The following is a 57,671-nucleotide window of genomic DNA, read 5'->3' on the forward strand; positions in this document are numbered from 1 at the left end:
GTGAAGTCGTACGACGCAAAGCGAACGCTCGCCGTGCTCATGGCGGCGATGCCGGAGCATCGTCCGTCGCTCGAGAACGACGATCAGGTGTATGTGCAGGATCCGGACGGGGTACGCGTCCAGCTTGCCGATATCGGCTACAAGCGTTGACTCACCGCTCCCCTGCTGCCGGGTCGAGCTCCCATCGCGGCGGCGACCGTGAGCGGACGCTCCTCGGATGAACAATCCGATCGATCGCCTCACCACCGCCCTCGCCGATCGCTACCGCGTCGACCGCGAACTCGGTGCCGGCGGCATGGCCACGGTGTACCTCGCGCACGACCTCAAGCACGACCGCGACGTCGCGATCAAGGTGCTGCATCCCGACCTCGGCGCGGCACTCGGCGGTGAGCGGTTCCTCACCGAGATCCGCACGACGGCGCGCCTGCAGCATCCGCACATTTTGCCGCTGCTCGACAGCGGCGAAGCGGATACCCTGCTGTATTACGTGATGCCGCTCGTGCGCGGCGAAACGCTGCGCGCGCGCCTGGAGCGCGAACGGCAGCTGCCGATCGCCGATGCGCTGCGCATCGCGCGCGAGGTCGCCGACGCGCTCCAGCACGCGCATGCGCTGGGCATCATCCACCGCGACATCAAGCCTGAGAACATTCTGCTGCAGGACGGCCACGCACTGGTGGCCGACTTCGGCATCGCACTCGCGGTGCAGAGCGCCGGCGGCGCGCGCATGACGCAAACCGGCTTGAGTCTCGGCACGCCGCAGTACATGAGCCCCGAGCAGGCCATGGGCGAGCGCACCATCGACGCGCGCAGCGACATCTACGCGCTCGGTGCGGTCACCTACGAGATGCTGACCGGCGACGCGCCCTTCACCGGCTCGAGCGTGCAGGCGATCGTGGCTCGCGTGCTCACCGAGAAGCCGCCCTCGATCCGTACTGTGCGCGACACCGTGCCGCTTGCCGTCGAAGCGGCGGTGCTGCGCGCCCTCGCCAAGCTGCCCGCCGACCGCTTCGCCAGCACGAGTGAGTTCGTGGCCGCGCTCACGGCCAGCCCGCAACGCCCGGAGACAGATGCCGCAAGCACACGCGAGGGAGGTGCGGACTCGCGCCGCAGGCGGAAGCCGTGGCTCGTTGGGGCACTCGCAGTCACCACGGTCGCATCGCTCGCCGTTGCAGGCTGGGCGCTGATCCGCGCGCCCGTCGCCGCCGCCACCAACATGTTTGATGCCGCGCTCCCAGACAGTGCCCCCATGTCACCCGTTGCCGGGATTGGAGCGACCGGCTTCGGCGCGGCCAGCCGGCATCTTTCGGTATCACCACGCGGTGACTTCGTGGTGTATCCGGTGCTGCGCGGCGATTCCACCATGCTCTGGCGACGGAGCCTGATCGACGCCTCGGCGGTGCCAATCGCCGGCACGCAAGGAGGAAGCACGCCGCGCATCTCGCCTGATGGGCAGCGAGTCGCGTTCGTCGCTGGCACGCGCACGCTGCTGGTTCCGATTGGTGGCGGCGAAGCTCGCCGACTTATGGAAGGCGATCCCCCCGTCACGCTGGAATGGGTAACCGCCACCAGGCTCCTGGTTCTGCGCAATGACGGCTTCCGGATGGCCTGGATTGACGCCGAGGATGGAGTAGTCCAGGATCTGCCGAGCGGTACCCGCTGCGTCTTTGGCCAGTGGATGGCGGCTGAACGCAAGCTGCTCTGCAGCTTCAATGAGTCGGCGCAGGCTTTCGATCCGGAGACGGGCGAAATGTGGCCGCTGCGCACGGAAGGCGAAGACGGGAAGGCGGGTCGAGCCGTGAGCGGATCGACATTCCGGCTCATCGATGAGACGTACATGACCTTCCTCTCACTCGATGGCACACTCCGAGGTGCATGGTACGACAGCCGTACGCACACGCTGGGGCGCGCGGTTTCTCTCGTGAGCGGCATCAGGCGGAATGTGCTTGGCGCGAGTCAGTTCGATATCGCGGCCAACGGGCTGCTCGGCTACGCGCCGGCTGGCGCCGAACGTTTGGCCACCATGGTGGTGCGACGACCTGGCGCGGACGCTGTTCCGCTTCCGATAGAGCGCGGCGCGTTTCTCCGCTTCGACCTGTCCCGCGACGGACGGCGCATGGCCGCCGTCGTAGCCACACCCGAAGGAGACGAGCTGCGCATTTACGACCTGCGCAGTGGACTCAAGCAGGTCTGGCTCCGCGCCTCCACCATCCGAATGCCGCTGTGGAGCCCGCGCGGTGATCGCATCGTGGTTCGCGTGGAAAATGATAGCGTGGCAGCGCTGGTCATCGGTTCGCCCGACGCCTCCGGTGCTCCCGACACCTTGATGCGGCGCGTGGGTGATCAGGACGCGCTCGACGTGAACGATTTCAGCGACGATTCCACCATCATCGCGCGCGGAAGTCAGGTCCCGCTGGCATTCCGCATCAGGATGTCCGGTCGAGCGATTCGCATCGACACGCTGTCGAAGGATGGGTTCTTCATGACACGCTCGCCGGATGGCAAGCGACTCGCCTGGCACACGGCGCAATCCAATCAGCTCTTCGCCGGTACGTATCCTCCCGGCGCGCAGCAGCAGCAGGTCGCAATCGGCGGGGTCGAGCCTCTCTGGCTGTCATCGACCGAGCTGCTCTATCGCTCGAGTGTCATCTGGTACATGGCGCGCTTCGATGCGGTCACCGGCACGCTGATTGGTGCGCCGATTGAGTGGGCCCGTGACACACGCTTCGTGGATACCCCCGGCTGGTCCAATCGCCCGTCGTGGGACGGCGGCATTATTTACCTGCAAGGACCCGCGCAGAACGATGTGCGATACCTTCGCTTCATTCCTGACTTCGTGACGCGCCTGAAGGCCGCCGTCGATAGCGTGCGCAAATGAGCGCTTCGCAACAGAGACTCACCGTCGCCCTTGCCGACCGCTACCGCATCGAGCGCGAACTTGGTGCCGGTGGCATGGCCACGGTATACCTCGCGCACGACATCAAACATCAGCGCGATGTCGCGATCAAGGTGCTACACCCCGATCTCGGCGCGGCGCTCGGCGGTGAACGCTTCCTCACCGAGATCCGCACGACCGCGCGGCTGCAGCACCCGCACATTCTGCCGCTGCTCGATTCTGGCGAAGCGGACACGCTGCTGTACTACGTGATGCCACTCGTGCGCGGCGAAACACTGCGCGCGCGCCTCGAGCGCGAGCGGCAGCTGCCGATTGCGGATGCCCTGCGCCTTGCCCGTGAAGTCGCCGACGCGCTGCAGCATGCGCACACACAGGGCATCGTACACCGCGACATCAAGCCCGAGAACATCTTGCTGCAGGACGGGCACGCGCTCGTGGCCGACTTCGGCATCGCGCTCGCCGTGCAGAGTGCCGGCGGCGCGCGCATGACCCAGACCGGGCTCTCGCTTGGCACGCCGCAGTACATGAGCCCCGAGCAGGCGATGGGCGAGCGTACCATCGATGCGCGCAGTGATGTGTACGCGTTGGGTGCCGTCACGTATGAAATGCTCGTCGGCGAAGCACCGTTCACCGGGCCAAGTGTGCAGGCGATCGTCGCCCGCGTGCTGACGGAAGAACCGCGACACCTGTCGGTGCAGCGGAAGGCGGTGCCCGATGGTGCAGACTACGCCGTGCGGCGCGCCCTCGAGAAACTTCCGGCTGATCGCTTTGAAAGTGCAAAGGCGTTTGGCGATGCTTTGATGAATCCGGCCGCTCCGACATCGGCTGCGGCACGCGCTCGCCCGCAAACGGCGGGGCAGAGGAAGCGCTGGAGCGCACTGACCGCCTCGCTTGCTGGCGCGGCGCTGATAGCGACCGGCGTTGCCGCGTGGGCATTGCTTCGACAGCGCGACGAAAAGCGGGACGTCGGCCTCGAGCCCACCGCCCCCATGGGATTGGAAGGTACCACGCGCAAGATGACCGTGGCACACGACGGGTCGTTCATCATTTACGAGGCGAAGGTCGGCGAGAGCTCACAGCTGTGGTGGCAGAGCCTTCGCGGTGGTGGAGTGCGCGCCATATCCGGCACTGACGGGGCTACCGGTATGCCACGGCTCTCGCCGGATGACCAGCGCGTCGCGTTTGTCGCTGCGGGCGAACTGCGCATCGTGAGCGTGGGCGGCGGCGCACCCAAAACCGTCGCACGCGTGCAGGACCCGACGGGCGGCGGCTGGCTGACCAACGGCCAGATCTTCTTCGCAGACGAGGATGGCCGGACACTCCGGTGGATCGATCCGGAGACTGGGTCCGGCCGCGCGGACGCGGTGCAGCTCTGCCACAATGCGCAGGCACTCAGCGCGACAGAAGCATTGTGCGGCGGCGGCTCGTCCAAATCGGCGTACGCTCAGAGCCCGTCACAACCGACCGTGCGCCGATACTTACGTCGCACGTCGTCTGCCGGAAGCGCGGGGCCACCGATCATGCTCGGTTCCGACTTTCGGGTCGTGGACAGCACGTACCTCGTGTACATGGCGATGGATGGCACACTCAGCGCCACGCGTTTCGCCAACCGCGACTCACTCACGGTGGGTAAGTCGGTGGCACTGGTCCCCGGCGTGCGGCGCACGCAGTACTCAGGCACCGGCCAGTACGATCTGACTGACGACGGCACGCTCGTCTATCTGCCGGGAATCAATGCGGACGTTGGTCGCGTGGTGCGTTGGTCACGCGCCGAGGGCACGGTGGCGATGAACGTCGATCCAGCCACGCACCTGCGCTTCGCGCCGAGCCCGGACGGTCGGCGATTGGGGACGGTGGTGGAGGGAATTCAGCAGCAGGAGATGCGAATTTATGATGTGACGACCGGTGCCTTCGAAGTCGTGGAGAAGGGGTTTTTTCTGGGTGCACCGGGATGGAGTCCGGATGGGCGCAAGATTGCCTATCGCAAGCAAGAGTTTGCCAATCCAGAGATTGAGACGGTGTACCAGAGGCAGCTCGATTCTCCCGATGCGCCGCGTGTGCTCGTGACCGGTGCGTATCAGGCGCGCGAGGCATCGTATCTCGCCGACGATCTGCTGCTGCTCAGTGTGAACGGGAAGGACCAGCACAACTTCCTGGTGAATCCCACCGTGTCCCCCGTGCGCGTGGATACCCTGTCGCTCGGCGCGTATTTCATCGCCATCTCACCCGATCGGCGGTGGGTGGCGTACACGCTCGGTGGCACGCGCGGGTTGCTGTTGCAGCCGTACCCGGCGCTCGACAAGCGCTATCTGGTCGATGCCAGTGGCAACGAGCCGCTCTGGCGATCCGCCACGGAACTGCTGTACACCGCGCAGGAGCGCGGCATCCTGACCGTGAGGCGCGTCATGATCGACGGAGCGTCCACGACCTCGCCGGTGGGCAAGCCGGAGCTGCTGATCGCCGATTCGCGGTTCACCGAAACGCCCGGTTGGTCGCTCGGACGCATGCCGGGCGGCGGCATCGCGTACGTGCAATCGCCGTCGGAAAACCTGGGCTACTATGTGCGCGTGATTCCCAACTGGGTACGCGACATGAAGCGGGCCGTCGATGCGGCGAACCGATGAGCGGCCCATCGAAGAACGACGCGATGCAGCGTCTTACTGCTGCCGTCGCCGACCGCTATCGCGTCGAGCGTGAACTTGGGCAGGGCGGCATGGCCACCGTGTATCTCGCGCACGACCTCAAGCACGAACGCGACGTCGCCATCAAGGTGCTGCATCCCGACCTCGGTGCCGCGCTCGGCGGCGAGCGATTTTTAGCCGAGATCAAGACCACGGCCAAGTTGCAACATCCGCACATTCTCCCGCTGCTCGACTCGGGCAATGCGGGCGACGGACTGCTGTACTACGTGATGCCGCTCGTCACCGGCGAGACGCTTCGGGCGCGTCTCGACCGCGAGCAGCAATTGCCAGTAGAGGACGCGCTGCTGATCGCCCGCGAGGTGGGCGACGCGCTTGGCTATGCGCACGCGCTCGGCGTCATTCATCGCGACATCAAGCCGGAAAATATTCTCCTGCGCGACGGACATGCGCTGGTGGCCGATTTCGGTATCGCGCTCGCGGTGCAGACCGCCGCCGGTGCGCGCATGACGCAAACCGGATTGTCGCTCGGTACACCGCAGTACATGAGTCCCGAACAGGCGATGGGCGAGCGCAGCATAGACGCCCGAAGCGACTTGTATGCGCTGGCCGCGGTGACGTACGAGATGCTCGTGGGCGAGCCACCATTCACCGGGCCAACGGTGCAGGCGATCGTCGCGCGACTGCTCACCGAAACGCCGCGCAGCCTGTCGGCGCAGCGCAAGGCGGTACCAGAGAGCGTGAGTCACGCGGTCATGCGCGCACTGGAGAAACTGCCGGCCGATCGCTTCTCGACGGCCGCAGAGTTCATCGCTGCACTTCGCGCCGACGCGCCGACGCCTGCTCGCACATCCGCCACGAGGAGTGCACGACTCCGGGCTGTACCGTTGTGGGCATTACCTGTCGTGGGCGTTGTGACGTTGGTCATCGGTGCGCTCATCACGCCGAAAGTGACGTCGATGTTTCGCACGACGCCCGAAGTCAGCAAGCTCGTGCGCAACCTCACCGTGGCGTTGCCCGACTCGATGCAGGTGGCGTTCAAGGGAAGCGTTGAAGCGCCGGGCGGTCAGGGGTCGGTCACGATTAGTGCGGATGGACGCCGGATCGCGTGGGTTGGGGTCGCGGGCCTGAATAGCGCGGTCGTGCGGCTGTACGTGCGTGACATGGATTCGTACGCCATCTCCGCCGTCACGGGCAGCGAGGAGGCGTTTGCGCCATTCCTGTCCGACGATGGTTCGCGGCTCGCGTACTTCAGCGGCCCGGAATTACATGAAGTGAATCTGGCCAAGCGCGAAACACGCGTGCTCGCGCGCGGCCTCGTAAACGTGTATGGGGCGTCCTACGTGGGGAATGGTGGCATCCTGATCGCTACGGAAACGGGGCTGCTCACGCTGACCGCGTCGGGAGGGACGACCGGGAAGTTCGCGCGACCGTCGGTCGCGGACGGTGGGTCGTTCGGTCCGGTGAGCTTTCCAAGCGCAGTAGCTGGCGATCAGTTCGCGGTGGGACTCGTTCGCGGAGGGCCACTGGTGGTGGTATCGCTCGCCGACGGCGCGACCCGAACGATCCGTCCGTATGCCGGAGATACGGCGACGAGCATTTATGGTGACGCCCCCAAAGTTGCCGGTGGGCGCCTGTACTGGCATGTGCGCGATGCGGTGATGTCCGCGCAATTTGATGTCGACGGCGCGCGCATGACGTCCGAGCCGATGGTGGTGACGACGGGTGTTCGCGGCGATTTGTTCGGCGCGGCTGACTTCGACGTAGCAGATGATGGCACCGTGGTGTTCGTGCCCGGTGCCGACGCGGCCATTGGTCATCTCGCGTTCCTCGACCATCAGGGTGACGTGGACACACTCGCCGTGCCACCGGCCGATTACTCGGGGTTCGACCTGTCGCCCGATGGGCAGTCACTGCTGACCAAGTCCATCTCCGCGGCGGGCGCCACCGAGCTACGCCTGTTCAATGTCGCGCGAGGTGCGGGGACCAATGTCGCGCGAGGTGCCGGGACCCTGGTTGACGTCGGCGCTGGCGCCATCAGCCAGCCCGGCTGGCTCGCTGATGGCCGTTCGATTCTTGTGTCTGTGGCGCCGAACGGCATCGCCTCAGCGCGACTGCTCCGTGCAACGACTGACGGGCGTGCGCGGCCGGATACGATCATGTCCGGTGGTCTCGACCGATACGCCGTGGCACCGCGCGTGGGCCTTGTGATCGCACAGGTGACACGGAACCGGTCCCCCAACCGCTACCTCACCGACGATGCGGCTATGGACACCAGGCTCTATGCCAGCCGCGACGGCGGCGCGTTCACCGAGCTCCCGTCTCTGCGCGGCCTGTTGAGCCCCTCGCTCTCACCGGATGGGCGCTGGGTCACGTATGAGCGATACCAGAGCGCCGACGCGACGATTTTCATGGAACGGTTCCCACTCGACGGTCATCCGGTGCGCGTACCAGGCCGTGGTTACGAAGCGTATTTGTCTCCGAAAGGAGGTCGGCTGTTCTATCGCGTGGGCTCCGGGATCATGCAGGTACCGCTCACCTTCACACCAAACGGCGTGACGTTCGGTGAGCCGACGATGTGGGTGACATTTTCGTTTGCCGACTTCATTGGTCGAGCCTACAAGATCGCCAATGACGAACGCGTGCTCGTGAAGCTGTTGCCGAGCACGAAGCCGCAGGGGGAGATTCGGGTGGTGATAAGAAGTTGACGCGACGTCGCCTCGCACTGTTTTCTACGATCGGCCACTGCCGTTCGCGTTGATATCTCCAATCCTCAATCACATGCTCTCGATACATCGCATCCGTCTCCTCGCCACACTTGCGCTGGTCGCGGCCGTTACGAGCCCACCTCACAGCGCCATGGCGCAGAAGCGGCCAGCCACCGCCGCGTCTGCGAAAGGTGATCCCCGCATCGCACGATTGAAGGCTGAGCTATCGGCAGCCATCGATGCCAATGCGAAGCTCGCACAGGTCATGACGGATCAAGTGTTCTCCTTCGGCGAACTTGGTATGCAGGAAGTCGAAACGTCGAAGTATCTCACCGGCGTGCTCGAGGAACACGGCTTCACCATTACGCGCGGCGTAGCGGGCATACCCACGGCGTGGGTTGCGCGCTGGGGCAGCGGCAAGCCGGTCATCGCACTCGGCTCCGACATCGATGGCATTCCGCAGTCAGGACAGAAACCGGCGGTGGCGTTCCGCGACTGGATTGTGCCCGGATCACCCGGTCATGGTGAAGGACATAACAGTGGTGTGCCGCTCAACATCCTCGCCGCACTGGCGGTGAAGGACATCATGACGCGCGAGAAGATGTCGGGCACCATCGTGTTGTGGCCGGGCGTCGCCGAAGAACAGCTGGCGAGCAAGGCGTATCTGGTGCGCGCCGGCGTATTCAACGACGTGGACGCCAATCTGTTTGCGCATGTGAGCGACGAGTTTGGCATCTCATGGGGCGACGAGCCGTTGCTCAGTCTCATCTCCGCGCAGTTCAAGTTCAAAGGGTCGAGCGCGCACGCCGCCGGAGCTCCGTGGCGTGGCCGGAGCGCCCTCGATGCCGTGATGGCCATGGCCAACTCGTGGGAGTATCACCGCGAGCACATGGAGCTCAGCCAGCGTTCGCATTACGTGATCACCGACGGTGGCGATCAGCCCAACGTGGTGCCGGCAACGGCCGCCATCTGGTTCTTCTTCCGAGAACGCGACGCCGAGCGTGTGACGAAGATGTTCGGCGACGCGAAGCAGATCGCGCGCGCGGCAGCGCAGGCCACGTTTACCGAACTCGATTCGGTGCAGGTGATCGGCTCCGCGTGGCGCCCACACTTCAACAAGCCGATTGCCGAAGCGATGCACGCCAATGCGCGGCAGGTGGGCACGCCCAAGTGGGACGCCAATGACCAGACGATGGCGAAAGCCGTGCAGAAGATGCTGAGTTGGCCCGATAGCGGCTTGCGCACCACGGTGCCGCCGCTGCGTACACCGGACGAAGCGGCCAAGGCCTCGAGTGGCACCGGCAGCGATGACATCGGCGACGTGACGTGGACGGTGCCATCGGTGACGCTCTACTATCCCGCCAACATTCCTGGGACACCCGGGCACAACTGGGCAGACGGCATCGCGATGGCGACGCCCATTGCGCACAAGGGCGTGGTGGCCGGCGCCAAGGTGCAGGCGATGACGCTGCTTGATCTCATGATCCAACCCACGCTGGTGGTGGAAGCCAAGCGATACTTCACCGACGTGCAAACGAAGACCGTGAAGTACGCCCCGCTCATGGCGCCCACCGACATGCCGGCAATCTGGCTCAACGCCGAGAAAATGGCGCGTTACCGCGACCAGATGCGCCCTTTCTACTATGACCCCAAGCGCTTCGACAGCTATCTCAAGCAGCTCGGGATCGCGTATCCCACCCTCGCGCCGAAGACGCCGTAAACCACCTCGGAGGAGAGACGGGCACGACCATCGAGGCGGTGGGATCAGTAGTACCGGCCCAGACGTAAAATGAGGGCGTGCGGATGGGGCGGATTTCTTCGAGTCTCTGATCGTGTCGCCGGCGGCGAAGATCTCGGTGCTTGGCGACGCGGCGATCGCGGCAGAGCTGATCGTGCCGGCCAACGTCGTCGGCATGCCCGACGTGACCCAGATGCTCTTCTTCCCGGTGGACCGCATGGACACCCGATGCTTTGACGACACGGTCGCCGCACGAGGCGCGCTCCGTCGCGCATGCGACGGCCTCGCATTCGGTACGATCGTTGAGGCGCAGGGGACGTTTCGTTACATGCCGAAGCTCGCGTCGGTCGGCGTGAAAAGCAGGCGCCTGATCGAGCTGGACTACGATCCGACGTCCGGCATCACTGTGAAGTCGGCGCTGGAGGCAAACTCGGTGGCGCAACACGCTGGTGTCGTCGGTCAGCGCAGCCGCCGAAGGATAGACGACATGGCGTGAGTTGTCGCAGCGCGACTTGAGTACGGGTGTCTACCCACCGTTCGAAGCAATCGCCGCGATCGGCGCAAGGCGTGACAACGCCCGGGCCGCGTGCCAATATGGACGTCTGCGACGCGAGCGTTCCCCTTGCACGGACGGATCCCATGTGGCACGACCTCGGCCCCGTTGAGGAGTTCACCCACGCGCCGCTCACGTCCGCGATGATCGGGCGGCTCAAGGTCGTCGTGACTCACCAGGGCGGGCAGTTCGGCGTCCTGAACGGTGTGTGCAACCATGCCGGCGGCCCACTGGCCGATGGCCGCCTCGACGGCGAGTACGTCGTCTGCCCATGGCACCACTGGAAGTATCACTGCCGTACCGGTCAGGGCGAGCCGGGCTATGAGCAGGACGCGGTTCCGCGCTACGACGTGCGCGTCGAGGGAGGGCGCCTGCAGGCCTCTGCGGAGCCCGTGACCAAGCGATCGCGCGGGGACCATCCGACGCACCCACTCGCGCGTGCCGTCGAGCGCGCGCCGGGGCCGGTCCGCGTCGTCGGCATCTCCACCACCAACATGGACGTGGCGTACCCACGCTATTCCACGAGTGATGCCCTGCTGGAGATCGCCATGGCCGAGGCCGCGCAGTTGGGCGCCGAGGCAAAGACGATTCGCCTCGCGGAGCTCAAGTTCCGCCCGTGCGAGGGCTACTACTCGAAGAGTGCCCACGCCTGCACTTGGCCGTGCTCCATCACACAGATGGACCCCACCGACCAGATGGACCGCGTGTACGAGGCCATGGTGCACTGGGCCGACGTCATCATCGTCGCGACGCCCATCCGTTGGGGAGCCGCCGGATCGCTGTACTATCGGATGGTGGAGCGCATGAATTGCGTCCAGAACCAGACGACGATCGCCAATCGCGTGTTGCTGCGGAACAAGGTGGCTGCCTTCATCATCACCGGCGGGCAGGACAACGTGCAGGGCGTCGCAGGCCAGCTGCTCGGTTTCTTCGGCGAGATCGGTTGCCACTTTCCCCAGTTTCCGTACATCGCCCACTCGCGCGGGTGGACGGCCGAAGACATGGAGAACAACATCGAGATCGTGAAGCACAGCAAGGAGCTGCGCGACGGCGCTCGTGCGCTCATGGCGCGAGCAGTGGACCACGCGCAGCTGTTGCTTGACCACGAGCACTCGCCCCACGCGATGGAACGCGGCGGTCGGAAGGCCCACCGTCTCGTGCTCGAAGAGATCGGCGATGACGCTGGACCAGCGAAGCCCTAGCCGCCCACCAAGGCTCGGCAGGCCGCGAGGCCCGATGCGAGAAAGGCGTATACCGGCGCCGCCTGCGCGGTGGCGTCCCCCTGCACGCGCGAGCCCGGCAACACCGCGCCGATCCACTCGCGGGTGTGCCAGTGGCCGCCGCCCGCGAGCGTTGCTGTGAGCTGTTCGGCGCGCGGCTGCGGGTGTGCGTTCAGGTACAGGTGCGGCTCGTCGTAGTGCGTGTCACCGCTCACGAGGCCCACCGCCACCGACCCCTGCTCGCCTGCTGCGGGATGCGAGACCAGCGCGTCGATGCGCTATCCCACCCGAGCGTGGTGTCAGGCGAACCTCATCGGGAGCGGGCAGGCCCCGTCACGTTGTCAGGCATCACGATGCGCGCGGCGTTCGTCTAGTGTGCGGTTCCGTACCGTGACATCCCGAAAACGTTCATGCCGGGCGGCAATCGAACGCCAACGTATTTATGGACGTCCCGCAAGGGCGATGCCGGGGAAGCGCGGTCGCCACTGGCGAACGGGACATGCCGCAGATGATAGGTATGCGTGGTCCCCGTGCGAGCAGACAACACGCTGGAGTCTGCTCGCACCAACGATCCGGCGTGCGATGCAGGGTCGCTAGCGTGCCGGGTTGTTGGTGAGAACCACCGCGTTGTGCTTCCGCTGTCGACTGGGCGCCACCGACGGTACGAGCGCTTCCTTCGCGCGCGGTATGGCCTTACCCTGCCGCGACGTGACACCGTTCGACAGGAGCGTAAACACAATTGAAGTTTCCAGCATGTCTGTGGAAAACCAAAGTAGAGGCACAGCGGTCATTGTCTTGCGAATGAAGACGGTCGACGATGACCGTTCGCCGACAAACTTCGTGAAGAGAAACAGGAAGGCCAACAATGTCAGTGGGAGAAAGCCAGCAGTCGTGCGCGAGCCCTTCACGCGAGATGAAGACTGGCACCGGGGGAGAGCAATCGGCCCACGCGGTGCAGCGCAATGCGCCAGACGATCAGCTACCGCGGCAGAATCGCGTTGTTCACGTCGGCCACGACCGACACTGCCGGCGTCACGTTGCGCCACATCGCGACGAGTCCGATCACATCACACCGGATGTGACACCAAAGCCACGAACCCAACGAGGCAGTCGCCGATCCGATCACGCTACGGCGCTGAAGCGCACGAACACGAGGTTCAGCAGCAGCTCGCTGAAACATTCGCCGACGTAGCGACCGAGCATCCTCACGCGCGCCGACCTCGCGCGCCCGTTGCCGTCGGCGAACTCCGCCCGCTTCACCGTGTTCGAGCCGCACGCCGACGCGTTGCTAGCCGGGCTCGAGTCCGCACGGTCTATGGTCAGTCGCGTGCCCTCACCACGCGACTGAAGGGACGAGTGCCCTCGGTTGGGTGAAGTGGCATCCGAGCTGGCCATGAGTGCACGCAATCTGCAACGGGCGTTGCACGCCGAGGATTGCCCGTATCAGCCAGTGCTCGATGAAGTGCGCAGTGAATTGGCGCGTCGATACCTCGCGGATGAAGCCAACTCCGTGAGCCAGGTGTCGTTTCTGCGGGAATTCTCGGAGGCCGCCGCTTTCCATCGTGCGTTCACGAAGTGGACGGGGGTGACGCCGGCAGTCGCGCGCAAAGTCGTTGGCTCGCGCCTGCTGCGAGTCGTCGAACGAGCAAGTGCGACGAGAACGATCCACTCAGCGCTGAACACCGACTTTCTCCTCTAGCCCTTCGTCAGCAACGCCAGCAGCTTGCGCGCAGCGTCGGCGGACGACGCCGGATTTTGGCCCGTCACCAACTTGCCATCGGTCACAACGAAGACGGCCCAATCGTCTCCCTTGTGGTAGTGGCCGCCATTGGCGTTCAGCATGTCTTCCACCAAGAACGGAACGACGTCTGTCAGGCCCGCGGCCGCCTCCTCTGTATTGGTAAAGCCAGTCACGTCCCGCCCGAACACGAGAGGCTTGCCGTCAGTGCCCTTGGTGTGCTTGAACACCGCCGGCGCGTGGCAGACTGCGCCAATGGGACGGTCGCTTGCGGCGAATGCCTCGATGAGTTCCCTGCTGTTGATGTCCTCGGCGAGATCCCAAAGCGGGCCGTGGCCGCCGGGGTAGAACACCGCGTCGAAGCCATCGGCGGAGACCGTGGAAAGCACAGCCGTGTGCGCCAACGCCTTCTGGGCGACCTCATCGCCCTTGAATCGCGTGGTATCCGCAGTTTGCGCGTCCGCTGTGTCGCTCGATGGATCGAGCGGTGGCTGGCCACCCTTGGGCGAGGCTAGCGTGATATCTGCGCCAGCGTCCTTGAAGACGTAGTACGGCGCGGCGAATTCCTCGAGCCAGAACCCGGTCTTTTTGCCAGTGTTGCCGAGTTGGTCGTGCGAGGTGAGCACCATGAGAATCTTCATCGGTATACCGCCTTTGATGTTGTGTGTTAGTCTGTCAACTTGATGACACGCTTGCCGAAGGCTTCGCCTCGCAGCAGGCCAACGAATGCTTCGGGTGCTCGTTCCAGCCCAACGATCACTTCCTCCTGATATTTGATTCGCCCCTGCGCTATCCAATCGCCCATCTGCTTGGTGAACTCCGGATAGAAATGGCCGAAATCGTCGAAGACGATGAAGCCCCGCATGGTCATTCGCTTTCGCAGGATCTGGCCCATCAGGTAGTTCATCCGGTCGGGTCCATCGGGCAATGACGTGGCGTTGTACTGCGAGATCAGGCCGCACACCGGGATACGCGCCGACGGGTTCAGCAACGGGAGCACGGCATCGAACACCGCACCGCCGACGTTCTCGAAGTAGATATCGATACCGTCCGGAACGGCACGGTCGAGCGTACCGGGAAAATTGTGGGCCTTGTAGTCGATGCAGGCATCAAAGCCCAACGTGTCCACGACATGGGCGCATTTCTCGGCCCCACCAGCGATGCCGATCACGTGACAGCCGAGGATCTTTCCGATCTGTCCGACTGTCGCTCCGACTGGACCACTGGCCCCGGCAACCACGAGGGTTTCGCCGGCCTTGGGTTGACCGATCTGCGTGAGTCCCGACCAGGCGGTTAGGCCCGGCATCCCCAACACACCAAGCGCCCACGATGGGTGCGTTGGGCGCGGGCCCATCTTGATCACGCCGGTGCCGTTAGACAGTGCGTAGTCCTGCCAGCCACCGAAAGCCACAACCCAATCGCCTTCGGCGAACCCGTCGATGTCAGACGTGATGATTTGCGCGACGGTGCCGCCGACCATGACGTCGCCGATCTTGACCGGTTCGGCGTAGGACGGTGCGTCGCTCATCCGGCCCCGCATATACGGATCGAGCGACAGGTACTCGTTGCGCAGCAGCATTTGTGATTTGCTGGGGGTCGGCACATCCTCCGTCGTCAGGCGCAGCGTGTGGTCGTCAGGTTCACCCGTGGGGCGTTCGGCCAGAACGAACTTGCGGTTCTTGGTGCTGGATTGTGACATGGATCAATTCCGTTTCAGGTTCAACGACCAGTGTTCACGCGGCGCATGTCACGCCACTCCCACCCAATGCCAACCCGATCACGCGTGCCGACGCAGACGCTCGTGCCGTTTCTCTCGTCCGGCGTTGACCGATTCCTCCACTCCACAACCTGCAGCGGTGGCGTGCATGATCTGCGCCACGCCGCGTTCGGACGTACGCGGGTCTTCGGTGGAGACGCCGCCGCACACGTTGCGTTCGGCGACCACACTCATGACGTGAGGCGTTGGAGCGTCCTTGAAAGCGGGGCACAGGCACCAGGAGGTTCGCCCGCTTCCGCGCGCGCCGCTGGACCGTCCGGAGCGGGAACAGCGAAGCCGGTGCGTCTCCCCAAGGACGTGGCCTTCGGCGACGACGTCGAACTCGTGCTCGTCCGTTCCGGCGACGTGATCACGATGTACTCGGTGGGGACCACGATTCCGGACTACATAAGCGCCCATTGACGACGACCGCCTGCACCCGACGCGCGTTCCGAAGACGTGCCGTCACCGGACCAAGCGCACTCGGCGAGCAAGGTAAGCCGGCCTCGGTGTCGTCATCGCGATGCGGAGGGTCGACGTCCATGTCGCACCTGACCTCGTGCTGCATGTGCGCCGGCTGCACGGACAGGTCGCGAGCACCAAGACCGGCCAGCCGATTGAAGCGGCGCTCGAGCCGTCGGAACCCGGTTGACGGCATCACGCCAGCCCACGGCAGAAATCCGCGCGCACGCGAGCACCGCCAAGGATGCTCAGTGCACCGAAGCAGACGCCTCGAGCGCGCTTATCACCAGACGTCGCATGTTCCTGAGCGACTGCACAGCAAACCGGCGCTGCAGGCGGCGGCCCACCAACCAGAATCCGAAGCGATAGAACCAGTTCGGGATGTGGCCCGTCTGGGAGAACGAATGAATGCGAAACCGTATCGCACCGGTATCGCGCACCTTGATGATCTCGAAGGTGATCTCGCCGCGTTCCACGTGACCAGAAAGTGTATGGTAGCTGTATCCCCACACCTGTTCGCCGACGCCATCGGTGACTCGCTGCTCATCGATTACGCGGCTGACGCGCACACCGAGCTCGAAGCGAACCCAGAGAAAGCGAGCCGTCAGCAACATGGGTCGGGCCAGTAATGGTGCCGTGGAGTCGAATGCCCCCGTGATCAGGCGCTTCGGCGTGAAGGCGTACGCGCGCAGAATTTCGCTGGCTACGACGAAGGTGCCGCGAGGCTCTGGCTCCCCTGGTGCTTCGCTTGGTAACGCGATTTCGCGAGCGTCGAGGTGCCATCCGGACGCCGCCACATAGCTCTCGCGCTGGGCAAGGTCGACGGTGGACTCGAGTGCCGAGATCTCGGCAAGTCTCGCTCGCGACCGTTCATCGAGCGACGCGTCCGTTGGCCGTTGCGCTGACGTCACGCTGTGAGCTTCTCGGTCTGTATCTCTACCTCGGGGACGTCGGCTGAGCCGACGATCTGCGCCACCCGCTGAAGGAACGTCACCCACACTTCCGTTTGCACCCTTTGACCGAGGTTGAGCGTGTCGTACGCCACCTCCACCGCTTCATCGCGCGCGCGCGCCCACGATTCGATCATCACCTTCAAAATGCCCGATTGGTCGGGGACATCGTGCACCGAGAACGTGATGTGTCCGGCTTCTGGATGTCCTTCGAGAGTGACCAGCGTGAAACTGCTGTCCTCGACCTCGGCGACACGAACCCGCCCGTTCCACGGGCCGAGCATCGTGACGTCGTATTCGTCTCCCACGCTCATGCCGAGATCGTCTCCAGCCGACTTTTGAAAGTCAGCGAGACCGGACGGCGACAGCTCAGACAGGCGGGCTTCGATCGCGCGGCACATGGACTGGCGCGTGAACGCGGCGCGCGGAACCTCGATGCTGTAGCGACGGTGCGTCAGCTCTCCGACTCCCGAGTGTTCGTCTTGGAGATCGGATCCCTGGTCGGGTGGCGCTTCCGGCACGCCCCCGTTGGCGTGTGGGCGCTGCGATCGCCGCTCTCGGCGCGGCGCCAACCACAGCCGTGATGCGTACAGCGCAATCGCGGTCGCCACGACAAGGCCTGTCGCGACCAGAACAACGTTTATCGAGCTGTTACGCTGCTTCATAGTGTCTGTCTGTTTGGCTTTCGGGCCGATGATCAAGGCGATCGTGCCGCGGCGCTTGCAATGTCGGGGCTATCAAAAGTGTACAGACGACGCATCGAAGGCCAATCACCTACACCCCCCAAGCGTGCTGGACTATGCAACGCTTGTCTCCGGAGCGTTTTGAGATGAGGCTCACGGCGAGGATGAACACGTTGCGCGTCGGGCACGGGGCGCGAACATCGTCAAAGAACGACGTGAACGGTGACGTTAGTGACATATATCCCTTGTACTGTCGTTCGCCTGGTGTCCCTGAGGTCGCGATGGCCATTCTCGACAGCAAAATCCACTCGCAGGGCGCATCGGTCGTCACGACGCTCCCCGCTGAGGTGGCGCGTCGACTGTCGGTGACGCCGGGTCAGGAGCTGGAGTGGATCGAGAACGGCATGGGGGATTCCGCATGGTGCCACACACACCGGACACCGCCGAGGCGGTGGCGGTGCACGAAAAGATCATGGCGGAATACGACGCCGTCTTTCGCGCGCTCGCCAAGTAGGCGGCGTCCGTGTCGACCGAGCCACGTTGGCTCACGGAAACGACGCTGCTGGCCATCCACGCGCAGCAGGTCGAGCGGTTCGGCGGAGCGCACGATGTCCCCGATCAGCATGTGGTGGTGTCCGCCCTCGCGCGCTCGAAACAGCGCTGGCACGACGATCCGTCGGCGGATGTCGCTGATCTGGCGGCACTCTATACTGGTCGGCTTCGCACGGGCACAGGGTTTCGTCGACGGCAACAAACGCTCGGGACTCGCCTGTGCCTTGGTGTTCCTCGCGGAGAACGGGGCCGCGCTGCACGTCGATGGGTCGGAGTTGTACGCGCTGACGATGCGTGTCGCGATCAGTCAGGCGGACGATGGTAAGGTGGCGGCGTACCTACGTGAGCGACTGTCGTAGTCGCTTCGCTGAATTGGCGGTTTGCGAGCGGCACACCTCCTGGGAGGTGTGCCGCAATACTCATTTTCCTGATTCCGCTGGCAACTGGGGCGACGAACCCTTGGCAAGACAGAGAGTTGACACTCGTTGTGCGAAGTGGCGCAGACTTCCTCGTCGGATCACGCCCACCCCGGCGATTAACTTCGCCGTGCGCTCGTTCAAGATTCATGAAGTGTGAATACCGCCATGCAACTGCTGCGCGAACGGATCATGTCGGCGCCATCCGCGTTCACGGCGGTGTGACCAGCGTGGATCGCAGAACCCCTCCAGCCGACGGAAGCAGAATCTCAATCGGGGACGGTCGAGGATACGGCGCGATGTCCGGCCACGGCCGCCGGGCGAGACCGAGGACGCGACCGAGGACGCGCGAGTCGCGTGGTCCGCGATCGGGCCGTATAGTCAACCGACCCCAACCGAGTTGTGATAATTCCAATCCATCACCCACCCACCGTGCCCCGTCGTCTCGCGCTCGCGGCGGCCGTCGCGCTCCTCGTGGCGGCCTGCGCGCCGCGCAACGTGGTCGGCCGGTCGGACGCCTCGGCGGCCCAGCCCCCGGTCCCCCGCGCGCTGTGGGTTGAAGCGACGGACGCGCTGCTCACGACTACGGCCGAGTGGACGAACAAGGTCGAGCTGGCTGATCTCAATGGGGACGGACTCCTCGACCTCCTGTTTGCCAACGGAGGCGACTATTCGACGCCCGGCACGCCGGAACTCAACCGGGCCTTCTACAACGCGGGTCCGGGGAAGCCGTTCGTCGAGAGGACCACGACGGTGTTCGGCACCTCGCCGGACATCGCCCGCGTGGTGAAGGCGCGCGATTTCAACGGCGACGGTCGGGTCGATGTCTTCGTCGGCACAACGTATCAGACGCAGAGTCGGCTGTACCTGGCCGACGGCTCGGGAGGATTCGTGGAGCGCACCGGGACGCACCTTCCCGCCGTTGTCCTCAGCGTCGGTGACGCCGAGCCCGGTGACGTGGACGGAGATGGTGATCTGGACCTCGTGCTGGCTGACTGGGGGCCGGGGAACAACATGAGCAATGCGGGTGGTCGTGTCCGACTGTGGCTCAACGACGGCGCGGGGCGCTTCACCGACGTCACGGCGGCGCGACTCCCGGACGAACTGGTACGCTTCTCATGGGATCTGGAGTTCGTCGACGTCGACAACGATTTCGACCTCGACGTCTTGGTGTCCTGCAAGCGCTGCAGCGGCGGTTCGCTGTACCGCAATGATGGATTCGGGAAGTTCGCCGCCGAACCACGTGGTCTCCCGCAATACACGAACAACTACGAGTACGAGGCGATGGACCTCGACGGCGACGGCTTTCTCGACCTCGTCACCGTGAACGACGGCGACATAGTGGGTGGGGTTGGCGACAGCCGCCGAGAGCACGTCTTGCGCAACAACGGGAAGGGTCGCTTTCTCGACGTGACCGACGCTTGGTGGCCCGACCGCGAGAACATCGGCGAGGACGATAACGTCGTGGCGTTCCTCGATGTCGACTCGGACGGCGACGCCGATTTCGTGATCGGCTCGCTGAGCGGGCCGGACCGGGTCCTTTTGAATGATGGCAAAGGCCACCTGAGGACCGCCAACGAGGTGTTCGTGGGAGATAAGACCCCGGGCACGCTTGGGCTGGCAATTGGCGACTTGGACGGCGATGGGCGGATGGACGTCGTGCAGGCGCAGGGCGAGGTAAAGGGCGCCGAACGTGAGCGGATCTTCCTGGGGCGGGGCCTCGCACGCGATGTCTCCCCGCCAGTCGTGGGGCCGCTCGCGCAGGCGCCGTCGGGTAACGGCGTGCTCGTACGGGCGCGCGTGCACGACCGTAAGAGTCCGACGCTGTCGACCGAGTGGCGGCGTGTCGAGGTGCGCTGGACCTCCCCCGCCGGGGCGGGTGCGACGCCGCTTGTGTGGTACGGGGAGTATCTCTGGCGTGCGGAGGTCCCGACGAATGCCAGCGGCCTCCAGGTGTGCGCGGTGGACGCAGCAGGGAACGAGACCTGTCGCGCCGTACCGGCCTCTTGATGAGACCTACATGATGATCCTTTTTTTACTTGACAGCGTACGACCCTAGCCCGTATTCCTCTCGTACCTTGAGCCGGTTTCGGCTGGAGGCGTACCCTCGTTCTGGACCACCCCCTGCCATGAAGCCCCTCGTCACGCTCCTCGCGTGCTTCGCCACTGCGGTCTCCGCGGCCGTCTCGCCGGTCGCGGCACAGTCTTCCGACGACTTTTTCGAGTCCCGCGTGCGGCCGATTCTGGCAAGGCAGTGCGCCGAGTGCCATTCGGAGGGGAAGACGCGCGGCCGCTTGCGAGTCACGACGCGGGCAGAGCTCCTCGCCGGCGGGAAGTCGGGCCCTGCCATCATCCCGGGCGACCCCGACGCCAGCCTGCTGATCAAGGCGGTCCGGCACCAGATCGCGAAGATGGAGATGCCACGAGACGCACCGGCCCTGTCGGCTCGCGACATCGAGGGACTGGCGGAGTGGGTTCGCATGGGGGCGCCCTGGCCGGAGTCCGCGCCCGCCATCGTGCTTGTTGCCTCGGTGTCGGGAGAAGGCGAGGGCGGTATGACACCCGGCGCCCGGATCTTCGTGAACAAGGTCCGTCCGGTGCTCGAACAGAAGTGCTTCGCGTGCCACACCAGCGAAGAGCGAGGGGGCCTGCGTCTCGACTCGCGCGAGCGCATCCTCAAGGGCGGAGGCCGGGGGCCCGCGGTCATTCCCGGCAACCCCGAGCAGAGCCTCATCGTCGCGGCGCTGCGCCACGAGCGCGAGGATCTGCGCATGCCCCGCAACGCGGCCAAGCTGACGGACGCGGAAATCCAGGGATTCGTGGAGTGGATCCAGGCCGGCGCCGAGTGGGCGAAGGCCGAGGCACCCATCACCATCCTGCGCCGCGCCGCTACCAAGACGGAGCGCGAGTTCTGGTCGTTCAGCCCGCATCCGGTGATCAAGGTCCCCACGCCAACGAAATCCGGGTGGGCCAAGACCGACATCGATCGCTTCGTGCTCGCCAAGCTCGAGCAGAACGGGCTCACTCCGACCCGTGCCGCCGACAAGCGCACGCTTATCCGCCGGGCGACCTATGACCTCATCGGGCTCCCGCCCACGAGGAAGGAGGTAGACGCCTACCTCGCCGACACCAGCGGCGCCGCATTCCTGAAGGTGGTGGACCGGCTACTCGCCTCCGACCACTACGGCGAGAAATGGGGCCGGCACTGGCTCGACGTCATGCGTTACGGGGAGGACGACACGCGCGGCCTGGCCCAGGACGGCTCGGGTCGGGAGCGATACCCGATGGCCCACGTGTACCGCGACTGGGTGGTCGACGCCTTTAACGCCGACATGCCGTACGACACACTCGTGATGGCGCATCTGGCGGCCGACCAGATGCCTGGGCCGCGCCGTAAGGACCTGCTGCCCGCCCTTGGCTTCCTCGGCCAGGGCCCCTGGTACTACGATCTCGCCGATCCCCCCGTGGCGCGCGCGGACGAGCGCCACGACCGCGTCGACGTCACCACACGGGGCTTCCTCGGGCTCACCGTTGGGTGCGCGCGCTGCCACGACCACAAGTACGACCCCATCGGGACGCACGACTACTACGCGTTGGCCGGCATCTTCAACAACGCCAACTATCACGAGTACCCGATCGCCGACTCGTCCCGCGCCGACAAATTCAAGAAGGACAAGGAGTTCATCAAGAAGCTGAACGAGGGCATGGGCGAGTACATGCGCACCGAGTCCGACCAGCTCACGCGCGTGCTCACGCTCCAGGTCTCGAAGTACATGATGGCGGCGTGGAGGGTGACCGGCCGCGAACAGCTCCCCAAGGAGCGCGCGGCCCTCGAGGCGCGCCTGGACCTCGAAACGTTGGAACGATGGGTCGACTTCCTCGATGATCCGCCAAAGCACTACCCTTTCCTGACCGACTGGCAGGCGATGATCGCGGCGCCGGTGGGCACGACCGACGAAGCCAAGGCCGAGGCGAAGAAGAAGGCCCAGGGGCTGGCCGATGCCTTCCAGCGTCTGCTCATCGACGTGACGATGGAGCAGAAGAAGCTCGAGGAGAAGAACAAGCGGATCATCGCCAAGGGCACGCCGCTCGAGGAGGTGAAGTCCATCCCGATGCCCAACGGCTTCGAGAGCTTCTTCGACCAGCACCAGCTCGAGCTGGCGACGATGGATCGGTCGCGGTTCAACCTGTACGTGGACGTGTACGCCGTCGATCTCGACAACGAACTCGAAACGTTCTTCCCCAAGCCGGCGCTGCTGCGCTTCAACGGCTGGGGCTTGGAGCGGCAGCTCAGCCGCGTCTCCGCGGATTACCTCGCCTCCCTGCGCGAGGAAGTGAAGCGCCTCGAGAAGGCATTGCCGGACATCCCGTTCGTCATGGGCGTCGAGGACAAGCCGAAGGGGTCCCTCGAGGACATCGCGCTCCACATCCGCGGCAGCCCGCTGAACCTTGGCGAGCGCGTGCCGCGCGGCTTCCCGCTCGTGCTGCAGACCGGCACCCCGACGGTCTATTCGGAGGGCAGCGGCCGGCTCCAGCTGGCCCAAGACATCGCCAACCAGCCGCTCGCCGCGCGCGTGATCGTGAACCGCGTCTGGGGCTGGCACATGGGCTTTGGGCTCGTGCGCACGCCCAGCAACTTCGGCTTTGCGGGGGCGCGGCCCACGAATCCCGAGTTGCTCGAGTATCTGGCCACGCAGTTCGTCGCGAAGGGACGGTCCATCAAACAATTGCACCGGGACATCATGTTGTCCGCGGTCTATCAGATGGCCTCGGACCACGACGCCAAGTCCGCGACCATCGATCCTGAAAACCAGTACCTGTGGCGGTTCAACCGTCAGCGCCTCGAAGCTGAGGGGATCCGCGATGCGCTGCTGATGGTGTCCGGTCAACTCGTCGACTCGATCGGCGGGCCGTCGCGCGAGCTCGATGACGAGAAGAACAACCGCCGCACGCTGTACTCGAGCGTGAGTCGATTCCAGCCACACATCTTCCTGCAGACATTCGATTTCCCGAGTCCAAGCCTGAGCGCCGAACGTCGGTTCGCCACCAACGTCCCGCTCCAGAGCCTGTACTTCATGAACTCCCCGTTCGTGCTGCGGCAGGCCCAGGCGTTGGTGAGGCGACTGGCGGACTCGACCGCTGACTCCGTGGCTGCGCAGATCCCCGCCGGCGGGGCGGCGATTCCACGCCGCACCGCCTTGAAGGCCGTGGCGACGACCGCGGCGGACACGGTTGCGGAGGCAGCCGGCCCCCCGCCGCCCAAGAAATTCGACGATCGCGCGATGATTCGTGCGGCCTATCCGCTGCTCTACGGCCGGGACGCAACGGCGGACGAGATCGCGCTCGGCCTCTCGTTCCTGGCCAGTCAGCGCGCGTCATTGCTGGTGAGCGAGACGGCGAAGGCCGCGGTTGAGGCAACGAAGGCCGAGGCAACGAAGGCCGAGGCAACGAAGGCTGAGGCAACGAAGGCTGAGGCAACGAAGGCCGTGGCCCAGAAGGCCGCACCCGAGACAACGAAGGTCCAAGGCACGACGGCCGTTGCCGCCAAGGTCGCGGGCGCGGAGCGCGCTGCCGAGCAGGGCGCTGCCGAGCAGGGCGCTGCCGAGCAGGCGCGGAAGGAGCTGCTGGCGCGCCGGGTGTCCATGAAGGCGTGGACGCAGTACGCACGGGCGCTGTTCAGCGCGGCGGAATTCCGATTCATCGACTGAAAAGCGTTAAGGAGCACGAATGTCACACGGGCACGGAGAGGGCGGGCATGACGAGGGCTGCGGGGTCAATTCCCAGCCCCGCACGCGACGCGAGGCGCTCAGGACGATGGGCGCCGGATTTGGCATGATGGCGTTTGCGCAGATGGTGGGCGCTTCCATCGCGGAGGCGTCGAGCTCGGTGCTGTCGTCGATGGGCGAGCGGGTGATCAGGCCCCACTTCAAGCCACGCGCCAAGAACGTGATTTTCCTGTTCATGAACGGGGGCGTGTCGCAGGTCGACACCTTCGACCCCAAGCCCGAGTTGGACAAATACGACGGCAAGCCGATTCCCAACGCGATCAAGACCGAGCGGAAGACCGGATCGCTCATGAAGTCGCCGTTCAAGTTCTCGCGCTACGGGAAGTCCGGCCTCGAGGTCAGCGAGCTGTTCCCCGAGGTGGGGGGGATCGCGGACGACATCTGCGTCATCCGGTCGATGCACACGGAGATCCCGAATCACGAGCCGTCGCTCCTCATGATGAACACCGGGCACATTCAGCCCGGCCGCCCGTCAATGGGAGCATGGCTCACGTATGGCCTCGGCACCGAGAACAAGAACCTCCCGGGCTTCGTGGTCCTCTGCCCCGATCAGCCCACCGTGGTCGGGCCGCCGCTCTGGAGCAACGGGTTCCTGCCCGCGATGCACCAAGGCACGTTCATCTCCGACAAAACGCCGCGTCTCGCGGACGACTTCGATCCCTACGAGCTGATCCCCAACATCCACTCCGACTCCACGTCGCTCAGCGACCAGCGCAGCGAAGTGGACCTGGTCGAGAAGCTGAACCGCATGCGCATGCAGCGCGTCGGGCCGCACGACGAGGAGCTCGAGGGCGCCATCAAGGCGATGGAGACCGCCTATCGCATGCAGACAGACGCACCCGACGTGTTCGACATCCGCAAGGAGAGCGAGGCCACGCAGCGTCTGTACGGCCCGGGAAGCACGGCCAGGGGCTGTCTCACGGCGGTGCGGCTTGTCGAGAAAGGCGTCCGTATGGTGCAGGTGTACTACGCCAAGGGTGATCCGTGGGACCACCACGACGACATCAACAAGCACCGCATCAACGCCAGGAACTCCGACCGGGCATTCGCCGCCGTGGTGAAGGACCTCAAGTCCCGGGGCCTGTTAGACGACACGCTGGTGGTCTGCGGCACCGAGTTCGGACGCACGCCGGTGCTCGAGACCGGCGGTGGCGGTGCGGGCGGCAGGGTCACGAACGGGCGCGACCATAACCCGTTCGGCTTCAGCATCTGGCTCGCCGGCGGCGGCGTGAAAGGCGGCATCACCTACGGCCGCACCGACGATTTCGGCTTCAAGGTCGTCGAGAACCCCGTGCACATCCACGACCTGCACGCGACCATTTTGCACCTGCTCGGCATCAACCACGAGAAGCTGACCTACAACTACAGCGGTCGCGACTTCCGGCTGACCGACGTCGCCGGCAAGGTGATTCACGACATCATCGCCTGAGGCGGCACCCAACAATTTCTTCCAGCACCGCCGCATCGGATTCATCGGTCAAGCGCTCTGGCAAGCACGCCCGACCCTCTGGTGAGTCGAACCGACCCAAGACCCAAAGCCCAAGACCCAAGGCCCAAGGGCCGTCGGAGCAGGGTGTCGGCATCGGGCCAAGCAGACGTCGACGCCGGTACATCGTCGGACGAACCAGTGTTGCCAAGGACCACGGCCACGTTACGCCGTAAACCCGAGAGTTTGGCACACTCCAAGGCTGATCCTCGGAACAGTTCCCTGTACTCGGGAACGGTGAGCCCCAGCAGCCGTAGCGCCAGCTCGCGCGAGGACACCCCGTCAAGGAAGCGGCGCGGTCGGTGCGAGGACACGCAGTAAATCGAGGGAGAGCGGCGAGAAGGACCGTGAGTGGGGCGGACCATCGCGACGTCCTGCCCTCACCGACTCGGTGCTCAGAACACGGTGTTTTCGCGTGGATTGTCGCCTGCCGCATGGCCGCCATGGGCCGTCCGAGGAGTCGAACCCTGGAATAGTCTGCCCAGCCCATGTCGTTCGCTTCCGGACGTCTCTTGGCGATCTCGGGGCTCCCCATCACAAAGAAATCCTGAACCACATTAATATATTGCTTAAATGGCTTAAAGACGGTAAATATAGAGTAACAACCGAGAGGATTCATGGGACGTCAGCCACTCAACACCGCCGCCGCCGTCGAAGACGCGGTGGTGCAGCTCGGCCGAAACGTGGCCACGGCGCGCATGCGACGCAGTTGGCGTCAGGCGGATCTGGCCGACAAGGCCGGCGTGCACGTCAACACCGTTCGAAGCATCGAGGCAGGGGCGCCCGGCACCGGCATTGCCGCCTATGCGGCTGCCCTGTGGGCCCTCGGCCTCGTGGATCAGCTCCAGGCCGTTGCGGGACCCGAGCGCGACCCCGAGGGCGAGACGCTGGCCGCTGCGCGTCTAGGCGAACGCGTACGGCCGGCGCGCGCGCTCGATAACGATTTCTGATCTCCACAAATGCCCGCTCGCAACACTCCAGCGTCCGCCGACCGTACTCGCCCGCCTGACCGCGACCAGGAGTGCTACGTGTACGTGCAGCTCCCCGGCACGACGGAGGTCGTGACCTGCGGGCGGTATCAGCAACGTCAGTCGCGGACGGGCGCGGTGACTGGCGTGTTCGTGTACGGTCGGCGCTATCTCGAACGCACTGATGCGGTGGCGTTGGATCCTATTCATCTACCCTTCACGCCACGCACGGTCGAGACGGCGAAGCTCGGCGGCATCTTCGGCGCCCTGCGCGATGCCTCGCCGGATACGTGGGGGCGCCGAGTGATCGAGCATGCACTGCATCGAGCGGAGCTGTCCGAGGTCGAGTACCTGTTGCACTCGCCCGAAGACCGTGCGGGCGCGTTGTCCTTCGGCCGATCGCCGACGCCGCCCTCGCCGCTGTGGAGCTACAACCGCATCGTGCAACTGCCGGAGCTGTTCGAGGCCGCCCGGCTGCTCCAGGACGACGCGTCAAGTCCGCGCCTCGCCGCTGAGTTACAGCACGCGGCGTTGGTGCTGAAGGAACCGGGCACGTCGATGGGTGGCGCCCGACCGAAGAGCGTCGTGCAGGACGATGACGGCCTCTGGCTGGCGAAATTTCCGTCGCGCGACGACCGATGGACCAACGCGACCGTGGAAGCCGGTCTCTTGGCGCTCGCGCAGCGCTGCGAGATACGCACACCACCCACGCGCATCGAGCGGATCGGCGCCGCGCAGGTCCTGCTGGTGAGACGCTTTGATCGCGAGCGGCTCGTACATGACACGCGCGACACGCCGCGCTACGTACGTCATCGCATGGTCAGTGCGCTCACCGTACTCGATGCGGATGACTCGGCTAACGCGCGTGCGCAATGGTCGTACGCGGTGCTCGCCGACGAACTGCGCCGCTGGTCGATACAGAGTCGCGCGGATCGTCACGAGCTGTTTCGCCGCATGGTGTTCAACGCCCTCGTGTCCAATCTTGACGACCACCCACGGAATCATGCGTTGATCGCGCCGCCGCGCGGATGGCAGCTCGCGCCAGCCTACGACATCACTCCTGAGCCGCGACCCGGCCAACACGAGCGTGATCTGGCGATGATTGGCGGCCGCTTCGGTCGCCGTGCGTCTCGTGGGAATCTGGCGTCGCAGGCGAAGCGTTTCGACTTCACCGAGGCCGAGGCGCACGCCGTCATCGATCGGCTGGTCGACATCGTGCGTGGCGAATGGGAAGGCGTGTTGCGTGCGCACGGTGCTACGGCTGCCGACTGCGCGACCGTCGCCTCCGCGTTCGTGGACGAGGGTTTCGAGTACCCAGTCCCCGAGAACTTCGTGTAGCGGCTGATGGGTTAGGCCGCGTCTCCAGTTGTTTCGAGACCGCCATCGAGATTCCCCGATGCTACCACCGCGTTCCGCTGCAACATCCCCAACTTCGCGCGCTTCATCGCCGAGCCCTTGAACGCCGCCGCGTAGTCGGCTGGCACCATCGCGAGAATCTCCCGCGCCAGCGTCCGCGCATCTTTGCCCGCAATGAACGCCCGCGACGCAAACGCCGACCCGTCGGCCAACTCCTGCGCAAACTTCACGTTCCACGGACACACCGCCTGCGAGGTGTGCCGCTCTACCCATGGTGTGATTCCGCTGGCGCTTGGGCGGCGAACTCTCAGGAAGACAACGAGATAGCGGATCAATAGTACGACCGCGACCGCCAAGGACCACGTCGACTCCTCGGTTCGGAACTCAACATGACGGGCTATGGTGTCCTGCCCGACTCTCTGGGGCCAGGCAACGCGCAGGATCACCCGCTACTTGGTACCCGCGAGACCAACGGAAAATTCGTCGGCGTCCTGATCGACGACACAGCCAGATCCACGTCGAGCATCGGCCAGTAGAGGTGATCCGCCGTCGGCCAGTCGCGAGTTGTGATCTGCTCGATGGTTGCGGCACGGAACCATGGAAACTCGGCGAACGCTACGTGCAGTTCCTCGTTGCCGAGGAGCAACCAGAATCCATGCCGCGAGACGTGCGTGACTTCAGCGACCCAAGTGGCGGACCCAAGCATCGCGAATCTCCTTTAGGTGACGGCGAACAATGCACGTGCCTGCGGGCCTCGTCACGAGAGAAGAAAAAGCGCCGGAACGGGCCTTCACGTAGGAGCGTCGGAGACACGCAATGAAGCTAGGGCTCCGCGCTGTTCTCCCGCACCACCGACGCATTCCGTGGCAACATCCAGAGCTTCGGCGCGCCGCTCGCGGGGAGACGTCGACGAGCAGCCGATGGCCGACCTCGACTCGGAAGCCATCGACTTCCGAGCTGCTTCCGAGTCCTTCAATCCCAACCGGCCGCTTCGACGGCGTCGACAGAAGCCGAAGCCTCAAGCGCGGCATCTCCAAGCTCCGCAACCGAGTGATCGGCCGCGTCTTCCATGCTCTCGGCCTCATCGCGCAATGGGGAAGCGGCGTCCAGTGGATGACCGCGCCCGCTTGATCGCGCTGCCGTTGAACGCCGCCGCGTAGTCCGCCGGCTCCATCATGAGGATCTCGCGGGCCAGGGCGCGTGTGCCGTCACGTGAGCCTGTTTCCACGAACATTGCCCGCGCCGCAAACGGCGACCCCTCCGGCACCTCCTGCGAAAACCGCCCGTTCCACGGACACACCTCCTGGGAGATGTGGCGGTATACCCATTTTGTGATCCCGCTCAGCACGGGACGGCGTACGCTTCGGCCGACCCGCACCAAGCCGGTATAGACCGAACCGCATCCGATGGGGGCGGCAGACACACAGCCCTCCGAACGGGAAGCGCAGCCAGCAGTTACGAGGGAAGAGCGATGCGGGATGGGGATGCCCCGGCGGCTTGCCAAGTGTTCGTCGTTCGCGTAACATTGGCGTTCACGGTTCACGAACAGCGAACTATAGTGTTCGCGGTTTATAAACCATGGACGAACGCCGCCATGGTCCAACTTCGGCCCCACGACGTCGCGATTGCACTGCAGCTCGCGCTCCACCCGGGAATGCCGTACCGAGCCCTCGCTGAGGCCGTCGGGCTATCCCAGGGTGAGGTGCATGGGGCCGTCAAGCGTCTGGCGTACGCCCGCCTAGTACGAGCGGATATCCGGGCCGCCCGTGTGCCGGCACTACTGGAGTTCCTCACCAGCGGTGTCCCGTATGCGTTTCCCGCCGAACCCGGCGCCGAGGCGCGCGGCGTACCAACCGCCTTCGCTGGCCCTCCGCTCGCCGGCCACTTTCCGGATGCGAGCCCGTTGGTGTGGCCCGCGATCGACGGGGATCGACGGGGGGCCGCGATTGAACCCCTGTATGCGGCCGCCCCGGCCACCGCGAAAGGCAACCCCGCCTTATACGACCTGCTGACGCTCGTCGATGCCCTTCGGGTGGGACGCGCGCGCGAACGGCACCGCGCGCGGATACTCCTGGAAGAACGACTCCTGGCGACTGCGCTCGTGTGACGGCATCCACCATGAGCCCGAATCGGGATCGTTTGCTGCGCACCGCGCGACGGATGGCACCGATGCTCGCCGACGTGGTGTTTGTCGGCGGACAGATGGTTGAACTCTTGATTACCGAGCCAGCCGCCGTCCGAATTCGACCGACCGAGGATGTTGACGTTCTGGCGCGCGTGACCACACGAACGGCGTACCATGACATCCAAAGGCGGCTCATGGCGCTCGGATTTTCTCCCGACCAACGTCTGAACGCACCGATCTGCCGTATGCGCACGGGCGACGATCTCGTCCTCAATGTCATGCCACTGAACGAGAACGTCTTGGGTTTCTCCAATCGTTGGTACCGGTTTGCGCTCGACACGGCCACCGATAGGCAGCTCGAGCCGGACCTCGTTATCCACGCCATCAGCGCACCCGCCTTTCTCGCCACGAAGTGGGAGGCGTTCCGTGATTGCGGCGCCGACGATCCATTCCTCAGTCACGACCTCGAAGACATCATCACGGTGATGGCCGGCCGACCGCAGGTCATCGCGGAGGTCGCATCGAGCGCTGCCGACCCGCGCCGCTTCATCGCAGCATCAACGCGCGCGTTCTTGGCCAACCGGTGGGCCAACGACATCGTCGCGGGAAGCCTCCCGGATGCGCAGCGGTTTCCTGGTTTTGCCGACGATGTGGTTGCTCGGCTACGCGCACTCGCTGCGGTCTGAACGGCCGGTGACGTCTAACCCCGAACCGGTGATGGTGACGGAGTCGATGTGTTGAGCCGCCCACGCCGCGTGATCACGCACCATCTCATGCTCGTGCGACTGCATGGCCTCGAGCACCGCGAGATCATCCGCGGTGCCGATGTTGCCGAGCACGACACACGCGTTGCGCTTGAGCATCCAGAGTTTCGCGCGCTTGATGGCGCTGCCTTTGAACGCGGCGGCGTAATCGGACGGCTCCATCATGAGAATCTCGCGGGCCAGGGAGCGAGTGCCGTCACGTGAGCTGGCGTCCACGAACATCGACCGCGGCGCAAATGCCGACCCCTCCGGCAGCTCCTGCACAAACTTCACATTCCACGGACACACCTCCTGGGAGGTGTGCCGGCAAAACCGTTTTCTGATTCCGCTGGCGACGGGAACCCGAACCCTCAGCAAACAAAAGGGTTAGCCGGTCGCGGTGCGGCCTGACGCGGCAGCTCATGTGGGATCACGCCCACCACAAAGATTGACTTCGCAGTGCTGGGCATTCAAGATTCATGAAGTGTGAACATAGTGCTCCCCACCTCCGATTCTAACCGATGCCCCCGCTCAAGCCACAGGATATCGCGGTCGCGCTGCAACTGCTGCTGACGCCTGACGCGACGTACGCCGCGCTCTCGGTGGCGACGGGACTGAGCCAAGGCGAGGTTCATAATGCTGTGCGACGGCTCCGCGGCGCGCGGTTGGTGCTCGCCCACGCGCAGCGGGTGCACGGCGCCGCGGTCTTGGAGTTTCTCGGATCGGGCATCGCCTACGCCTTCCCCGCCGAAGCCGGCGCCGAATCGCGTGGCGTCCCCACGGCGCACTCGGCGGGCGAACTCGCCGCCGAGTTCGGCGTGTCGGACCCACTCGTCTGGCCGAGCATTGAGGGAGCGGTTCGCGGCGCGAGCGTCGTGCCGCTGTATGCCGCCGCGCCGGCGACGGCGGTACGCAATCCGGCGCTTTATGAACTGCTCGCGCTCGTCGATGCCGTTCGCGTCGGTCGCGCGCGGGAGCGTACACGCGCGAAGCAACTACTGCGCGAACGGATCATGTTGACGCCGTCCGAATCGGCGGCAGTGTGACCACCATGTCGCGTAGCCCAAATCGAGACCGCCTCGTACGGACAGCGCGCCTGCTGCGGCCGCTGCTCGGGGAGTTCGTGTTTGTGGGCGGTCAGGTGACGGAGCTACTCGTCACCGATACCACCGTGGTTCGCATTCGCCCGACCGATGACGTGGATGTGGTGGTGCCCGTGACGACGCGCCGCGCGTACCATGACCTCCAGATGCGACTTATCGCGCTCGGGTTCTCGCCGGATCAGCGAGCACACGCACCGATCTGCCGCATGCGCACCGATGACGACCTTGTGCTCGACGTGATGCCGCTGGACGAAGCAATTCTCGGCTTCAGTAACCGCTGGTATCCGTACGCCGTGGAAAGCGCGTCACCGTTCACGATTGAGCCAGGATTGGTCGTGCGCGTCGCATCGGCTGCCGCCTTTCTGGCCACGAAGTGGGTCGCGTTTGCGTCGCGCGGCGCAGCCGATCCGATGAGTAGTCACGATCTCGAAGATCTCGTCACCGTGGTAGCGGGTCGTGCCGAGATCCTCGACGACGTGCAGGCCGCGCCGCCGGCGGTGCGCATGTTCATTCGCACCGAGACCGCCGCGTTCCTCGATGCGCCGTGGTCAGCCGGAATTCTCGAGGGCAATCTCCCCGACGCGCGACGCGTGCCGGGACTGGTCGATGCCGTTACTCGGCGGTTTCAGCAATTGGCCTCGATGAAGTGATCCCGTCTAACGCCCACGCCGCATGCGCCCGCACCACCGCATGCTCGTGCAACAGCATCGCCTCGAGCACCACAAGATCCGCCGTAGTCCCGACGTTCCCCAGCACGACGCACGCGTTGCGCTGCAACATCCACAACTTGGCGCGCTTGATCGCGCTGCCTTTGAAAGCGGAAGCGTAATCGGCCGGCGCCATCATCAGGATCTTGCGGGCCAGTGCGCGCGTACCGTCACGTGATCCCGCCTCGAGAAACAGGTCGCGCGCTGCGAACGCCGGTTCACGCATGGCCGTGGTGAACCGCACGTTCCACGGACACACCTCCTGACACACATCGCACCCATAAATCATCCCGCCCATCTGCTCCCGCAGCCCCTCCGGAATCGCCCCCCGCAGCTCAATCGTCAGATAGCTGATGCACTTCGTTGCATCCAACACGCGCGGCTCCACGAACGCCTGCGTCGGACACGCATCCAGGCAGCGCGTACAGCTCCCGCAGCGGTCGGCCTCGAACGGATCGTCCACCGCGAGCCCGACGCCGGCGTCGACCTCCACGAACAACGACGACAAAAAGAAGAACGAGCCGATGGTGGGATTGATCAGCATCGTGTTCTTGCCGAACCACCCGAGCCCCGCGCGTTGCGCGAGATCCCGCTCCAACACCGGGCCGCTATCCACGTACGGCCTCGCGTGGATCGAGCGGTCAAGCACCGCTTCCAGCCAGTGGTGCAGGGCACGCGTGCGTTCGCGTAGCAGCTCGTGGTAATCGTCGCCACGCGCGTAGCGCGCCACCGGTCCGCTCGGTTCGCGGCCGCCGTACTGCGTGGCCAGCACGATCGCGTGAGTGGCCCCGGCGTGCGGACGGCGACTGTCGCGTCGTAACTCGGCACCCTCACCAGCGAGATATCCCATCTCGCCCTGATAGCCGGCTTCGAGCCAGGCATCGAACCGGGCTCGCGAGGCCGGAGGCCCCAATGAGGTGATCCCCACCAGATCGAAACCCAAGCCGAAGGCCTGCGCTTTAAGACGCCGCGAAAGATCTACCGCGCCGTCGTCGCTCACTATGGTTGGCGTCCGACCCAGCGGGCGAAAGCGATCACGTCGTCGGCCGGCGGAATCGCGTCTTCCTGTCCGTAGGCCGTGTACATACGCCATTTCACATAACTGGTCGCCGGCAGCGGCAGGAACGGAAACCGGCGGAACCAATGCCGGTGTCGGAACCGCCAGGCCACGCGGAGCAAGTCCATGGCCAGGAACGGGTTGGCGATCGCGCGGAGCGAGAGAGTCAGGGTAAGCGGGAGCCAAGCCATTCGCAAAATATAGGGCCTTCTGGGCGCTCAATGCGTTCGTCACACCAAAATCCCGGCCAAATATTCCACGCCGGTAAAGCGGTTCGCCCTAGCGGTCGACACTCTCCCGGTACGCTGCCGCCGCCGCCGCCGACGACGCCACGCGCACGGTGTTCCCCTCCCTCTGATTCGCACGGTCATGTCGCACTCCGACACCAGCACGCCCACCACCAGCCAGCCGCCGCGTGAACGCCCCTGGTGGGTGGACACGTTGCTGCTGGTCGGCTGTATTGCGATCGGTGAACTCTGCCTAAACCGCGCGATCGAACTGGCCGATCTCGAGCTGACCGACTGGACGCGGAGTCTCCTCGATGCCGCCGGACTGGCGTTGCTCATCGGTCCGCTCTACGCGTGGATCATGTATCGGCGTCACGTCGATGCCCGCATGTCTCTCGACCGTTTCAGCCGCTCCGGGCGCGCGCTCAATAGCCCGCACACGCGCGTTCGCGTAGCCGTCTTGGGTTCCATGGGGGTCATCGCCGCGGTGCTGGCAGCGTCGCTATGGGGGCAAATCTCGACCACCGCCCGCCTCGCGCGTACCGCGGAACTCGTGCGTTTAGCCGGGAACCAGAGCGCGCTGGCACAGCGTATTGCACGCCACGCGCCCGACGCGATCGACAACCCGTTCGTCGAGACCTCCATTCGTGCGGCCACGTCCAATCTCGAAACCGGCGCCGTACAACTCGACTCGCTCACGGCGGCGTTTGAAGTGGCCGCCTTCGCTGCCGCCAAGAACGCGCGCGATGCCATCGCGGCGTCCACGCCGCCGCGCGATGCGTTGGCGGCATCGACCGTCGCGATGTTCGCCGCGCCCGTCCGAAGTGCGGCGCGCCGTGCGGCGGCCGTCGAAGTGATACGGCGTGCTGACGCGCTGATGGTCGTCGCGGAAGCCACCGGTAGCGCGTTGCAGATGTACTCGGAAGAAAGAGTCCGACGCAGCGTCCGGTCGGCGTGGATGATTGCGCTACTCATGCAGATGCTGATCGGCATTATCGCGCTGCTCGTGATCGAGCCCGTGATCCGCCTGCTCAAGCAGCAGCACCAGATTGCATCGGCCCGCAGCGTCGAGTTCCGGCGGCTGGCGATGGTGGCCGAACGCACCAGCAATGCTGTGATGATCACCGATGCCGACCGGCTCACCACGTGGGTAAACAACGGGTTTACCCGGTTGACTGGCTACTCGTTCGACGAAGCGGTCGGTTGCAGTCCCGGTGAGCTGCTGCAGAGCGCCAACACCGACCCCGCGACCGTGCGCCTGCTCAACGACGCCCTCAACAAGGGCACGTCGGCGCGCTGCGAGATTTTGAACCGCATGAAGGACGGCAGCGAATACTGGCTCGACCTCTCAATTGAACCGCTTCACGAACGTGGCGTGCTCACCGGCTTCATATCGATCGAAAGTGACATTACGGAGCAGGTACAAACGCGGGTGGCGCTTGACGCCCAACGGGCCCGGGCAGAGAGTGCACTCGCGGCACTGCAGCGCACCACCGGGATGCTCGAGGAAGCGCAGACCGTCGCCAGCCTTGGCAGCTGGTCGCATGACATTGTCACGAATCACAGAGAATGGTCGAGGGAGACCTTCCGGCTGCACGGGCGCGATCCGAACGACGGGACGCCGGCCTACGTGGACATGCTCTCGGACTTCGTCGAGGCGGACGCCGCACCACTCCATGAGGCGGTGCAGCGCACGGCGACCACCGGAACGCCCTACTCGCTGTTGCTGCAGACCTCGCGCGGTGCCAATGGCGTGCGCTACGTGCGCGCCGAGGGCCGTGCACGGTACGACGCCTCGGGCAACGTGTCCGGCATGTTCGGCACCGTGATGGACGTGACGGCCGCCATCGAGCGCGAGGAGGAGTTACGGCTGGCACAGGAACGCGCCGAAGCGGCCAGCCAGAGCAAAAGCGAGTTCCTGGCCAATATGAGTCACGAAATCCGCACACCGCTCACGGCGATCCTGGGCTACACCGATCTGCTGCGCGACGAAGCGATTCGTCACGGCGCGTCCGATGAACAGTTGCAGTCGATGAGCACGATCCGTCGCGCTGGTCAACATCTGCTCACGGTTATCAACGATATTCTCGACATCTCGAAGATCGAAGCCGGTCGGATGGCCATCGAGCGTGTGGAGACCGATCTGCCGCGCGTGCTGTTCGACGTGGACAGCCTGATGCGTTCGCGTGCCGCGCAGAAGGGTGTCGTACTGCAAACGCGCCTGCTGACGCCAATTCCGGATCGGGTCCTCTCCGATCCCACCCGCCTGCGACAGATCCTCATGAACCTGGTTGGCAACGCCGCCAAGTTCACGTCACACGGGCAGATCGATATTCAGGTGGACGTGAGTACGCTCGCCGGCGAGCCGGCGGTTCGCATCGCCGTCGTCGATACCGGCCCCGGCATGTCGCCGCAGCAGGCGACGCATCTATTCCAGCCGTTCGTACAGGCGGATACGTCGGTCACGCGCAAGCACGGCGGCACTGGGCTTGGGCTCACGATTTGCCGTCGGCTGGCCAGTCTGATGGGCGGGGACGTGCAACTGGTCAAGACGGCGCTCGGCGAAGGATCCACCTTTACGGTCACGCTTCCGCTCCACGCGGTAGAGGGAGCGCAAAATATCGAGGATCTTAACGCCTGCATTGCCACGCCGTCGGCGTTGGACGCGACGGGTGCGTATGCGGTCGCACTCCGCGGCCGCATCCTGCTCGCGGAGGACGGCGAAGACAATCAGCGGTTGATCTCGCATCATCTGCGAAAGGCCGGCGCCGAGGTGGTCATCGCCGAGCATGGGCGCCGCGCACTCGAGTTGATGGCGGCCGCCGACGCTGCCGGTCGGCCGTTCGGCCTCCTGCTTTCCGACATGCAGATGCCGGAGATGGACGGGTATACGTTGGCGCGCACGCTGCGAGCACAGGGCAACGGGATTCCCATCATTGCACTGACCGCGCATGCCATGGCGGACGACCGACAAAAGTGTCTCGATGCCGGGTGCAACGACTACGCCAGCAAGCCGATCGATCGTGGCATATTGATCGCCGCCTGCGCCCGCTGGATGCAGTCGACCCCCGACGACGCATCCGAACCGCGGTCGATCGAAATCTTTCCTCAGCCCATGTTGTACAGCGACCTGCGCGACGATCCCGATTTCACCGAACTGGTCGACGCCTTTGTCGCGGGGCTGGCGGCCAAGGTGGCGCGTATCGAGCACGCGTTCAGCACCGGCGAATTGGTGGATCTCGCCCGTTTGGCGCACCAGCTCAAAGGCGCAGCCGGTGGATATGGCTATCCGTCGATCAGCGATGCCGCCCGTCATGTGGAGCAGTACGCGCGGGCCCGCGTGACCGCCGACGGGACGTTCGATCCCGGCATGGATTTGTCGGACGCCGTCGCGCTGCTGCTCGACCAATGCTGCCTCGCGATCCGGACGCTGGAGCATGCCTCATGAGCGACCATCACGCCGCCCGCCCCACCCTGCCGGAACGGGAGTTCATTGAGAATGCACGAATTCTCGTCATCGATGATGATGCGGACATCCATGCGCTGATCGTCGCCATGCTGCGACCACTGCAGGCGACAATCGTGGGGGCGGGTAACGGCGCCGAGGGACTCGCCGCGGCGCGCGCGACGGTCCCTGACCTGATCCTGCTCGACCACGAGCTGCCGGACGGCACCAGCATCGATATCCTGCACCAGCTGCGCAGTGAACCCGCACTCGCCGGCATTCCGGTCATCGTGGTTACCGGCAGCGAGAGTCGGCAGGTGCTCACCGCCTGCTTCGCCGCCGGAGCGGCCGATTATATCCGCAAACCGTTCTTTGGGGCGGAGCTCCGCGCCCGTGTGTGTTCGGTCATCGAGCGACAGCGCATGCTCGCGCAGCTCGGACGCGCTGCGCTGATCGATACGCTCACCGGGTTGCCGAATCGCGCCCTCCTGCATGACCGTTTGCAATCCGCGATCGAACGCACCGCGCTCGAGTCCGGCTACGCCTTCGCGGTGATGTTCATCGACTTTGATCGCTTCAAGATCATCAATGACAGTCTGGGGCACGATATCGGCGACCTGCTGCTCACCGAGATCGCATCGCGGCTCAGGATGAATCTGCGGGTGAACGATTGCATCACACGCGATACGATCGGTTCGACCGTGGCGCGTCTGGGTGGCGACGAGTTCGTGATCGTGCTCGACGATGTGGCCTCGGCCGAGCTGGCGGCAGCGGTCGCCGATCGCCTGCTCACCGTACTCGAGCAGCCGTACTTCCTGAAGTCGCATACGGTGCGGTCGAGCGCGAGCATCGGTATCGTGCATAGCAGCGCCGGGTACACACAGGCCGACGAGATGCTGCGTGACGCCGACATCGCCATGTACGCGGCCAAGAGTCGCGGCAAGGCCTGCCATGCGATGTTCACGACCAGCATGCGCGACGCCGTCCAGCACCGTCTTGATATCGAGAACTCGTTGCGCGATGCGATTGCGCGCCAAGAACTGTATGTCGTGTATCAGCCGATCATCTCGTTGGACGACCGGTCCATCGAGAGCGTGGAGGCGCTGGTACGCTGGCGCCATCCGGTGCACGGCATGATTGCGCCGTCGGAGTTTATTCCGGTCGCGGAAGAGACGCGTCTCATTCTGCCGCTGTCCGATCAGGTGCTCCGCGAAGCGTGCCGGCAGTTCATGGTGTGGCAGAAGGAATCCCCCGAGTTCGCGCCGTCCTATATCAGCGTGAATCTCTCGCGTGTTCAACTGGCCGATCCGGATCTCGTGCCGCGCACCATGGGCATCCTGCGCGAAACGGGGATCGCACCGCACCAGGTGCAGCTCGAGGTGACGGAATCCCAGCTCATGCAGCATCGCGTCATGGCGGCTGAACTGCTGGCCGCCTTCAAGGCGGAGGGGATTCGTCTGGCGATGGATGACTTCGGCTCGGGCTATTCGTCGCTCTCCTGTCTGCAGGAGTATCCGTTCGACGTGCTCAAGGTGGACCGCGCGCTCACCGAGAATGTGAGCCGAGGACGCGGCTACTCGGCGTTGCTGCACGCCGTGATCACGCTGGCAGAGAACCTGGGCCTGCACGTGGTGGCCGAAGGGATCGAGACGATTGAGCAGCTCGCGCTGTTGCAGGCGTTGGGCTGTCCGGCGGGGCAGGGCTTCCTTCTCGCCCGGCCGATGGAGCCTTCGCAGCTCGAAGGGTGGTGGTCGGGATTCGTACGCGAAGCATTCGAGGCGGCATGACCACGGTGCGCATCAACGAGCACATCATCCGCAGCGCGCTGCAACGAGTGACGGCGGTCGCAACGCTGCCGGCGAGCGCGATGCGCATCATGAAGATCGCCGAAGATCCGACGTCGACCGAACACGATCTGCTTGAGGTGCTCGAGGGTGACCCGCCGCTCGCCGCTCGCGTGTTGAAGGTGGTCAACTCGGCGTTCTACGGACGCCCGCGCCAGGTCGGCTCGACGGCCGCGGCCATGCGCCTGCTGGGTGTGAACGCGATCCGCAACGTCGCGCTGGCGGCGAGCCTGAACCGACTGTTCCGCGGTGGCCGCACGGTGCCTGGTTTCGAAGCGGCCGACCTGTGGACGCACTCGGTGGCCGTTGGCACGGCCGCGCGTCGCATCGCGGAGCGGGGACGCGGCATCCCGCCCGAAGAGGCGATGCTTGCGGGCTTGCTGCACGATATCGGTCTGCTGGTGGAGATCCAGGCCTCGATCACCGAGTTCACGTTGTTGATCGACGCCACCTCGCGGAACGCGTCGCTGTCATTCGCCGACGCGGAGACGCAGTGGCTGGGCGCCACGCACGAGGCGTTCGGCAAGGCGCTGTGCGAGCAGTGGCGCTTCCCCGACGCGCTCGCCAAGGCGTGCGGCCATCACCACGATCCGATGGCGCTCGACACGGCTGACCAGCGATTACCAGCGATCATTCACGTGGCGGATATTCTGGCTGGTCGTGTTGGTGGCGGCTTCACGCGCAGCGTGGGGCGTGACGTACCACGTGATGGTGTGTGTGACCTGCTCGGGTTGAGCGCGGCTGACCTCGCCGACATTGAAACACAACTGAGCAGCGATATTGAACAAACAGTGGGACTACTCGCGGCATAAGTGACAATTGCGCTTGACAGGTCGTTGAACGGATCGCACCGTCCAACAGCCTATTCATCCCCCGTGCTGTGGAGTGTTCCTGTATGAAGGGTCGTTCATGTGCCGTGAAGTCGTCGTTCGCGGCGGCCGCGATCGTGCTGGCCGCCTGTTCTCCCGAGCAGACATCGCTCACCGATCCCACCGACGCCGCGCTGGCGGCGGCGCCGCAGGCGTCGGTCGCTCGCGCGCCGGAGTTTGTGCCGGGTGAAGTGATTGTGCGCTTCAGGGCTGGTGCCTCGAGCGCGTCGCGTGGGGCGATCATGCGCGCAGCGAATGCGCAGGTCGACGAGAAGATCGTGACCGCGACAATGCGTGGCCGTGGCGACAGCGAAGGCATCACGGTATTGCGCACGTCGATGAACGTGCCCGATGCGATCGAAGCGCTCAAGGCGCGCGCGGAGGTGGAGTACGCCGAGCCAAACTGGGTGTACACGGCGGATGCGACCGTGAGCGATACGTACTACGCCAATGGCTCCCTCTGGGGCATGTACGGCTCGCTCACCACGCCAGCCAATCAGTATGGCATCGGCGGCACTTCGTTGTGGGCGGCAGGTGCCAACTGCAGCGAGGTGGTGATCGGCATCATCGACGAGGGATACATGTACACGCATCCGGAACTCGCCGCCAACGCGTTCAAGAATCCGGGCGAGACGGCAGGCAACGGGATCGACGATGATGGCAACGGCTACGTAGACGATGTGTACGGATGGGACTTCGCCGGAAACAACAGCTCGGTGTTCGATGGAGCGGGCGACGATCACGGTACTCATGTCGCCGGTACGATCGGCGCGGTTGGGAATGGCGCGGGTGTGGTCGGCGTGTGCAGTTCCGTGAAGCTGATGAGTGGCAAGTTCCTCGGCAGCCAAGGCGGCACCACGGCGAACGCGGTCAAGGCGGTAGACTATTTCACCGATCTCAAGACAAGGCACAATCTCAACCTCGCCGCCACGAGTAACTCGTGGGGCGGGGGTGGTTTCTCGCAGGCACTCGCCGATGCCATCAGTCGTGCCAACGTGGCAAACATTCTGTTTGTCGCTGCGGCAGGCAACAGCACGTACGACTGTGATACGTCAACGGCGTGCTATCCGGCGGAGTACGCGAGCGCCAACGTGCTCACGGTGGCGTCGATCACGAGCACCGGTGCGATCAGCTCCTTCTCCAACTACGGCGCGACGACGATCGACATCGGCGCACCGGGCAGTGGCATCTGGTCGACCGTTCCGGTCTCATCCAAGGGCAAGGTCGTTCCTGGCTACGCCAGCTACAGCGGTACATCGATGGCGACGCCGCATGTCAGCGGCGCAGTGGCGTACTACGCGGCGCGTAATCCGGGTTCATCGGCCGCCGCGATCAAGGCCGCGATTCTCGCGCAGGGAATCACCACACCGTCGCTCGCGGCCAAGACACTCAGCGGCAAGCGCCTGAACGTCGGCGGCTTCTAACTCGTCGATCAACGATTCGTCGCGGGTCATTAGCTTTCGCGGGTCCTCAACCCACGATCGCGATGACCCTCGACGAGTATCAGGAACTCGCTGCCCGGACCCTCGGGCGCGACCGCACGCACGAGCAGCAGCTGGCCAACGCCGCTCTCGGCCTCACCGGTGAAGCCGGCGAGGTGGCCGAAGTCATCAAGAAGCATCTCTTTCATGCCACGACGCTTGATCCGGACGCCCTCGTGAAAGAGTTGGGCGACTGCCTGTGGTATATCGGTGCGTTCGCCACCGTGCTGGGCCTCAGCATGGACGACATCGCCCAGCGCAATATCAACAAGTTGCGCAAGCGCTATCCCGACGGGTTCGACACCGAGCGGAGTCGCAATCGCACCGAATAGTCGGGCACCAAGGGCTGGGCACCGCCGCTCAGCGCAAAAATGACCGTCCGTCGAACGGCACTTCGCATGTCACGCGCAGCAGATCCAAGGCACTCGGCACCACGTCAGTGGTACGCAGCGGCACTCGCGTGACGGGTCCATCGATCAGGAGCGGGACCAACATCTGCTCGCGCAGGAGCGCCCCGTGCGTGGAGACGTGCGGCGTAGGTTCGTAGCGGGCACGCAAGTCCCATCCGCTGGCCGCCGAGACCACAATGTCACCCGCTCTCGGCGAGGGCACCAGGGTGGAGAGTTGCACCAGCGCATCGGCATAGGGTGATGCGGCGCCGGCGAGCCACGCATCATCGGCGTCGAGATCAGACAACGAACCACCGAGCTGGAGCGGGTCGCCGCCGGCGATGGATTGATAGCTCCAGCGCGCGTCGTGCCCCGCGTGTGAGCGCACAATGTCGGCCCCCCCGTGGTCGCGATGAAAGACGCGCACGGTGTTTGCGCTCATTGCCACCGCGAGCAGGCCGATGGATGGCCGCTCCAACATCGCCGTGAGTGTCGATTGCCAACGCGAGCTGAGCGAGGGCCACCACGTGCGCGATCTGCGGGCGGGATCGAGATACAGGTGTCCCATCGCGTTGCCGCCCACCATGAGCGCCACATCGGCGCCACGAGTGCCAAGCTTCGGATGCGCGAGCACCTGATGGCCGCGCGATGACAACCAACCGTGCAGATCCTCGTGATCGGACACGGGGGCATGGCCGTGATCGCCCACGACCCACACGCGCAAGCCGTCGGCCCATCCGTCGGCGGTGGCACTGGCCTGCGCTCTCGCGATGGCCGTATCGACATCCTGGATGGCGGTGCGCACGATCGTGGAATCGCCGCCGAACGCATGCGCGAGTTTGTCTGGGCTGAGGATGCCCAGCATCGACAGCGTTGGACGCGTCCGCGTGAAGCGGCGGAGAAATTCAGCGACGGCCGCTTGCTCTACACGGCGCCAGGCGCGCGCGTCGCCGCGAAAATGCGCCCATCCGGCGCGCAACGACCAAACGATTCCACGTCCCACACGGCCATGCGTCGCGCCGCGCGCGATCATCATCAACCCGGCCAGGGAGGGCTGCACGAGATCGTAGAGCGTCGGGCTGCGCGGATCGAGATCGCCGTCGACATGCCAGATGTCGACGCCGGAGTAGCTGCGCGCCTGCGCGTACGACCACGGCAGCGAGCGCGCCCGGTCGAACCAGCGAAGACCGGGCATTCCGACCGACGCTGGGTGTCGGCCCATGACGAACGGCGCATAGGCGGGACCAGTCACGGACGGGAAAGACGTGCTGATGGTGTGCAGCCCTCCCTTCTCACGAAGACGCGCCATCGTTGGGAGATTGCCGCGCTCCAATTCCTCGCTGAGCACGTCGGGGCGCACGCCATCGGCCACCACTAACAGCAGGCGCGTCGTCCCCGTGGTATCATCCGACATCAGTCCTGCCAACTTCCACGTGCTCCCCATGGCCAAATCGCGTCAATCACTGCCTCGTACCGTAACCGGCAAAAAGGCTTCGGCCGTCACCCGGGCAAAAGCCGAGAAGGAATCGCGCGACGGCTTGGTGGAACGTACCGAAGAAGGCCATCGAAAGGCGGGCCGCGAGCCGAGCTCAGAAGCCCAGCTGGTGTCCAGCGGTGCGCGAGCGGTGCGACGCCCTGAACCACGGCTTATCGATCAGGACATCCGTGACCGACCAATGCTCACGGAAGACGAGAAGTTGCTGCAGAGCCCGAAAGACGACATGGGAGCGTTTACGCGCTCCGATCCGTGGCGCGTCATGCGGATTACCTCCGAATTCGTAGAAGGGTTCGATGCGCTCTCCGAGATTCACAAGGGCGTCACGATCTTCGGTTCAGCGCGGACGGGGCCGGATGATCCGCAGTACGTCGCGGCACAGGAAACGGCTCGATTGCTCGCCCTGCAGGGGTTCTCGATTATCACGGGCGCCGGCCCGGGCATCATGGAGGCCGCCAATAAGGGTGCCAAGCAGGGCGGCGGGCACTCCGTGGGGTGCAACATCGAATTGCCCTTCGAACAGGGGGCGAATCCCTACGTGGATACGCTCGTCAACTTCCGCTATTTCTTTGTGCGGAAAACGATGTTCATCAAATATTCGAATGCGTTCATCATTTTTCCCGGTGGCTTCGGCACCTTGGATGAACTGTTCGAAGCGCTCACGCTGATTCAGACTGGCAAGATTTATCAGTTCCCGGTCATCCTGTTCGGTCGGCACTATTGGGCCGGACTCGTCCGGTGGATTACGTCGCGCTTGGTTGGCGAAGGCAAGATCTCGCCGGGCGACCTCGATCTCCTGCTACTCACCGACGATCCCGCCGAGGCCGCGCAGGCCGTCATCGACGCCCACGGGGCACAAATCGCGGCAAAATCGGATAAAATGAATCCCGGTTGACTTTGTCGGGATTGATGTGTTAGCCTGAAAGAAGACTTCATGAGAAGCGTTCTCAACTAACATATCATGTCCATCGCTCTTATTCTCGCCGCGGTCGTCGCCACCACCTCCACGGTTCAAGACTCCTCCCGCGCAAAGCGTGCGGCAGCGGACTCCGCCGCCGCGGACTTTGCCGCCGCGGACTTTGCCGCCGCGCAGGCGCTGTCGGCGGTCCGTATCTCCGCCGAACGGGCGGCTCGCAAGCAGTACCGGGTTCCCGGCACGCGGTCATCCACGCGTACGCTGACTCCGCTTCGCGAGGTGCCGCAGTCGATCACCGTGCTCGGTCCGCAAGTCCTGCGCGACCTCGGCTTACAAACGATGGCCCGCGCCATGGAGTACGTTCCGGGTGTCACGATGGGTCAGGGAGAAGGACACCGCGACGCCCCCACGATCCGCGGGCAGAGCACCACCGCCGATTTCTTCGTGGATGGCGTCCGTGATGATGCCCAGTACTACCGTGACAGCTACAACGTGTCGCAGATCGAAGCGCTGAAGGGCGCCAACGCCCTCGCGTTCGGTCGCGGTGGCGGCGGCGGTGTGATCAATCGCGTCATGAAGCAGGCGGAGTGGACTCCGACGCGCAGCGGCCAGCTGGAGACAGGCTCGTACAACGAGCGCCGCGTCACGCTCGATGTCGGCCAGGGGATTACGTCGCAGGTTGCCGCGCGAGTGAACGCGCTGCATGAGAAAAGTGGCTCCTATCGCGACTTCGTGTCGTACGAGAAGAGCGGATTCAATCCCACCATGACGTTTCTCGCCGGCAAAACCATGCTGCGCGCTGGCGTGGAACACTTTGTCGACCGGCGTACGGTCGACCGCGGCATTCCGTCGGCCAACGGACGGCCGTCCGCGCTTGACTGGCGCACGTTCGTTGGTGATCCGGACAAGAGTCGCTCCACCATGACGGTGGACGGCGCGCACCTGTTGGCCGAATACGACAATAGCCGGGGCCTCACGCTGCGCACGCACACTCGTGCCATGCAGTACGACAAGTACTATCAAAACGTGTTCGCGTCGAGTGCCGTGAATGCCGCCGGTGCACAGGTGAATCTCGGCGCGTACAACACCGCGACGGACCGCCGAAGCCTGTTTAATCAGAGCGATCTCGTCTACACGTCCCGCCACGGCGCGGTGCGACAGACACTGGTGACTGGAACGGAATTCAGCCGCCAGGCCACCGACAACGTGCGACTGACTGGCTACTTCGATAACGTGACGACGACGCGCACCGTGCCCCTCACAGCCACGGCCGCGGTCCTGCCGGTGTCCTTCCGGGCCAGTGCCACCGACGCCGACAACGACGCCGTGGCCAACGTGGCCGCCGTGTTCGCGCAAGAGCAACTGCATGTCGGTGACCACGTGCAGTTCGTGCTGGGGGCACGCTACGACCGCTTCGCCGTGCGTGTGCGGGATCATCGCACCGACGTCGTGACGCAGCGAGTGGACTATCTCCTGTCGCCGCGCGGTGGCATTGTGTTCATGCCCAATCGCACCGTGTCCATGTACGGTTCAGTGGGTATATCGTCACTGCCCAGCGCCGGCGACCAGTTTTCATCGCTCTCGGCGAGCTCCGCCTCGCTCAAGCCGGAGCGATTCCGCAACCGCGAAGTGGGCGTGAAGTGGACACCGAGCGAGGCACTGGAACTGAACACGGCCTGGTATCGGCTCGACCGGACAAACAGTGCCGCACCGGATCCGGCCAACGCCACGCTGCTAGTGCAGACGGGGGCGCAGCGCACCAGCGGGGTCGAAGTCGGAATCACCGGTGCTGTCACATCCCGATGGAACGTCGTGGGGGGCGTGGCGGTGCAGCAGGCGCGGATTCTCAACCGCACGTCTGCCGCGCGCGCCGGTGCCACCGTGCCGCTCGTGCCACGTACCACGCTTTCGCTGTGGAATAAGGTGCGCGTGACGTCGCTCGTATCGCTCGGTGCCGGCGTCGTGCATCAGGGCCAGCGTTACGCAGCCATCGACAATAGCGTCACGCTCCCGTCATTCACCCGCGTCGATGGCGGACTCTTTGTGTCGCTGCCGCTGTCGCTCACGCTGCAGGCCAACGTCGAGAATATGCTCGGCACGCGCTACGCGGCCACCTCGCACGGCAACAACAACATCATGCCCGGAGCCCCACGTACCGTTCGGCTGTCCCTGTCGGTACGTCCGTGAGATGAGGGAACGGGCGTCGCCATTCGCGGCGTATGTCTTGAACCCCCACCAAACCATGCCATATTTCGTAATTGTACACGCGCCCGACCGGAAACGGTCGGGCGCGCGCCTTTTCTGTCCCGCCTCAGTGGACCTGCGCATGTTTCAGGAACTCATCGCCAAGATGGCGCGTGAAGTCGAAAAGCTCTCCTACGAGCTCAACGTCACGCTTCCCTTTGAAATCCGGAAGGCCGTCGAACTCGGCGACTTGAAGGAGAACAGCGAGTACAAGGCGGCCCTGGAACGCCAGCAGTTCGTGCAGGCGCGCCTCGGGCAGCTCACGCGGCGCGTGACGAAGCTGGCGAGCATCGATATCGCGCAGATTGCGACCGATCGCGTCGGCCTCGGATCGAAGGTGATCGTCGAGGACGAGCAGACGAAGGTTCGTGAGTCCTATGAATTGGTGTTCGGCGACGCTGGTGAACTACAGGAAGGTCACGTGACCATGGCGTCGCCGATCGGCCTCGCGTTGCAGGGCAAGGCCGTCGGGGAGTCGACCATCTTCAAGCTGCCCACCAAGATCCGCCGTTTGGTGATCGTGGATCTGATCACGATTCACGCTCGCGCCACCGACCAACTCGCCTGATTCGCCCCACTTCGACTCCCCCGGTCGCCGGAGCACTGAGATGCAGCGTGCTGAGTATACCGTTCGTGGCTCCGTGCCACAGGACGTGATCGAATGCGTCAGGCGCGACACGCCCGCGCCGCAGGCCGGTGACGTGTTGCTCGAGATGCTCGCCGCGCCAATCAATCCGTCGGACATCCTCACGCTCACGGGCCAGTACGGCATGTTGCCGCCCCTGCCGGCCGTGGGCGGGAACGAGGGCGTGGGAACCGTCGCAGCTCTCGGTGACGGGGTGACGTCGGTGGCCGTAGGACAGCGCGTGCTCCTGCCAATCGGTTCGGGCACGTGGGCGTCGCATCTCGTGGTGCCGGCGGCAGGGCTTATTCCGCTCCCGTCCTTCGGTGACCCGCTGCAGTTGGCGATGATGTCGGTCAATCCCCCCACGGCGTCGTTGTTGCTCTCCGAGTTTGTCGCTTTGGCACCGGGCGATTGGGTGATGCAGAACGCGGCGAACAGCGGGGTAGGTGAGTATGTGATTCAGCTTGCCAAGCGCCGCGGTTTCCGCACCGTGAACGTGGTGCGGCGCCAGGATGCCATCACGCCGCTCCAAGCTTTAGGCGGCGACGTGGTGCTGGTGGATGGTCCCGATCTCGATATGCGCGTGGCCGAGGCCACAGATAAGGCCAAGATTCGACTTGGCTTCGACTGCATAGGCGGTAGCGCCACCGATCGCATTGCGCGCACTCTCGCGATCGGCGGCACGGTGGTGAATTACGGCGCGCTCAGTGGCGAGGCGTGCAAGATCGCGCCGGGGTCGTTCGTGTTCCGCGATGTGACACTGCGCGGCTTCTGGCTGGCGTTCTGGTTCCGGAAGGCCTCCCCAGAACAGCAGCGCGCCGTGTTCGGCGAGATCGCGACCCTCATCGCCACGGGTGCCCTGTCGGCCCGCGTGCATGCTACGTATAGGCTCGCCCAGATCAAGGAAGCAGTAGTCGCCGCCAGTGCCGGTGGTCGCAGCGGTAAAATTCTGCTCGTCCCGTAGCGTCGACCCGTCTTTCGTCGGAACAGCCAGCACATGGTGGTGGTTCGGCGCGCAACTGGTCCGACGGCGCAATTCTCCAATCAATCCGTTTTGTTGTGCTTCGCGTCTCTTCGCGACCTTCGCGTCAATCAGTTACTTCCTGACCGCGCCGAGACAGCCGAACACACCACGGTTCACGCGAACGTCGCCACGGCTCGCGAACATTTGCTCAGCGCAGGACAGTCTGCGCGCTAGCCCGCGTTCAACCCGCCGTCGACCGCGAGCGCGTGTCCCACCATAAACGCGCTCGCAGTGCTGCACAGAAAGAGCACCGTGTCGGCCATCTCGCTGGCGGTGCCCAGACGGCCGAGCGGCACGCGCGCAGTGAGTTCGCTCTCGGGAAGCCCCGCGTCGAGCATGTCTTGCACCATTGGTGTGAGCGTGAAGCCCGGACACAGGGCGTTGATGCGGATGCCTTTGCGTGCGTACTCCAGCGCGGCGGTGCGGGTAAGTCCGACCACGCCGTGCTTACTGGCCGCATAGGCCGAATGGCGGGGGAAGCCGTTCAACCCGGCCACTGAGGCCACGTTCACGATCGTGCCACGCCCGGCCGCGAGCATGATCGGAAGTTGATGGCGCATGCAGCGCCAGACGCCGGTGAGATTGATATCGATCACGGTGTCCCACACGTCAGTGGGATACTCGGCCGTCCGCACCTCCGCGCCACCCACCCCGGCGGCGTTGATCGCGATGTCGAGCGCGCCGAAATGTTCGACGATGCGGGCCACCGCGGTCGCGATCATCGCGTCGTCGCGTACATCACATGGCACGGCCAATCCGCCGAACTCGTGAGCCACCGCCTCGGCGCGCGACTGTTGCACGTCGCCAACCACGACGTTGGCGCCCTGCGCGGCGAAGGCGCGGGCCGATGCGGCACCGATCCCGGATGCGCCGCCGGTAATGAACACGACGCGATTCGTAAATTCAGACACAGCGGTATGGGGAGAGAGTGAACCGTGGCTATCACACATCGTCGATCGTGAACATGCGCGCAACCTCGCGATCATAGGCGTCGAGCTGCTGTGCCGCATCGCGCGCCGTCCAGCCGAGCAACGCGGCCATGATCGGGGCAATACGTCGCGCCGCGGCGCGGCCATGGTCGCGCGTTTCGAACGCCAGGTGTGTGCGCCGTACCAGCACGTCGGCTAGCGTCGCGGCCATCTCGCGCTCCACCGCATGGGCGACTTCGGCCAGCAGGTACGGCAAGTCGTCGGAGAGACGGCGACCGAGCGCCGCGTCGCGCTGTACGTAGCTCCACACGTTACGCCAGCGACTGCCATACGCCAACGCGAGGCGCTCGCCCACCGCCGCGTCGCGCGCGGTGCTGCGCGCCTCGGCCATCGTCGCTTCGCGTGACACGATATCGCCACCGGGTAACGGGGTCGATTCACTCGGCATCTCGGCATGTGTCAGCGTAGGCAGATTCCCGGATTTCGGCAGCTCCCGGCGGGCATGGGAGAGCACATCGGCCGCCATCGCGCGGTAGGTCGTGAGCTTGCCGCCGGTGATGCTGACCAGACCGTCGGCGCGATGCGTGATGGCATGCTCGCGCGACGCGGCATTGGCGCTGTGTTCACCGGCACGCGCCGCCGCCAGCGGTCGGATGCCGCACCACGCCGAGACGGCATCGTCCATCGTGAGCTGCGCGAACGGGAAGCAACGATTCACCGATTGCAGCAGGTAGGTCACTTCGGCGCGCGTCGCGCGGATGTCGTCGGGCCCACCGTGCGCGGGACGTTCGGTGGTGCCGATGATGGTGTGTACGCCAGCCGGGAGCACGAACATGACGCGGCCGTCGAGCGGTGAGACGATCGTGACGGCGTCGTTGTTGCCTACGCGGCTTCGTGGCACGGCAATGTGCGAGCCGGCAGACCCCAACAGCTGCGAAGTTTGGGGCGAGCCGGTGAGGGCGGCCGTGGCGTCGCTCCACGGGCCGGTGGCGTTGATGATCACTCGCGCCTGAATGGGGAACGTGGCGCCGGTGAGTCGATCCTCGACCAGCACACCAGACAGCCTCGATGCAATGCCCGCCCCATGAATGCCGGACACCACAGCGACGTGATTGGCGACGGATGCCCCGGCGTCTCTGGCGGCCAACGCGCTGGCCAACGTGAGCCGGGAGTCGTCGGTCGCGGCGTCCCAGTAGCGGGCCCCGCCCACCATCCCATCGGAGGAGAGGGCCGGTTCGGCAGCCAACACGCCGCCAGGGCCAAGCGCGCGATGCCGTGTATTGCGATACAGCGACAGGGCGTCGTAGAGCGTGAGTCCGGCCCGCATTTTCCACAATGGCACGCGGGCACCGCGATACACCGGCCACGTGAACGCCAGCGGGCGCACGAGGTGCGGGGCGAGTGCCAGCAGCAGTCGCCGTTCGCGGCTCGACTCGAACACGAGTCCGATGTGGCCGTGTTCGAGATAGCGGACGCCACCGTGCACGAGTCGCGAGGAGCGGCTCGAGGTTCCGCTCGCAAAATCGTCGCGTTCCAGCAGGGCGGTGCGAAATCCCGCCAGCGCCGCCTCGCGCGCCACGCCCGCCCCAGTGATACCCCCACCCACGACGAGCATGTCGAATCGCTCAGCCGTGAGCGTAGCCAGCAATGCCTGCCTGGCCACCACGGCCACCGGGGTGTTCGAGGGGTCGGGGGTGTCCTTCAGATCGTGCATGCATGCAGAGATGCCGTGGGGACCCTCGCCGCGCTAGGGGAGTGGCCGTTACCTTCGACCGATGCCCACCTTTGGAACTGGCCGTCGTGTGGCCATTGTCGCCGGCGTACGCACGCCATTCGCGCGCTCGGGAACGATCCTCAAAGACTACACGGCGATCGACCTTGGCAAGCTGGCGGTCGCCGAGTTGGTGCAGCGCGCCGCCCTCGATGGAGGCGCGGTCGACCTGCTCGTGTTCGGCACCGTCGTGCAGTCCGTCACTGCGCCGAACATCGCACGGGAAGTGTCGCTGTTGCCGCACTTCCCGAAAACGCTACAGGCCTTCACCGTATCGCGGGCCTGTGCGTCGGCCAATCAGGCCATCACCGATGCCGCCGATCAGATCGCGCTCGGTCACGCGCACGTGGCCATCGCCGGCGGTGCCGAGTCGCTTACGCAGGTGCCGATTCTGCATTCGCGTGGCATGAGTGAGGTGCTGGTCGCCGCGTCGAAGGCGAAGTCGCTCTCACAGCGTCTCACCACCTTCGCACAGCTCCGTCCCAAGGATTTCATCCCAATTACGCCGGCGATCGCGGAGCCGAGCACGGGCGAGTCGATGGGTCAGTCGGCCGACAAAATGGCGAAACTGAACGGGATCAGTCGTGAAGCGCAGGACCGATTCGCGTTGCGTTCGCACCGGAACGCGGCCGCGGGCACCGACGACGGTCGTTTGACGGCCGAGATCGTGCCGGTTCCGGCGCCGCCCAAGTTCGAGGCGATGATCGCCAGCGACAATGGCGTACGACGGGATTCCACGTACGAGCAGCTGTCCGCGCTCAAGCCGGTGTTCGACCGGCAGTATGGTACGGTGACGGCAGGTAATGCGTCGCCGCTCACCGACGGCGGCGCGGCCGTGTTGCTCATGTCGGAGGAGCGCGCGAAGGCGTTGGGGTATACGCCGCTCGCCTATATCCGCTCGTATGCGTACGCCGCCGTCGATCCCGCCGAGCAATTGCTGCAGGCGCCGGTACTGGCGGTGCCGATCGCCCTGGCGCGGGCCGGACTCGCGCTCGAGGACATCGACCTGATTGAAATGCACGAAGCGTTTGCCGCGCAGGTGTTGAGCAATATTCAGGGGCTCGCGTCTACGAAATGGGCCGCTCGCGCCGGGTTGACGGCGCCGGTCGGCGAGGTGGACTTCGAGACGTTGAACGTGATGGGGGGATCGTTGTCGATCGGTCACCCGTTTGGTGCCACTGGGGCCCGCGTGCTCACCACGCTGTGCAACGAACTGGGGCGTCGCGGTGGACAGTTCGGCCTGCTCACGGTATGCGCCGCCGGCGGGATGGGGCATGCGATGATCGTGGAGCGCGCATGACCACGGGTGCGCGCGAATCACCGGGAGTGGTGCTGATGGAAGACGCAGCGACGGGCGTGTCGCTGTCGGTTCACGACGGCGTGGCCACCGTATGTTACCATCAGCCGCATTCCCCGGTGAACACGCTGAACACGCGCGTCGGGCCGATATTCGAACAGATCTTCGCGCGGATCGAGCAGGATGCCTCCATCGTGGGCGCGATGCTCGTGAGTGGCAAGTCCGACACGTGGATCGCGGGCGCCGATATCGAGGAGCTGCGTCGGGTCACCACGTCGGCGGAGGGCGAGGCACTGTCGCGTGGCGGGCAGTTGCTGTTGAATCGGTTGGCGGCGATGCCCAAGCCTGTGGTCGCGGCCATTCATGGCGCCGCGTTGGGCGGCGGGCTCGAGATCGCGCTGGCCTGTCGTTATCGCATCGCGACCGATCATCCCAAGACGGTGTTGGCGCTTCCCGAAGTGCAGCTTGGTTTGCTGCCGGGCGCCGGTGGCACGCAGCGGCTTCCGCGTACGGTCGGATTGCAAGCGGCGCTCGACATGATTCTCACCGGCAAGAACATCCGCGCAAAGAAGGCGTGGCAGATGGGACTTGTACACGAACTCGTGCACCCGTCAATCCTTCACGACGTCGCGGTCCGTCGCGTGCGCGCGTTGGCGCGCGGCGACGCCATGCCGGCGCGGGCGCGGACGCGCGGGGCGCGTGAAGTGCTGCTCGAGGACAACGCGCTCGGTCGCCAGGTCGTGTTTCATCAGGCGCGTGAGGCGGTGCTCAAGAAGACGCGCGGACAGTATCCCGCGCCGTTGGCGGCCATCGACGCGATGCGAGTCGGCTATCGGCACGGCGAAGAGGCCGGACTGCGGGAGGAAGCGCGTCGGTTCGGTGAGCTGGCGATCAGTGAAGTGTGCCGCGCACTCGTGTCGATCTTCTTCGCGACCACGGCACTCAAGAAGGACAGCGGACTTGCCCCTGGGGTAGCGGCCGAGCCCGTACGCGTGCACAAACTCGGCGTGCTCGGGGCGGGATTCATGGGGGCAGGCATCGCGACCGTCGCAGTCCAGGCGGGCACAGTCGTGCGCCTCAAGGATTCGTCGCTCGACCGCGTGGCGGCGGGGTGGCGCGCGGTGCGCGATGTGCTGCGTGAGCGCGTCAAGCGCCGTCAGATCACACGCCTGCAGATGGACGACACACTGTCGCTGGTGGGCGGCACGATCGACTACAGCGGCTTCACGAATGCCGACTTGGTGATCGAAGCGGTGTTCGAGGAGCTCGAGGTCAAGCATGCCGTTCTGCGCGAAGTGCAGGCGGTAGCCCCTCGAGCGATTTTTGCGTCGAACACGAGTACGATCCCGATTCGCGACATCGCCGCGGCGGCAGTGCATGCCGATCAGGTCGTGGGCATGCACTTCTTCTCTCCCGTGCATAGAATGCCGTTGCTCGAGGTCATCGTGACCCCCGAAACCAGCGCCCAAACCACGGCCACGGTGGTGGCGTACGGTCGGCAGCTCGGCAAAACGGTGATCGTGGTTCGCGACGGACCGGGGTTTTACGTGAACCGCATTCTGGCGCCCTACATCAACGAGAGCGGCAAACTGCTCGATGACGGGGTGTCGATCGAGGCGATCGACGAGGCGTTGGTGTCGTTCGGGTTTCCAGTTGGACCGATCACGTTGCTCGATGAAGTCGGTCTCGATATCGCCGGGAAGTCGGGCCCGATCATGGCGGCGGCCTTCGGTGAGCGGATGCGTCCGTCGGTCACGCTGCAGCGGGTGATCGAGAGCGGACGACTTGGGCGGAAAGCGAAACGCGGGTTCTACCGTTACAACGAGCAGGGCAAGCGTGCGGGCGTGGATCAGGGCGTGTACGCGCTGACGCCGGCGTCTGGGGCGCGCATTGCGGTTACGGTCGAGGAGATTCAGCGCCGGACGGTGCTCACCATGCTGAACGAGGCCGTGCGCTGTCTCGAAGACGGCATTATCCGCTCGCCGCGCGACGGCGATATCGGGGCGGTTTTCGGGATCGGATTCCCACCATTCCGTGGCGGGCCGTTTCGATTCCTCGATGCCCTCGGCGCCGCCACCGTGGTCACGCAGCTGGAAGAGCTTGAGGCGCGCTTTCCCGGCCGGTACGAGCCAGCCACGTTGCTCCGTGCCAACGCCGCGTCCGGTGAGCGTTTCCACGCCTGAGGCGCATTCCGCCACCCAGAACTCCGGGCACCGAGGGTATATTCCACTGTTGTCGTTCCGCGCCGTCCTCCGGACGCGCGATTCCCTTCTCGCTGAACTCCGCGTCTCCGCGCCGCAATGCTTCGTTCGTCCCTGCTGTACCTCTCGCGCCAACAGCGCATTTTCGATTTCGTCAAGAACGTCGGCTTTGCGCGCCAGATGGCGTCGCGATTCGTGGCGGGCGAAACGATCACGACCGCCCTCGCTGCCGTGGAGCTGCTGAACGCCAAGGGCATCACCGCCTCGCTCGACTTGCTCGGCGAATCGGTTTCGAGTGAAACCGAAGCTCGAGACACCGGGCGGCAGTATATCGAACTTCTGGACCGTATCGACCAGAAGAAATTGCAGGCCAATGTGTCGGTAAAACTCACCGCACTTGGACAGGATATCTCCGACGACCTCGGACTGGACGTCGTTCGGCAGGTCCTTGAGCGCGCCAAGCAGTACAAGAGCTTCGTGCGTCTCGACATGGAGTCGAGCGCGTACACCGATCGCACCCTCGACACCTTCGAGCAAAAACTCTACCCCGAATTCCCCGAGTATGTCGGCGTGGTGCTGCAAAGCTCGTTGCGCCGCACACTCGACGACGTCGAGCGGGCGAATCGACTGAAGTGCCGCGTGCGCATCTGCAAGGGGGCGTATCTGGAGCCGGCCACGGTCGCGTTCCCCGACAAGGCCGACGTCGATCGGAACTACGTCGAGGCCATGCACCGCTTGATGGAACATGGCAACTATCCCGGCATCGCCACGCACGACGAAGTGATCATCAACGACGCCAAGCGCTTCGCGAAGGAACGCGGCATCGCGGCCGACCGCTTCGAGTTCCAGATGCTGTATGGCGTGCGTCGCGACCTGCAGGAGCAGATCGTGAAGGAAGGCTATCGCATTCGCGTGTATGTGCCGTTCGGGAGCCAATGGTATCCCTATCTTATGCGACGACTGGCCGAACGTCCGGCCAACATTGCGTTCATGGCCGGCAACATCGTGAAGGAGTCATTGTCCCGCTGACCGAACATCACGGACACCACCTCCCGGCCGATCACGACGCGGGGGACGAGCGCACGTTGGGCGGCTATATGGACGTCCACAAGCGTCCTGCCGCCTTCGAAGGCGTTGATGGGCATGCATATTCTGCGGACATCCTTACCGATACAACCGGCGACCGCGCGGCGCCTTGGGGTGCGTACTTGATGTTCGTGAAGTGGGGAGTCGGTGAACCTGAGGTCCAGGGACATCTGGAGACCGGGTTTCTGATCAGCGGGTCAAGCGAAGCCGTGGTGCGCCATCAGCTCGGTGGCATGGCGCTGGGCACGGTAAAAGCCACCCTCGATGGCCTCATCCGGGGGCGCACGCCATGACCGACGGTGTGGTCATGCATGGCACCGGCGGCATCTGGCAGGTGCGCACCGACGACGGCGTCCTCTTCGACGTTTCGCTCCGAGGACGGCTCAAGCACGAGGCGCATGGGTCCCTCAAACTCGCCGTGGGCGATCGCGTCACCATCGGGCGCGTGGCCGACAGTAGCGACTCGTGGGCCATCGACCTCATTCACCCGCGCCGCAGCAAGTTGGCGCGCCGTGCGCCGGCCGGCGCGCGCGGCGAACGCATCATCGTGGCCAATCTCGATCAAGTGTTGGTGGTCTTCGCCGCCGCGCGCCCCGAGCCGCATCCGCGCATGCTCGATCGCTTTCTCGTGATCGCCGAAGCGAATGGGCTCGCCGCGCGAATCATCATCAACAAAATCGACCTCGTCGACGCGAGCACCATCCGTGATCGCTTCGACGAGTTCGTGAAGGCCGGCTATCCGTTGCACCTCGTCAGCGTTGTCACTGGCGAAGGACTCGAGGAGCTGCGCGACGAAATCGCGGGCAAGGACTCCGCGCTCACCGGACCCTCTGGCGTCGGCAAGTCGTCGCTGATGAACCGGTTGTTTCCGGGGCTCGACCTGCGCACGGCGGAGATCAGCGATAGTGTGAATAAGGGTCGGCACACCACCGTCGGTGCGGTGCTGCATCCGCTGCCCGGCGGCGGCTTTGTGGCCGATACGCCGGGCCTGCGTGAAGTCGGACTCTGGGGCATTGAAGCCCGCGAGATTGCGCAGTGCTTCCCGGAGTTCCGTCCCTTGATTCACCTGTGTCGCTTCGCCGACTGTACGCACACCGTCGAACCGGAGTGCGCCGTTAAAGAGGCGATTCGCCGCGGGGCGGTGGGTCGGGGACGCTACGACAGCTACGTGAAACTGCGCGAAGAGCTGGCGGAACAGAGCTAGCGCACAGGCAGAAACGAGGAGAAGACGGGAAAAGGCAGGCGCAGCAATCCGGCGGCAGGTGGGACGCGTAGTACCACTGACTATGACACATGCCGTCACGCGTTCCTTCGTCTTTTCCGGCTACACGCCCGGTCTATCCAGCAACCTGGATACCGAATACGTTCAGTATGGGTACGCTGCTCGCGGGTTCGCGGCACGCGTCCATCACCGTGTCGAACCACACGGTCGTCCGTCCAACACTGGTTTCGCCATTCCATACGTGCCTCTCGCTGACGCTGCCAACCCGCTGGACATCCAACTGATCGCCGCCATGGCGCAGGTGGATGAGCGTGCAGCATCGGCGCTCTATGACCGTCATGGGGCTGTGATGTACGGTCTCGCCCTGCGGATGGTCGGAGAATCGGCGGATGCCGAGGAAGTGGTGCTCGACGCCTTTGCGCAGGCATGGCGCGATGCCGCCCGTTTCGACTCGACGCGCGGATCGGTGGCCGGCTGGTTGACCACCATTACGCGCACGCGGGCGCTCGACTTGATCCGCGCACGGGGACGTCGGGCGAAGATGACCGACACGGCCACCGCGACGCTCGACGAGCCGGCCGCGATGGGCAGCGGCTTTGCCGCGCCTGACATCCAGGTCCAGGAAACCGAGCGCGCCGTCGCGGTGAAGTTCGCACTCGATCAGTTGCCCGTGACGCAGCGTCAGGCCATCGAACTCGCCTTCTTCGAAGGACTGACGCATCATGAAGTGGCGGATCGCTTGAGTGAACCACTGGGGACGGTCAAGACTCGAATTCGACTGGGGATGCAGAAGTTGCGCGATGCCTTGTCCGGCCTGGCACCGGAGAGCGTATCATGAACCCGATGACGCCGCTCACCCTCGAACAGTTGCGCGACCTCGCGCCGTCGTACGTCCTCGGCGTGCTCGACGCCGACGAACGTGTGGCGTTCGAGCGTGGGCTTCAGGATCCTGAGTCTGCGGCCACCC

51 protein-coding genes and 1 pseudogene (1 of these 52 running past the window's edge) are annotated in these 57,671 nt (G+C 64.9%); 36 read left to right on the plus strand and 16 right to left on the minus strand.

From position 1 onward, the window contains the following. Positions 1 to 217 precede the first annotated feature (217 nt). From ACLL97_RS19640 to ACLL97_RS19665, 6 genes are all read left to right on the plus strand, one after another. A complete protein-coding gene (locus tag ACLL97_RS19640) occupies positions 218 to 2,875 on the plus strand; it encodes a protein kinase domain-containing protein (RefSeq protein ID WP_411282177.1) in 2,658 nt (885 codons plus the stop codon). Next, on the plus strand, positions 2,872 to 5,517 hold the full coding sequence (locus ACLL97_RS19645) for a protein kinase domain-containing protein (protein WP_411282178.1): 2,646 nt from the start codon (positions 2,872 to 2,874) through the stop codon (positions 5,515 to 5,517). The genes ACLL97_RS19640 and ACLL97_RS19645 overlap by 4 nt, the downstream gene beginning before the upstream one ends. Before the next feature lie 23 nt (positions 5,518 to 5,540). Continuing rightward, positions 5,541 to 8,240, plus strand: coding sequence for a protein kinase domain-containing protein (locus tag ACLL97_RS19650; protein WP_411282179.1), 2,700 nt, complete (start codon positions 5,541 to 5,543; stop codon positions 8,238 to 8,240). Between the two features lie 73 nt (positions 8,241 to 8,313). After that, positions 8,314 to 9,960 carry an amidohydrolase gene (locus tag ACLL97_RS19655; protein WP_411282180.1) on the plus strand — a complete coding sequence of 549 codons (1,647 nt, stop codon included), beginning with the start codon at positions 8,314 to 8,316 and terminating at the stop codon, positions 9,958 to 9,960. A gap of 112 nt (positions 9,961 to 10,072) precedes the next feature. Beyond that, positions 10,073 to 10,474, plus strand: a complete 402-nt coding sequence (locus ACLL97_RS19660; RefSeq protein ID WP_411282181.1) for a hypothetical protein — start codon at positions 10,073 to 10,075, stop codon at positions 10,472 to 10,474. Between the two features lie 143 nt (positions 10,475 to 10,617). After that, positions 10,618 to 11,733: a Rieske 2Fe-2S domain-containing protein gene (locus ACLL97_RS19665; protein ID WP_411282182.1), complete on the plus strand. Its 1,116-nt coding sequence runs from the start codon at positions 10,618 to 10,620 to the stop codon at positions 11,731 to 11,733. Here the strand turns inward: ACLL97_RS19665 and ACLL97_RS19670 are convergent. The 3 genes from ACLL97_RS19670 to ACLL97_RS19680 all read right to left on the minus strand — a co-directional run bounded on the left by ACLL97_RS19670 (position 11,730) and on the right by ACLL97_RS19680 (position 13,146). Further along, positions 11,730 to 11,981, minus strand: a complete 252-nt coding sequence (locus ACLL97_RS19670; RefSeq protein ID WP_411282183.1) for a hypothetical protein — start codon at positions 11,979 to 11,981, stop codon at positions 11,730 to 11,732. The two genes, ACLL97_RS19665 and ACLL97_RS19670, sit on opposite strands and share 4 nt — an antisense overlap. A 363-nt stretch (positions 11,982 to 12,344) precedes the next feature. Next, positions 12,345 to 12,506 carry a hypothetical protein gene (locus tag ACLL97_RS19675; protein WP_411282184.1) on the minus strand — a complete coding sequence of 54 codons (162 nt, stop codon included), beginning with the start codon at positions 12,504 to 12,506 and terminating at the stop codon, positions 12,345 to 12,347. 367 nt (positions 12,507 to 12,873) lie between these two features. Then, positions 12,874 to 13,146 carry a hypothetical protein gene (locus ACLL97_RS19680; protein WP_411282185.1) on the minus strand — a complete coding sequence of 91 codons (273 nt, stop codon included), beginning with the start codon at positions 13,144 to 13,146 and terminating at the stop codon, positions 12,874 to 12,876. Here ACLL97_RS19680 and ACLL97_RS19685 point away from each other — a divergent pair. Beyond that, on the plus strand, positions 13,145 to 13,450 hold the full coding sequence (locus ACLL97_RS19685; RefSeq protein ID WP_411282186.1) for a helix-turn-helix domain-containing protein: 306 nt from the start codon (positions 13,145 to 13,147) through the stop codon (positions 13,448 to 13,450). The genes ACLL97_RS19680 and ACLL97_RS19685 overlap by 2 nt on opposite strands. Here the strand turns inward: ACLL97_RS19685 and ACLL97_RS19690 are convergent. Continuing rightward, complete coding sequence (locus tag ACLL97_RS19690; RefSeq protein WP_411282187.1) at positions 13,447 to 14,130, minus strand: type 1 glutamine amidotransferase domain-containing protein; 684 nt, start codon at positions 14,128 to 14,130, stop codon at positions 13,447 to 13,449. The genes ACLL97_RS19685 and ACLL97_RS19690 overlap by 4 nt on opposite strands. Positions 14,131 to 14,156: 26 nt before the next feature. Further along, the gene (locus ACLL97_RS19695) at positions 14,157 to 15,188 is read right to left on the minus strand and encodes an NADP-dependent oxidoreductase (protein WP_411282188.1); all 1,032 of its coding nucleotides are present in this window, start codon (positions 15,186 to 15,188) and stop codon (positions 14,157 to 14,159) included. A gap of 66 nt (positions 15,189 to 15,254) precedes the next feature. Here ACLL97_RS19695 and ACLL97_RS19700 point away from each other — a divergent pair, with 66 nt between their 5' ends. Next, complete coding sequence (locus tag ACLL97_RS19700) at positions 15,255 to 15,668, plus strand: hypothetical protein (protein WP_411282189.1); 414 nt, start codon at positions 15,255 to 15,257, stop codon at positions 15,666 to 15,668. A 100-nt stretch (positions 15,669 to 15,768) separates the two neighbouring features. Further along, a complete protein-coding gene (locus ACLL97_RS19705; protein WP_411282190.1) occupies positions 15,769 to 15,897 on the plus strand; it encodes a hypothetical protein in 129 nt (42 codons plus the stop codon). Positions 15,898 to 15,955: 58 nt separating this feature from the next. Here the strand turns inward: ACLL97_RS19705 and ACLL97_RS19710 are convergent, their stop codons facing one another. Together ACLL97_RS19710 and ACLL97_RS19715 are read right to left on the minus strand one after the other, a co-directional pair. Continuing rightward, positions 15,956 to 16,618 (minus strand): DUF1990 family protein, encoded by a 663-nt coding sequence (locus ACLL97_RS19710; RefSeq protein ID WP_411282191.1) that lies wholly within the window; start codon positions 16,616 to 16,618, stop codon positions 15,956 to 15,958. Further along, on the minus strand, positions 16,615 to 17,268 hold the full coding sequence (locus tag ACLL97_RS19715; protein WP_411282192.1) for a DUF1990 family protein: 654 nt from the start codon (positions 17,266 to 17,268) through the stop codon (positions 16,615 to 16,617). Before ACLL97_RS19715 ends, ACLL97_RS19710 begins: the two co-directional genes overlap by 4 nt. Positions 17,269 to 17,948: 680 nt before the next feature. On the opposite strand from ACLL97_RS19715, the gene ACLL97_RS19720 reads away from it, so the two are divergent. From ACLL97_RS19720 to ACLL97_RS19745, 6 genes are all read left to right on the plus strand, one after another. Beyond that, entirely contained in the window at positions 17,949 to 18,251 is a 303-nt protein-coding gene (locus ACLL97_RS19720) for a hypothetical protein (RefSeq protein ID WP_411282193.1), read from the plus strand. 489 nt (positions 18,252 to 18,740) lie between these two features. Beyond that, on the plus strand, positions 18,741 to 20,318 hold the full coding sequence (locus ACLL97_RS19725) for an FG-GAP repeat domain-containing protein (RefSeq protein WP_411282194.1): 1,578 nt from the start codon (positions 18,741 to 18,743) through the stop codon (positions 20,316 to 20,318). Positions 20,319 to 20,437: 119 nt separating this feature from the next. Next, on the plus strand, positions 20,438 to 24,016 hold the full coding sequence (locus ACLL97_RS19730; RefSeq protein ID WP_411282195.1) for a DUF1553 domain-containing protein: 3,579 nt from the start codon (positions 20,438 to 20,440) through the stop codon (positions 24,014 to 24,016). Between the two features lie 19 nt (positions 24,017 to 24,035). Then, positions 24,036 to 25,523 carry a DUF1501 domain-containing protein gene (locus tag ACLL97_RS19735; protein ID WP_411282196.1) on the plus strand — a complete coding sequence of 496 codons (1,488 nt, stop codon included), beginning with the start codon at positions 24,036 to 24,038 and terminating at the stop codon, positions 25,521 to 25,523. A gap of 674 nt (positions 25,524 to 26,197) precedes the next feature. Continuing rightward, complete coding sequence (locus tag ACLL97_RS19740) at positions 26,198 to 26,530, plus strand: helix-turn-helix domain-containing protein (RefSeq protein ID WP_411282197.1); 333 nt, start codon at positions 26,198 to 26,200, stop codon at positions 26,528 to 26,530. 9 nt (positions 26,531 to 26,539) lie between these two features. Next, a complete protein-coding gene (locus tag ACLL97_RS19745; RefSeq protein ID WP_411282198.1) occupies positions 26,540 to 27,886 on the plus strand; it encodes a type II toxin-antitoxin system HipA family toxin in 1,347 nt (448 codons plus the stop codon). Between the two features lie 11 nt (positions 27,887 to 27,897). Here ACLL97_RS19745 and ACLL97_RS19750 read toward each other — a convergent pair whose 3' ends face one another. Together ACLL97_RS19750 and ACLL97_RS19755 are read right to left on the minus strand one after the other, a co-directional pair. Beyond that, positions 27,898 to 28,134, minus strand: coding sequence for a hypothetical protein (locus tag ACLL97_RS19750; protein WP_411282199.1), 237 nt, complete (start codon positions 28,132 to 28,134; stop codon positions 27,898 to 27,900). A 212-nt stretch (positions 28,135 to 28,346) separates the two neighbouring features. Next, entirely contained in the window at positions 28,347 to 28,610 is a 264-nt protein-coding gene (locus ACLL97_RS19755; protein ID WP_411282200.1) for a DUF2442 domain-containing protein, read from the minus strand. A 320-nt stretch (positions 28,611 to 28,930) separates the two neighbouring features. On the opposite strand from ACLL97_RS19755, the pseudogene ACLL97_RS19760 reads away from it, so the two are divergent. Then, positions 28,931 to 29,026, plus strand: a pseudogene (locus ACLL97_RS19760) (hypothetical protein); the annotation flags it as partial. On the opposite strand, the gene ACLL97_RS19765 reads toward ACLL97_RS19760, so the two are convergent. Next, the gene (locus ACLL97_RS19765; RefSeq protein ID WP_411282201.1) at positions 28,986 to 29,327 is read right to left on the minus strand and encodes a hypothetical protein; all 342 of its coding nucleotides are present in this window, start codon (positions 29,325 to 29,327) and stop codon (positions 28,986 to 28,988) included. The pseudogene ACLL97_RS19760 and the gene ACLL97_RS19765 overlap by 41 nt on opposite strands. A gap of 171 nt (positions 29,328 to 29,498) precedes the next feature. Here ACLL97_RS19765 and ACLL97_RS19770 point away from each other — a divergent pair, with 171 nt between their 5' ends. Then, the gene (locus ACLL97_RS19770) at positions 29,499 to 30,011 is read left to right on the plus strand and encodes a winged helix-turn-helix domain-containing protein (RefSeq protein ID WP_411282202.1); all 513 of its coding nucleotides are present in this window, start codon (positions 29,499 to 29,501) and stop codon (positions 30,009 to 30,011) included. An 11-nt stretch (positions 30,012 to 30,022) separates the two neighbouring features. After that, complete coding sequence (locus tag ACLL97_RS19775) at positions 30,023 to 30,715, plus strand: hypothetical protein (RefSeq protein ID WP_411282203.1); 693 nt, start codon at positions 30,023 to 30,025, stop codon at positions 30,713 to 30,715. Here the strand turns inward: ACLL97_RS19775 and ACLL97_RS19780 are convergent. Then, positions 30,692 to 31,066, minus strand: a complete 375-nt coding sequence (locus tag ACLL97_RS19780) for a hypothetical protein (protein ID WP_411282204.1) — start codon at positions 31,064 to 31,066, stop codon at positions 30,692 to 30,694. The two genes, ACLL97_RS19775 and ACLL97_RS19780, sit on opposite strands and share 24 nt — an antisense overlap. A gap of 227 nt (positions 31,067 to 31,293) precedes the next feature. Between ACLL97_RS19780 and ACLL97_RS19785 the strand changes: the two genes are divergently transcribed. Continuing rightward, complete coding sequence (locus tag ACLL97_RS19785; protein WP_411282205.1) at positions 31,294 to 31,818, plus strand: hypothetical protein; 525 nt, start codon at positions 31,294 to 31,296, stop codon at positions 31,816 to 31,818. Positions 31,819 to 31,823: 5 nt separating this feature from the next. After that, complete coding sequence (locus tag ACLL97_RS19790) at positions 31,824 to 32,525, plus strand: hypothetical protein (RefSeq protein ID WP_411282206.1); 702 nt, start codon at positions 31,824 to 31,826, stop codon at positions 32,523 to 32,525. On the opposite strand, the gene queG is transcribed toward ACLL97_RS19790, so the two are convergent. Beyond that, positions 32,488 to 33,582, minus strand: coding sequence for a tRNA epoxyqueuosine(34) reductase QueG (gene queG, locus ACLL97_RS19795; protein ID WP_411282207.1), 1,095 nt, complete (start codon positions 33,580 to 33,582; stop codon positions 32,488 to 32,490). The genes ACLL97_RS19790 and queG overlap by 38 nt on opposite strands. Next, the gene (locus ACLL97_RS19800; protein ID WP_411282208.1) at positions 33,582 to 33,830 is read right to left on the minus strand and encodes a hypothetical protein; all 249 of its coding nucleotides are present in this window, start codon (positions 33,828 to 33,830) and stop codon (positions 33,582 to 33,584) included. Before ACLL97_RS19800 ends, queG begins: the two co-directional genes overlap by 1 nt. 178 nt (positions 33,831 to 34,008) lie before the next feature. Between ACLL97_RS19800 and ACLL97_RS19805 the strand changes: the two genes are divergently transcribed. From ACLL97_RS19805 to ACLL97_RS19825, 5 genes are all read left to right on the plus strand, one after another. Beyond that, complete coding sequence (locus ACLL97_RS19805) at positions 34,009 to 37,314, plus strand: ATP-binding protein (protein WP_411282209.1); 3,306 nt, start codon at positions 34,009 to 34,011, stop codon at positions 37,312 to 37,314. Then, positions 37,311 to 39,098: a putative bifunctional diguanylate cyclase/phosphodiesterase gene (locus ACLL97_RS19810; protein WP_411282210.1), complete on the plus strand. Its 1,788-nt coding sequence runs from the start codon at positions 37,311 to 37,313 to the stop codon at positions 39,096 to 39,098. Before ACLL97_RS19805 ends, ACLL97_RS19810 begins: the two co-directional genes overlap by 4 nt. After that, the gene (locus tag ACLL97_RS19815) at positions 39,095 to 39,967 is read left to right on the plus strand and encodes an HDOD domain-containing protein (protein WP_411282211.1); all 873 of its coding nucleotides are present in this window, start codon (positions 39,095 to 39,097) and stop codon (positions 39,965 to 39,967) included. The genes ACLL97_RS19810 and ACLL97_RS19815 overlap by 4 nt, the downstream gene beginning before the upstream one ends. Positions 39,968 to 40,050: 83 nt before the next feature. Then, positions 40,051 to 41,448: a S8 family peptidase gene (locus tag ACLL97_RS19820; protein ID WP_411282212.1), complete on the plus strand. Its 1,398-nt coding sequence runs from the start codon at positions 40,051 to 40,053 to the stop codon at positions 41,446 to 41,448. Between the two features lie 62 nt (positions 41,449 to 41,510). Then, positions 41,511 to 41,837 (plus strand): nucleoside triphosphate pyrophosphohydrolase family protein, encoded by a 327-nt coding sequence (locus tag ACLL97_RS19825; RefSeq protein ID WP_411282213.1) that lies wholly within the window; start codon positions 41,511 to 41,513, stop codon positions 41,835 to 41,837. 28 nt (positions 41,838 to 41,865) lie between these two features. Here ACLL97_RS19825 and ACLL97_RS19830 read toward each other — a convergent pair whose 3' ends face one another. Continuing rightward, on the minus strand, positions 41,866 to 43,338 hold the full coding sequence (locus ACLL97_RS19830) for an alkaline phosphatase family protein (RefSeq protein WP_411282214.1): 1,473 nt from the start codon (positions 43,336 to 43,338) through the stop codon (positions 41,866 to 41,868). A gap of 232 nt (positions 43,339 to 43,570) precedes the next feature. Here ACLL97_RS19830 and ACLL97_RS19835 point away from each other — a divergent pair, with 232 nt between their 5' ends. From ACLL97_RS19835 to ACLL97_RS19850, 4 genes are all read left to right on the plus strand, one after another. After that, on the plus strand, positions 43,571 to 44,284 hold the full coding sequence (locus ACLL97_RS19835) for a TIGR00730 family Rossman fold protein (protein WP_411282258.1): 714 nt from the start codon (positions 43,571 to 43,573) through the stop codon (positions 44,282 to 44,284). Between the two features lie 66 nt (positions 44,285 to 44,350). Then, positions 44,351 to 46,492 (plus strand): TonB-dependent receptor, encoded by a 2,142-nt coding sequence (locus ACLL97_RS19840; RefSeq protein ID WP_411282215.1) that lies wholly within the window; start codon positions 44,351 to 44,353, stop codon positions 46,490 to 46,492. A gap of 139 nt (positions 46,493 to 46,631) precedes the next feature. Next, on the plus strand, positions 46,632 to 47,117 hold the full coding sequence (locus tag ACLL97_RS19845) for a GreA/GreB family elongation factor (protein ID WP_411282216.1): 486 nt from the start codon (positions 46,632 to 46,634) through the stop codon (positions 47,115 to 47,117). A gap of 40 nt (positions 47,118 to 47,157) precedes the next feature. Continuing rightward, on the plus strand, positions 47,158 to 48,138 hold the full coding sequence (locus ACLL97_RS19850) for a zinc-dependent alcohol dehydrogenase family protein (RefSeq protein WP_411282217.1): 981 nt from the start codon (positions 47,158 to 47,160) through the stop codon (positions 48,136 to 48,138). Positions 48,139 to 48,368: 230 nt separating this feature from the next. Here ACLL97_RS19850 and ACLL97_RS19855 read toward each other — a convergent pair whose 3' ends face one another. Beyond that, positions 48,369 to 49,109, minus strand: coding sequence for an SDR family NAD(P)-dependent oxidoreductase (locus ACLL97_RS19855; protein WP_411282218.1), 741 nt, complete (start codon positions 49,107 to 49,109; stop codon positions 48,369 to 48,371). A 31-nt stretch (positions 49,110 to 49,140) separates the two neighbouring features. Continuing rightward, a complete protein-coding gene (locus ACLL97_RS19860; RefSeq protein WP_411282219.1) occupies positions 49,141 to 50,841 on the minus strand; it encodes an FAD-dependent oxidoreductase in 1,701 nt (566 codons plus the stop codon). Between the two features lie 61 nt (positions 50,842 to 50,902). Here ACLL97_RS19860 and fadI point away from each other — a divergent pair, with 61 nt between their 5' ends. The 7 genes from fadI to ACLL97_RS19895 all read left to right on the plus strand — a co-directional run. Beyond that, entirely contained in the window at positions 50,903 to 52,198 is a 1,296-nt protein-coding gene (gene fadI, locus ACLL97_RS19865) for an acetyl-CoA C-acyltransferase FadI (protein ID WP_411282220.1), read from the plus strand. Continuing rightward, on the plus strand, positions 52,195 to 54,378 hold the full coding sequence (gene fadJ / locus ACLL97_RS19870; protein WP_411282221.1) for a fatty acid oxidation complex subunit alpha FadJ: 2,184 nt from the start codon (positions 52,195 to 52,197) through the stop codon (positions 54,376 to 54,378). Before fadI ends, fadJ begins: the two co-directional genes overlap by 4 nt. A gap of 117 nt (positions 54,379 to 54,495) precedes the next feature. Next, on the plus strand, positions 54,496 to 55,425 hold the full coding sequence (locus ACLL97_RS19875; RefSeq protein ID WP_411282222.1) for a proline dehydrogenase family protein: 930 nt from the start codon (positions 54,496 to 54,498) through the stop codon (positions 55,423 to 55,425). Positions 55,426 to 55,493: 68 nt separating this feature from the next. Beyond that, positions 55,494 to 55,775 carry a hypothetical protein gene (locus ACLL97_RS19880; RefSeq protein ID WP_411282223.1) on the plus strand — a complete coding sequence of 94 codons (282 nt, stop codon included), beginning with the start codon at positions 55,494 to 55,496 and terminating at the stop codon, positions 55,773 to 55,775. Further along, positions 55,772 to 56,686, plus strand: a complete 915-nt coding sequence (gene rsgA / locus ACLL97_RS19885) for a ribosome small subunit-dependent GTPase A (protein ID WP_411282224.1) — start codon at positions 55,772 to 55,774, stop codon at positions 56,684 to 56,686. Before ACLL97_RS19880 ends, rsgA begins: the two co-directional genes overlap by 4 nt. 259 nt (positions 56,687 to 56,945) lie before the next feature. Further along, positions 56,946 to 57,542, plus strand: a complete 597-nt coding sequence (locus ACLL97_RS19890; RefSeq protein ID WP_411282225.1) for a sigma-70 family RNA polymerase sigma factor — start codon at positions 56,946 to 56,948, stop codon at positions 57,540 to 57,542. After that, positions 57,539 to 57,671 carry the beginning of an anti-sigma factor domain-containing protein gene (locus tag ACLL97_RS19895; RefSeq protein ID WP_411282226.1) on the plus strand. 947 nt of this gene lie beyond the right edge of the window, so 133 of the gene's 1,080 nt are visible here — the first part of the coding sequence; it begins with the start codon at positions 57,539 to 57,541; its stop codon lies off the right edge, out of view. Before ACLL97_RS19890 ends, ACLL97_RS19895 begins: the two co-directional genes overlap by 4 nt.

The organism is Gemmatimonas sp., assembly GCF_046594945.1.
In the GTDB taxonomy this organism is placed as follows: domain Bacteria; phylum Gemmatimonadota; class Gemmatimonadetes; order Gemmatimonadales; family Gemmatimonadaceae; genus Gemmatimonas.

Excerpts from the sequence above, each read along its gene's own strand:
- ACLL97_RS19640 (WP_411282177.1), top strand. The coding sequence starts at position 218 with ATGAACAATCCGATCGATCGCCTCACCACCGCCCTCGCCGATCGCTAC.
- ACLL97_RS19645 (WP_411282178.1), top strand. The coding sequence starts at position 2,872 with ATGAGCGCTTCGCAACAGAGACTCACCGTCGCCCTTGCCGACCGCTAC.
- ACLL97_RS19650 (WP_411282179.1), top strand. The coding sequence starts at position 5,541 with ATGCAGCGTCTTACTGCTGCCGTCGCCGACCGCTATCGCGTCGAGCGT.
- ACLL97_RS19655 (WP_411282180.1), top strand. The coding sequence starts at position 8,314 with ATGCTCTCGATACATCGCATCCGTCTCCTCGCCACACTTGCGCTGGTC.
- ACLL97_RS19665 (WP_411282182.1), top strand. The coding sequence starts at position 10,618 with ATGTGGCACGACCTCGGCCCCGTTGAGGAGTTCACCCACGCGCCGCTC.
- ACLL97_RS19675 (WP_411282184.1), bottom strand. The coding sequence starts at position 12,506 with ATGCTGGAAACTTCAATTGTGTTTACGCTCCTGTCGAACGGTGTCACG.
- ACLL97_RS19685 (WP_411282186.1), top strand. The coding sequence starts at position 13,145 with ATGAGTGCACGCAATCTGCAACGGGCGTTGCACGCCGAGGATTGCCCG.
- ACLL97_RS19680 (WP_411282185.1), bottom strand. The coding sequence starts at position 13,146 with ATGGCCAGCTCGGATGCCACTTCACCCAACCGAGGGCACTCGTCCCTT.
- ACLL97_RS19690 (WP_411282187.1), bottom strand. The coding sequence starts at position 14,130 with ATGAAGATTCTCATGGTGCTCACCTCGCACGACCAACTCGGCAACACT.
- ACLL97_RS19695 (WP_411282188.1), bottom strand. The coding sequence starts at position 15,188 with ATGTCACAATCCAGCACCAAGAACCGCAAGTTCGTTCTGGCCGAACGC.
- ACLL97_RS19700 (WP_411282189.1), top strand. The coding sequence starts at position 15,255 with ATGCCAACCCGATCACGCGTGCCGACGCAGACGCTCGTGCCGTTTCTC.
- ACLL97_RS19705 (WP_411282190.1), top strand. The coding sequence starts at position 15,769 with ATGCGGAGGGTCGACGTCCATGTCGCACCTGACCTCGTGCTGCATGTG.
- ACLL97_RS19720 (WP_411282193.1), top strand. The coding sequence starts at position 17,949 with ATGTCCCCGATCAGCATGTGGTGGTGTCCGCCCTCGCGCGCTCGAAAC.
- ACLL97_RS19730 (WP_411282195.1), top strand. The coding sequence starts at position 20,438 with ATGAAGCCCCTCGTCACGCTCCTCGCGTGCTTCGCCACTGCGGTCTCC.
- ACLL97_RS19735 (WP_411282196.1), top strand. The coding sequence starts at position 24,036 with ATGTCACACGGGCACGGAGAGGGCGGGCATGACGAGGGCTGCGGGGTC.
- ACLL97_RS19740 (WP_411282197.1), top strand. The coding sequence starts at position 26,198 with ATGGGACGTCAGCCACTCAACACCGCCGCCGCCGTCGAAGACGCGGTG.
- ACLL97_RS19745 (WP_411282198.1), top strand. The coding sequence starts at position 26,540 with ATGCCCGCTCGCAACACTCCAGCGTCCGCCGACCGTACTCGCCCGCCT.
- ACLL97_RS19755 (WP_411282200.1), bottom strand. The coding sequence starts at position 28,610 with ATGCTTGGGTCCGCCACTTGGGTCGCTGAAGTCACGCACGTCTCGCGG.
- ACLL97_RS19770 (WP_411282202.1), top strand. The coding sequence starts at position 29,499 with ATGGTCCAACTTCGGCCCCACGACGTCGCGATTGCACTGCAGCTCGCG.
- ACLL97_RS19775 (WP_411282203.1), top strand. The coding sequence starts at position 30,023 with ATGAGCCCGAATCGGGATCGTTTGCTGCGCACCGCGCGACGGATGGCA.
- ACLL97_RS19785 (WP_411282205.1), top strand. The coding sequence starts at position 31,294 with ATGCCCCCGCTCAAGCCACAGGATATCGCGGTCGCGCTGCAACTGCTG.
- ACLL97_RS19790 (WP_411282206.1), top strand. The coding sequence starts at position 31,824 with ATGTCGCGTAGCCCAAATCGAGACCGCCTCGTACGGACAGCGCGCCTG.
- ACLL97_RS19800 (WP_411282208.1), bottom strand. The coding sequence starts at position 33,830 with ATGGCTTGGCTCCCGCTTACCCTGACTCTCTCGCTCCGCGCGATCGCC.
- ACLL97_RS19805 (WP_411282209.1), top strand. The coding sequence starts at position 34,009 with ATGTCGCACTCCGACACCAGCACGCCCACCACCAGCCAGCCGCCGCGT.
- ACLL97_RS19810 (WP_411282210.1), top strand. The coding sequence starts at position 37,311 with ATGAGCGACCATCACGCCGCCCGCCCCACCCTGCCGGAACGGGAGTTC.
- ACLL97_RS19815 (WP_411282211.1), top strand. The coding sequence starts at position 39,095 with ATGACCACGGTGCGCATCAACGAGCACATCATCCGCAGCGCGCTGCAA.
- ACLL97_RS19820 (WP_411282212.1), top strand. The coding sequence starts at position 40,051 with ATGAAGGGTCGTTCATGTGCCGTGAAGTCGTCGTTCGCGGCGGCCGCG.
- ACLL97_RS19825 (WP_411282213.1), top strand. The coding sequence starts at position 41,511 with ATGACCCTCGACGAGTATCAGGAACTCGCTGCCCGGACCCTCGGGCGC.
- ACLL97_RS19830 (WP_411282214.1), bottom strand. The coding sequence starts at position 43,338 with ATGGGGAGCACGTGGAAGTTGGCAGGACTGATGTCGGATGATACCACG.
- ACLL97_RS19835 (WP_411282258.1), top strand. The coding sequence starts at position 43,571 with ATGCTCACGGAAGACGAGAAGTTGCTGCAGAGCCCGAAAGACGACATG.
- ACLL97_RS19840 (WP_411282215.1), top strand. The coding sequence starts at position 44,351 with ATGTCCATCGCTCTTATTCTCGCCGCGGTCGTCGCCACCACCTCCACG.
- ACLL97_RS19845 (WP_411282216.1), top strand. The coding sequence starts at position 46,632 with ATGTTTCAGGAACTCATCGCCAAGATGGCGCGTGAAGTCGAAAAGCTC.
- ACLL97_RS19850 (WP_411282217.1), top strand. The coding sequence starts at position 47,158 with ATGCAGCGTGCTGAGTATACCGTTCGTGGCTCCGTGCCACAGGACGTG.
- ACLL97_RS19860 (WP_411282219.1), bottom strand. The coding sequence starts at position 50,841 with ATGCACGATCTGAAGGACACCCCCGACCCCTCGAACACCCCGGTGGCC.
- fadI (WP_411282220.1), top strand. The coding sequence starts at position 50,903 with ATGCCCACCTTTGGAACTGGCCGTCGTGTGGCCATTGTCGCCGGCGTA.
- fadJ (WP_411282221.1), top strand. The coding sequence starts at position 52,195 with ATGACCACGGGTGCGCGCGAATCACCGGGAGTGGTGCTGATGGAAGAC.
- ACLL97_RS19875 (WP_411282222.1), top strand. The coding sequence starts at position 54,496 with ATGCTTCGTTCGTCCCTGCTGTACCTCTCGCGCCAACAGCGCATTTTC.
- ACLL97_RS19880 (WP_411282223.1), top strand. The coding sequence starts at position 55,494 with ATGGACGTCCACAAGCGTCCTGCCGCCTTCGAAGGCGTTGATGGGCAT.
- rsgA (WP_411282224.1), top strand. The coding sequence starts at position 55,772 with ATGACCGACGGTGTGGTCATGCATGGCACCGGCGGCATCTGGCAGGTG.